A 54,419-nucleotide genomic window follows, 5' to 3' on the forward strand; every position below is an offset into this window, starting at 1 on the left:
TGCGGCGGGAGGCTAGGGCGCATGAAGGTCGCGCTCAAGTCAGCTGGTAAGCCAATCGATCGGGGACAGCTGGCGCTGATGGTGCTGGCCACCGCCGCGTGCCTGGCCTTCGCCGGAATCGGCGCGATCCTGGCCATCTTCACGCCGCTGGTCTTCGACCGGGCCGGCAACATGCTGAACCCTATCGCCTGGCTGGGCTTCGCCTTCGCGGCGCTGTTCTGGGTGGTCTGCCTGCTGGCCCCGCTGGCGGGCTGGATCCTGTGGCGCAAGGGCCAGACGTCCTTCGCCTGGGCCGCCATGGCCGCGCCGCTGGCCTGGGGCGCGCTGACGCTGACCCTGCTGCAGTTCGTGCCCGCCTAGGCGGAACTAGATCGAGAAGCTGACGCCGCAGCCGCAGCTGGATTTGGCGTTCGGGTTGCGGACCCGGAACTCCGCGCCGGCCAGTTCGTCGACGAAATCGATCTCCGAGCCCTTCAGCAGGGCCATGGAGACGACATCGACCAACGCCACGGCGTCGTCACGCTCGACCTTCAGGTCGTCGTCCTCGACGGCGTCGACCAGGTCGAAGCGGTACTGGAAGCCGGAGCAGCCGCCGCCATCGACGGCGACGCGCAGCATCAGGGGGCGGCCTTCGCTGGTGGCGATGGCCTTGATCCGACGAGCGGCGTTTTCGGAAAGCGTTAAGTCTACTTGGGTCATGGCTGTGGAAAAGTCACCTTCAGCCTATATGAGGGTGACATGGCCTCTAAGGAAGAGGCCAAATCGTCCAATGCGATAAAGGCGGTTCATGACCTCGACCCCGTACTTCGTCCCGCGCGCGCCCTACGCCGAAGATCCGTTCAAGTCGCGGGGCCGCCGGTTCAAGGAGGACGAGAGCCGCACGCGCACGCCGTTCGCCCGCGATCGCGACCGCATCATCCACACCTCGGCCTTCCGCCGGTTGAAGGAAAAGACCCAGGTCTTCGTCGCTCACGAGGGCGACAACTTCCGCACGCGCCTCACCCACTCGCTGGAAGTGGCCCAGGTGGCGCGCTCGCTGGCCACGGCCCTGGGCCTGGACAGCGACCTGGCCGAGACCATCGCCCTGGGCCACGACATCGGCCACCCGCCGTTCGGCCACGCCGGCGAGGACGAGCTCGAAATCCAGATGCAGGCCTTCGGCGGCTTCGACCACAACGTCCAGACCTTCCGGGTCGTGACCGAGCTGGAGCACCGCTATCCGGACTTCCTGGGCCTGAACCTGACCTGGGAGACCCTGGAAGGGATCATCAAGCACAACGGCCCTGTCACCAACAAGCTGGGCAAGCCGTCCTGGAAGGCGATCCAGAAGTACGACGCCGAATACGATCTGGGCCTCAACACCTGGGCGTCGGCCGAGGCGCAGGTCGCGGCCCTGGCCGACGACATCGCCTACAACAACCACGACGTCGACGACGGCGTGACGGCGGGCCTGTTCACCCTGGACGAGCTGATGGACGTGCCGCTGATCGGCCCGATCCTGGCGGCCGTGAAGAGCGAACGCCCCGACCTCGACCCGCGCCTGACCCACCTGGAGGCCATCCGCCGCATGATCGGCGCGATGATCGACGACGTGATGGGCGAGACCCTGCAGCGCGCCGCGGCCACCGGCGTCGGTTCGGCCGACGATGTCCGCGCCCTGGACCACGCCCTGGTCGCCTTCTCGCCGGACATGGCCGAGGACCTGGCCCGCCTGCGCGCCTTCCTGCACGAGCGCATGTACCGCCACTGGCGCGTCAATCGCACGCGCAGCCAGGCTCGCCGTATTCTGGGCGAAATGTTCGTTCTATTCCTCAAGGAGCCGGAGGTCCTGCCGACCGTCTGGTTCGCCAAGTCGCAGAACCGCGACGAAGCCGGCCGCGCCCGCGTGGTGTGCGATTACATCGCAGGCATGACCGACCGCTTCGCGATAGAAGAACACCGTAAGCTGTTCCACCTCGACGTCTGGAACTAGGCCGTAAGGCCGATAGACTCAGACCGGGGACGCGAGCGGCCGATCGTCTGCCACCTGAACGGGGCGGGCGCTTCTTGGACGGGCCGCCGTTGGGTAACCTAGGGTCGCGCGCGTCTGATTCGATGCGTTCGACCTGTGCGCCCCTGTTCGGCGCTCAAGCGTACCTGGAGCCTATCTGAGATGTCCGATCCGCACCGCGGGGCCTATACGCCGCCCACCGACGCGCCGTTGTCGTTCGACGCGCGTCAGCCCGTGCGGGGCGCGCGCCCGCTGCCCATGACCCTGATCATCAGCGCGGTGGTGCTGGTCACGCTCGTCGTGGGCGTGATCCTGGTCTATCGCGGCGGCGTGCGGAATCCGAACGATCCGCCGCAGGCCGTCGGGACCGAAGTGGCCCAGATGAAGACCCCGCCGCCGGCTGGCAGCCAGCCGCAGGACCCGGCCGCGGGCCTGCAAATCTATCACAACGAGGACCCGCAGCCGTCGGCGACCTTCGCCGCGCCGCCCGAGGCCCCGCAGGCCCGTCCGGCCGTGCCGCTGAACACCGCGCCGGTGCAGACCGCGTCCATCCCGGCCGCCAAGCCCGCGCCGACGACGCCGGTCGCCACGGCCCCGGTCGCGGCCAAGCCGGCCCCGACCATCGAAGCCCTGGCCACCGCCGCCACCCAGAAGCCGGCCCCCAAGTCGGTGCAGGTCGCGACCGCGACGCCGGCTCCGGCCGCGCCCAAGCCCGTCGCAGGCGCTTCGGGTCCGGCTGTCGTGCAGATCGGCGCGCTGTCCTCGCCCGCCCTGGCCGACAAGGCCTGGGCCGACGCCACGCGTCTGGCCCCCGGCCTGGCCGCCGGCAAGGGCAAGAAGGTGGAAGCGATCGACAAGAACGGCACGACGCTCTACCGCACCTCGGTGACCGGCTTCGCTTCGCGTGAAGCCGCCAAGGCCTTCTGCGAGGCGATCTCGGCCTCGGGCAAGTCCTGCTTCGTGAAGTAAGGATCTAAAGCTTGAGCACCTCTTCCGCCGCTATCCTCGGCTGCGCCGGGACCACGCTGACGGCCGAAGAGGTCGCCTTCTTCCGGGACGTGAAGCCGTGGGGCTTCATCCTGTTCAAGCGCAACATCGCCGACCCCAACCAGGTGCGCGCCCTGACCGCCGCCCTGCGCGAGACGGTCGGCCGCCCTGACGCCCCGATCCTGATCGACCAGGAGGGCGGGCGCGTCGCCCGCCTGCAACCGCCACACTGGCGGACCTATCCCCCGGGCCGCGCCTATGGCTCCCTGGTCGCCAACGATCCGCTGGTGGCCCGCGAGATCACCCGCCTGGGCTCGCGCCTGATCGCCCACGACCTGCACAGCCTCGGCATCAATGTCGACTGCGTGCCGGTGCTGGACGTGCCGGACCCCAAGGGCCACGAGATCATCGGCGACCGCGCCTATGGCGACACGCCCGAGCAGGTGGCGACCCTGGGCCGCGCGGCGGCCGAGGGCCTGCTGGCCGGCGGCGTCCTGCCGATCATCAAGCACATCCCCGGCCACGGCCGCGCCATGAGCGACAGCCACCTGGAGCTTCCGGTCGTGAAGGCCAAGCTGGCCGAGCTGGACGCCCGCGACTTCGCGCCGTTCCGCGTGCTGTCCGACATGCCGATGGCGATGACGGCCCACGTCGTCTACACGGCCATCGACCGCAGCCGTCCGGCCACGACCTCGAAGAAGGCGATCAAGAAGATCATCCGAGAATCCATCGGCTTCGACGGACTTCTGATGAGCGACGACCTGTCGATGAAGGCGCTGAGCGGCGACTTCAAGCAGCGCGCCAAGGACAGCCTGTCGGCCGGCTGCGACGTCGTCCTGCACTGCAATGGCGACATGGCCGAGATGAAGGCCGTGATGTCCGGCGTCGGCCGTCTGGGCAAGGAAGCCCGCCGCCGGGCCCAGGCCGTCATGGGCCGCCTGGTCAAGGTTCCGGAACCCTTCGACGTGGCCGAGGCCCGCGCCCGCTTCGACGCCGCCTTCGACGGCAAGTACGCTTGAGCACGGGCTTCCAGCCCACCTTCGACTTCGCGGCCGCCGACGAAGCGGCCGAAGACGGCGCGGCGCTGGTCATCGACATCGATGGCTATGAAGGTCCGCTGCACGTGCTGCTGGCCCTGGCGCGCAGCCAGAAGGTCGACCTGCTGCAGCTGTCGATCACCAAGCTGGCCGAGCAGTACCTGGCCTTCGTCCAGCAGGCCCGTCGCGTGCGCTTCTCGCTGGCGGCCGACTATCTCGTCATGGCCGCCTGGCTGGCCTATCTGAAGTCCCGCCTGCTGCTGCCCAAGCCCGAGCGCGCCAAGGCCGAGGAGCCGCCGGCCGAGGAGATGGCCGCGCAACTGGCCTTCCGCCTGGCCAAGCTGGACGTCATGCGCAAGGCCGTCGAGGCCCTGAAGGAGCGCCCGATCCTGGGCCGCGACGTCTTCATGCGCGGCGATCCCGACGCGGTGAAGATCGTCTCCTCGACCCGGCTGGAGGGTGACCTCTACGGCCTGATGAGCGCCTACATCACCCAGCGCAAGCGCGAGCACAGCCGACACTACGCCCCGCGTCCGCCGACCGCCTATCCGCTGGAAGACGCCCGCGACCGCCTGCGCAGCCTGCTGCCGAAGATGGAGGACTGGACCGTCCTCTCCACCGTCGCCCCGATCGAGCGGGCGCTGGAGGACGACGACGGCCCCACGCCCGCCTCGTACCTGGCCTCGACCCTGTCGGCCTCGCTGGAACTGGTGAAGGAGGGCATCCTGGAGGCGCGGCAGCTGGAGCACTTCCAGGACATCTACTTGCGGACCAGGGCGGAACCTTTGGAGCCGGTCGAGTGAGCCTTTTCCTCCGCCCGATTTCCCCGGCGAACGCCGGGGCCCAGATCGAACCCACGAGCGTCCGACAAGCTGGCAGGGCGCATCTCGGATCATCCCAAGCCGCTCAGGATGAATCTGGGCCCCGGCGTTCGCCGGGGAAATCGGTTATGGGGTTTGAATGACCGTCGAGTTGGAACCTCTCTTCGTCGAGCGCTGTATCGAGGCGCTGCTGTTCGCGGCGGCCGAGCCGCTCAGCGATGTCGACCTGGCCAAGCGCCTGCCGGAAGGCGCGGATATCGCCGCCGGGCTCGCGGGCCTGCAGGCGCGCTACGAGGGCAGGGGGATCGAGCTGGTGTGCGTGGCCGACCGCTGGCGTTTCCAGACCGCGACCGACCTGTCGTTCTTGATGACGGAAGAGCGCGAGGAGCCGCGGCGCCTGTCCAAGGCCGCGCAGGAAACCCTGGCCATCGTCGCCTACCACCAGCCCGTCACCCGGGCCGAGATCGAGGCGGTGCGCGGTGTGCAGGCCAGCCGGGGCACGCTGGACGTCTTGCTGGAACTTGGCCTGATCCGCATGCGCGGCCGTCGGCGCACGCCTGGCCGGCCGGTGACGTTCGGGACGACGGACGCGTTCCTGGAGCACTACGGCCTGGCGACCCTGTCGGACCTGCCGGGCATCGCCGAGATGAAGGCCGCGGGCCTCTTGGAAATGAACTTGCCGCCGGGCTTCAGCGTGCCCGACCCGCTGGGCCTGCGGCACGATGACGAGGATCCGCTGGAGCTGGACGACGGCGAACAGCCGGAATTCGCCCAGGACTTCCTGGGCGAGCCTGAGAAGGCGGAAAACTAGAAGAGCAGGCCCCTACGCCATGATGTCGGCGACGAGGCCCTTCTGATCCTTCTTGTCCGGATCGTTCTGGACCTGCTGCTTGACCATGTCCTTGAGCTTCTTCTCGACCTCGGCGCGCTTTTCGGGGCTCATCGCCTTGAGCTCTTCCTCGGTCACGCCCAGCTTGGCCAGCATCATGGCCCGCATCTTCTGGGCGGGCGTCATGGACTGGAACTTCAGGAACTCGTCCTTGGCCGACATCTCCCCGACACCGGGAGGCGCCGAAGCGCTGGCGGTGAGGCCGCTATAGGCGCCGGCGTAGCTAGACGAACCGATCGACGAAATGGACATGGACGCGCTCTCGTACCTGAGGGTGCGACACTATGTGCAAGGCGCGCGCCAACCGCAGGAAGCTAGGCTTTACAAATCCTTAGCGGACAAGGGCGCGGGCAAAGCGGGACCGGTCGGTCAACGTCGCCGAGCAGAACTTGCCTATAAGCTGCGCCGGGAGCTTGCGACCTCGCGCCCCCAGGGTGAACGATGGTCCCCGGCTCCTTGAGGGCCTATAGTCTTCGGCATGTTGTAACGACGCGTCGCAGCGGCTATCTGGCGCTGTCGCAAGGAGTCTCGATTATGGGAAGTCTCGGTCCGATCCACTGGATCATCGTCGCCGTCGTGGTGCTGCTGCTGTTCGGCGGCCGCGGCAAGCTGTCGGGCATCATGGGTGACGCGGCCAAGGGCATTCGCGCGTTCAAGGACGGCCTGAAGGACGACACCAGCAGCGAAGTCGCCGACAACAAGTCCAAGGGCGCCCTGCCGCGCACCGAGCAGGAAGCCGAAGAGCTCCGCAAGTCGTAAGACCTTGAAGCGCGCGGGGAGGGGTTCTTCGCGCGCGTCTGTCCAATCACGGGGAGCTCCTGGCTCCGCCGTTCTAAGGCGCGTCCATGCTTCCTGATATCGGCGGCACAGAACTCCTTGTCATCGCCGCCGTCGCTTTGATCGTGGTCGGTCCCAAGGATTTGCCCGCACTGCTGCGCAAGCTCGGCCAGTTCGTGGGCCGGATGCGGGGCATGGCCTCGGAATTCCGCGCCAGCTTCGACGAGATGGCCCGCCAGTCGGAGCTCGACGAGCTGCGCCGCGAAGTGCAGGCCATGCGCTCGGGCCAGTTCAGCAATCCGGTCCAGGCCGCCACCGACGCGGGCAGCGCCCATGTCGACCAGGTCTTCGCCGACATCGACGCCTCTCTGTCCAGCGGCGCGACCCAGATGCATCCCTATGCCGGGGCCGAGATCCACAATCCGGCCCTGAGCACCGACAACTCGATCCCCGCGCCGGGCGTCGAGATCGTCGAGAAGCCCAAGCGCGCCTCGCGCAAGAAGGCCGTCGCGGTCGCCGAACCGGCTCCGGTCGAAACCGCCAAGGTGCCGCGCAAGCGTGCGGCTCCCAAGAAAGACATCACGGTCGAGGCCCCCAAGGCCGCCCGCGCGCCGCGTAAGCGCGCGGCCAAGGCCGGCGGCTCCACCGCTTCGGACATCGTCTCGTGAACGACAAGGCCATCGGATACGAACCCGAGGACGAGATCGAGTCCTCGCGCGCCCCGCTCCTGGACCACCTGATCGAGCTGCGCACGCGCCTGATCATCTGCGTCGGCGCGATCGCCATCGCTTTCGGCGTCTGCTTCGCCTTCGTGAAGCCGATCTTCCTGTTCCTGGTCCGGCCGTTCACGGTCGCCGAGGGCCTGAAGGCCATTCAGGACGCGGGCGGCGCCCACCATGGCTCGTTCGACCTGGTGCTGGCGCTGATTGGCGTCAAGAAGGTGCCGGTGGGCGCGCTGAAGGACATCACCCTGCAGGCCACCGCGCCGCTGGAGCAGTTCTTCACCAACATCAAGCTGTCGGCGTTCGCGGCCATCGTCGTGGCCTTCCCGATCATCGCCTGGCAGCTGTACCGCTTCGTCGCGCCGGGCCTGTACAAGAAGGAGCGGAACGCGTTCCTGCCGTTCCTGATCGCCTCGCCGGTGCTGTTCCTGCTGGGCGCGTCGCTGGTCTATTACGTGATGTTGCCGTTCGTGCTGTGGTTCTCGCTGAGCCAGCAGATCGTCGGCGACGGCGTGAAGGTGGTGCTGCAGACCAAGGTCTCGGAGTACCTGACCCTGGTCACGACCCTGCTTCTGGCCTTCGGCCTCAGCTTCCAGCTGCCGGTGGTGCTGTCGCTGGGCGGGCTGGCGGGCCTGGTCAGCTCGCAAATGCTGCGCACGGGCCGCCGCTACGCCATCGTCGCCGTCTTCGTGGTCGCGGCCGTGGTCACCCCGCCGGACCCGATCAGCCAGATCACCCTCGCGGTGCCGCTGTGCCTGCTCTACGAGATCTCGATCTGGTGCGTGTGGCTGATCGAACGCCGCCGCAAGAAGGAAGACGACGAGGAAGCCGGCAAGGACATCGTCGCGGTCTGACTTCGGACATAGAAAAAGGGCCCCGCGACTGTGCCGCGGGGCCCTTCCTTTTTCCGCTCAGATACGCGAGCGAAACCTTGAAGCCTTAGGCAGCGGCGCCGACGCGCGCTTGCAGCTGGGCCTTGGCGGCGCGGACGGTGTCGGCGATGCAGGCCGAGTAGCTGACGACGCTGAAGTTCGGGCGCTGGGCCTTGCAGACGGTCTGGGCGGCGGTGCGGATCTCGGCGTGGATCTGCTCCTGGGTCTTGCCCTTCAGCGAGATGCGGACGACCGAGACGGTCTCGACGGCGGCCGGCTTGCCGGTGTCGCGAGCGCGCATGATCGAGGCCAGCTGGCGGTGAGCGTTCATCACGGCGCTGTCGACGCAGGTCACGTCGCCGGCGCCGCAGACGGTGGCGGCGGCGGTCTTGATCTCGTTTTCGATCTGGACCGAGTTCTTGCCGGTCAGCGAAACGCGGACTTCGGCGGTCTTGGCGCTGGCCGGAGCGGCGACGGCGGCGACGATGGCGAGGGCGGCGAAAGCGGCGAACGTCTTCATGATTTCAAATTCCTTGGAATGATCGAGCGGGCCGGGGAGGGCCTCGAAAAGGACGCGTACTGAAGTTGGCGGGGCTTTTCGGCGATCTCGATTAAGTCCGTGTGACAAAGTGCGGCTAATTTCCGTTAACAGTTAGATTGTTCGTCCCTGGATACCGGTATCACGCGCAAAATAAGGCTTTTCGAGCCTGCGTCAGGTGGTCGCATGTTTCCCAGATTTGGGTTTTCGCGCAACGCGGGGCGGTCTGGCGGCCTCGCGGGCGGGATCACGAAGCCGTGGAGAGGCCGCCCGCCCGTCCGGAAAGCTTGGCGCCCCCGCCGACGCGCCTTAGAGAGGGCGTTTCTCCGATCTCTCCGAGCTAGCGTTCGATGCACGACATCAAGGCCATCCGCGACAATCCTGAAGCCTTTGACGCCGTTTGGTCGGCCAAGGGTCGATCGGGCGCGGCCGCCGAGGCCGTGAAGCTCGACGTCCAGCTGCGTGCCGCCCAGACCGCGCTGCAAGAGGCCCAGGCCAAGCGCAACGAGAGCTCCAAGCTGATCGGCCAGGCCAAGGCCAAGAAGGACGAGGCCGAAGCCACGCGCCTGATGGCCGAGGTCGAGACGCTGAAGGGCGTCATGACCGCCGCCTCGGAAGAAGAGCACCTTGTTGGCGCCAAGCTGAAGGAGCTGCTGGCCAGCCTGCCCAACATTCCGGCCCCGGAAGTCCCGGCCGGCGAGGACGAGCACGGCAATGTCGAGCAGCGCGCCTGGGGCGACGCCACCAAGCTGCCGGCTGGCCGCCTGAACGCGCCCAAGGATCACGTCGACCTGGGCCACGCGCTCGGCGGCATGGACTTCGAGGCCGCCGCCCGCATGAGCGGCGCGCGCTTCGTGGTCCTGAAGAAAGAGATCGCCCGCCTGGAGCGCGCCATCGGCCAGTTCATGCTGGACCTGCAGACGGTCGAGCACGGCTACACCGAAATCAGCCCGCCGCTGCTGGTCAAGGACGAGGCGCTGTTCGGCACCGGCCAGCTGCCAAAGTTCGCCGACGACCTGTTCCACACTACCGACGACCGCTGGCTGATCCCGACCGCCGAGGTCTCGCTGACCAATATCGTCCGCGAGCAGTTGGTGGCCGAGGAAGAGCTGCCGATGCGCCTGACGGCCCTGACGCCCAGCTTCCGCGCCGAGGCCGGTTCGGCCGGTCGCGACACGCGCGGCATGATCCGCCAGCACCAGTTCTACAAGGTCGAGCTCGTTTCGATCACCACGCCAGACCAGTCGGAAGCCGAGCACCAGCGCATGGTCGAGTGCGCCGAGGCCGTGCTGAAGAAGCTGGAGCTGCCCTTCCGCACCATGCTGCTGTGCACCGGCGACATGGGCTTCGGCGCGCGCAAGACCTACGACCTGGAAGTCTGGCTGCCGTCGCAGGGCATGTATCGCGAGATCAGTTCGTGCTCGAACTGCGGCGACTTCCAGGCCCGCCGCATGGACGCCCGCTACCGCAAGACCGGCGAGAAGGGCGGCCACTTCGTGCACACCCTGAACGGCTCGGGCCTGGCCGTCGGCCGCACCCTGGTGGCCGTGCTGGAGAACTATCAGGACGAGGCCGGCCGCATCCATATTCCGGCCGCGCTGCAGCCCTATATGGGCGGCGTGACCTATATCGGAGGCGCTGCGTGAGGATCCTCCTCACCAACGACGACGGCATCAACGCGCCGGGGCTGAAGAGCCTGGAGACGATCGCCCGCGCCCTCAGCGACGACGTCTGGATCTGCGCACCCGAATACGAGCAGTCGGGCGCCAGCCGGGCCCTGACCCTGTCGGACCCGATCCGCGTGCGGAAGCTGGACGACCGCCGCTTCGCCGTCGAGGGCACGCCGACCGACTGCGTGATGATGGCCGTGCAGCAGCTGATCGACGGCCCGCAGCCGGATCTCATCCTGTCGGGCGTCAACCGCGGCCAGAACCTGGCCGAGGACGTCACCCTGTCGGGCACGGTGGCCGGCGCGATCGAGGGCATGGCCCACGGCATCCGCTCGATCGCCCTGTCGCAGACCATGAACTTCTTCCATGACGAGGTCGTTGCCCACTGGGAAACGGCCGAGGCCTATGGTCCGGGTATCGTCCAGCGCCTGCTGGAAGTGGGCTGGCCCGCCGACGTGATCATGAACGTCAACTTCCCGGCCGTGACGCCGGATCAGGTCACCGAGGTCGAGGTCACCCGCCAGGGCTTCCGCGACGGCCTGCTGCGCAACATGGAAAAGCGCACCGACCTGCGCGGCCGCGACTACTACTGGATGGGCTTCTCGGCCAAGGCCTCGGAGCCGGCCGACGGCACCGACCTGAAGGCGGTCTATTCGGGCCGCATCTCGGTCACGCCGCTTCACATCGACCTGACGCACAACGAGACCGTCCACAAGCTAAAGGGCTTGCTGGGCGGCGCTCCGCCGAAATTGAAGGCGGGCGAATGAGCGGACGGACGACCAAGGCCGCCGAGAACGCCAAGGCCGACCTGCCGCGCCTGATGCAGGCCCTGCGCGACCAGGGGGTCACCGATCCCCAGGTGCTGAAGGCCATCGAGACCACGCCGCGCGATCTCTTCACGCCGGACCTGTTCAAGGACCGCTCGTGGGAGGATTCGGCCCTGCCGATCGCCTGCGGCCAGACCATCAGCCAGCCCTATATCGTCGGCCTGATGACCCAGGCCCTGACGATCGAGCCGCGCTGCCGCGTGCTGGAGATCGGCACCGGCTCGGGCTACCAGACCACGATCCTCAGCAAGGTCTCGCGCCTCGTCTATACGATCGAGCGCTACAGGACCCTGATGAAGGAGGCCGAAGGGCGCTTCCACACGCTGGGCCTGACCAATGTCATCACCAAGTTCGGCGATGGCGGCGAAGGCTGGGCCGAACAAGCGCCGTTCGACCGTATTATGGTCACGGCTGCGGCCGAAGATGATCCGAAGCGGCTGCTTTCGCAGCTGAAACCCAACGGCGTGCTGGTCGCGCCGGTGGGCAAGGGGCCAGTTCAAAGCCTTCGCCGCTATGCCGGCGACGGCAAGGGGGGCTTCCGCGTCGAGATCCTGTGCGACGTGCGCTTCGTGCCTTTGCTGGCCGGCGTCGCGAAGGATCAGTGAAGCTTGGGGGGCGCGGCGGTTCGCGCCCTCTGGTGTTAAAGGTTGATTTACCCTGGCGGAGCCCTTTGGTGGCCTCGGCGGGAGAGGAGAGGGTTATGAGGCAGTTGTGGACGCAAGCGGCGGTGATCGCCCTGACGGCTGGAACGCTCGGCGCCCATGCGGACGCCGCGCAGGCCGCGGGTCAGCGCTTCACGCCCAACTTCCCGATCACCCAGCCCGCCGCCCAGCCGGCCCCGCAGGCGACGGCCTCCGAGACCTTCTCGACCGCACCGAGCGAGCAGGAGACCCTGCCGCGACCGCAGCCGATCGCTACGTCGGCCCCGTCGGTGACCCAGTCCGAACTGCCGCCGCCGGCCGCTCACACCACGACCTCAGCACCCGCACCGCAGCCCGTGCTGCGCGCCGCCCCGCCCAAGACCGTCGTCACCAGCACCGTCACCGGTCCGGTGGTCAACGTCCCCGGCAAGCCGCAGGTGCGCGTCGTCGAATCCGGTGACGCGCTGGACGCCATCGCCCGCGGCTTCGGCTCGACCCGCGCCGAGCTGGTCGAGCTGAACGGCCTCAAGAAGCCCTACGCCCTGAAGCTGGGCCAGAAGATCAAGGGCCCGGCCAAGGACGACCAGAAGGCCTATGTGGTCCAGACCGGCGACACGATGTTCGCGATCGCCAAGCGCTTCAACGTCACCGCCGCGGCCCTGGCCGATGAGAACGACCTGAAGACCGGCTCGGCGATCAAGAAGGGCCAGAAGCTGGTCCTGCCGGACGGCTACAAGGACAAGGGCCCGATCAAGACGACCACCGTCCTGGCCGGCGCGCCCGCCTCGCAGCCGGTAGAGGCCGAGCCGACCCGTCCGACCTCGACTCGCCCGATCGGTTCGACGCCCGCGCGCCCCAGCGCCGCGACGCCGGCCCGCAATGACGACGAAGACTCCACGCCGGCCACGACCTCGACGACGACGCTCAGCGTCACCGGTTCGGTGACCACGGTCGCCGGCCCGCGCCAGGTCCACACGGTGAAGTCGGGCGACACCCTGACCTCCATCGCCCGCAAGTTCGACGTCAGCGTCAGCGACCTGGCCGACGACAACAAGATCAGCACCACCAAGCCGCTGAAGCTGGGCGCCAAGATCAAGGGTCCGGCGACCACGCAGAAGGCCTATGTGGCCGTCAGCGGCGACACCTTGGCCGGCATCTCCAAGCGCTTCAATGTCAGCGTCAAGGAACTGGCCTCCGAGAACAACCTACGGTCCACGGCCTCGGTCAAGAAGGGCCAGAAGGTCCTGCTGCCCGACGGTTATCGCGACAAGGGCCCGGTCCGCACCACGACCACCAGCGTCGCCAGCCGCCCGACCACGCCGGCCTATACGCCGCCGTCCACGCCGCCTTCGAACACCTATCCCCGCGTCGACAGCAGCTCGCCGGCGGCCACCGCGCCTTCGACGCCGTCCAGCCCGCAGCCCTACAGCGGCAACGCCTATCCGCGCCCCAGCGCGCCGGTCGCCGCCCAGCCGGTCAGCCCGCCGCCGTCGACCACGCGTCCGATCATCGAGAGCAGCGCGGCCCCGACCGAGGCCGAGATCATCGCCTCGGGCAAGGGCAAGTTCGCCTGGCCGGTGCGCGGCGAGATCATCTCGAACTTTGGCGTCAAGGGCACGGGCCAGCGCAACGACGGCCTGGACATCCGCGCTGCCTCGGGCACGCCGGTCCTGTCGGCCGCCGACGGCAAGGTGGCCTATGCCGGCAATCAGGTCCCGACCTTCGGCAACCTGGTGCTGGTCAAGCACGCCGACGGCTGGGTCACCGCCTACGCCCACCTCTCCAGCATCAACGTCAAGATGCAGCAGGACGTGCGCCAGGGCGAACAGCTGGGCGCGGTCGGCGCCACGGGCGGCACCAACGAGCCCAAGCTGCACTTCGAGATGCGCTACGCGCCCACGGTCAAGGACAAGGCCAAGCCGGTCGATCCGGCCCTGGTCCTGCCGCGTTAGAACAGAAGGCCCGCTTCGAAAGAGGCGGGCCTTTTTGCTATTGGCCGTCCCAGGGACCTAGCTGGGCAGCTTGACGCCCAACTCGCCGGCCAAATCCCGCACGAACTGCCAGGCCACGCGGCCCGAGCGGGCGCCGCGCAGTTGCGACCATTGCAGGGCGCGACGGTCGAGGTCGTCGGCGGTCAGGCCGAACTGTTCGGCGTAGCTGCGGATGGCGGCCAAGTAGGTGTCCTGGTCCATCGGCGGGAAGCCGATCCACAGGCCGAAGCGATCGGAGACGCTCATCTCCTCTTCCGCGTTCTCGGCGGCGGCGATGGCGCCCTGGCGCTCGACGTGGTCGCGCGGCATCAGGTGGCGGCGGTTCGAGGTAGCCACGAACAGCACGTTCTCGGGCGGGCCCGAGACGCCGCCCTCCAGGGCCGACTTCAGCGCCTTGGCCGCGACGGCCCCGTCCTCGAACGAGAGGTCGTCGCACAGCACCACGAACCGCTCCGTACGTGTGCGGAGTTGATCGAACAGCGGCGGCAGGGCCGCGACCTCGTCGCGATCGACCTCGATCAGCTTCAAGGCGGGGAATTCATCGGCCAGACTGACGAAGGCGGCCTTGGTCACCGAGCTCTTGCCGGTGCCGCGCACACCCCACAACAGCACGTGGTTGGACGGCACGCCCAGGGCGAAGCGGCGCAGGTTCTCGACGAACCGCGCCTTCTGCCGTTCGATTCCCACCAGCAGGTCCAGCGACAGCGGATAGTCGGCCGCGGGTACGAAGGCGCCGTCCTTGGGCTCGTGCCGGAAGAGGCGCGCGGCCGAGAAGTCGGGCGCGGCCGGCGGCGGCGGGGCCAGGCGTTCCAGGGCTTCGGCGATGCGGGCGAGCAGGGGAGCGGTGACATCGGTCATGGGCACGCTGCATACCGGGTGCGCTTGCATTGCAAAAGGGGAGGCGAACGCATAGCTTCCGCCGACTTGGCGCGACCCTATGTTTAGGCGGCGCGCCGCATCGATTTTGTTGGAGACGTCATGTCCGGTCTGAACGCTCAATTCCTGCAGCTCGCGCCCATCCTCCTGATGGTCGTGCTGTTCTACTTCATGCTGATCCGTCCGCAGCAGAAGCGCGCCAAGGAGCATCAGACGATGCTGACCAACCTGAAGCGCAACGACACGGTCGTCCTGTCCAGCGGCATCATCGGCAAGGTCATGCGCGTCGAGGACAAGGAAGTCGGCATCGAGATCGCCACCGGCGTCACCGTCAAGGTGGTCAAGGGCATGATCACGGAAGTCCGCGCCAAGGGCGAGCCGGCGCCCGCCAACGACGCCAAGAACTAAGACGATACCCAACCCGTCTCGAGGCGTCCGTCGCGGCGTCGCCTGAAAAGTCCCTGATCCATGCTGACCCTCTCCCGCTGGAAGATCATCGCCGTCACCCTGTCGGTGATCTTCGGCATCCTGTTCTCCCTGCCCAACGTCCTTCCTCAGAAGACGTTGGACGCCATGCCCGGCTGGCTGCCGCACCAGAAGCTGAATCTCGGCCTCGACCTGCAAGGCGGCTCGTATCTGCTCTATGAGGTCGACACCGACGCGCTGCACCGCGAGCGTCTGTCCAACCTGATGGAAGACACGCGCACCCAGCTGCGCGGCGAGCAGATCCCGTTCGGCGAACTGGCCCAGCAGGGCGAGGTCATCAGCGTCCGCATCGGCGACGCCTCGCGTTACGACGCGGCGCTGAACCTGCTGCGCAAGAACCTGGGCGCGCCGCTGGCCGGCGTGATCGGCGGCAAGGACGTCACCGTCTCGGGCAAGGGCGACAACCGCATCGAAGTCACCTTCGTGCCGGAAGCCCAGCGCGCCGACGCCGCCAAGGCCGTCGACCAGTCGATCGAGACGGTTCGCCGCCGGATCGACAGCCTGGGCACCAAGGAGCCCTCGATCAACCGCCAGGGCACCAACCGGATCATGATCCAGGCGGCCGGCGAGAGCGATCCCGAGAAGCTGCGCAGCGTCATCGGCAAGACCGCCAAGCTGACCTTCCAGATGGTCGACGACACGGTCACGCCCGAGGATGTCCAGGCCGGTCGCCTGCCTCCGGGCACGATGGTCGCCCAGAGCGAGGACGGCTACGCCCAGTACTACGTGCTGAAGAAGCGCGCCCTGGTGTCGGGTGAAGACCTGACCAACGCCTCGCAGACCTTCGACCAGAACGGCCGTCCGGCCGTCGCCTTCGCCTTCAATGGCCTGGGCGCCAAGAAGTTCGGCGACGCCACCGCCCGCAACATCGGCCGGAAGTTCGCCATCGTCCTCGACAACAAGGTGATCTCGGCCCCGGTCATCAACTCGGCCCTGCCGGGTGGTTCGGGCATCATCACCGGCAACTTCACGGCCGAGAGCGCCAACGAGCTGGCCCTGCTGCTGCGCTCGGGCGCGCTGCCGGCTCCGCTGAACATCGAAGACCAGCGCACCGTGACCGCCGAGCTCGGCGCCGACGCCGTCAAGGCCGGCTCGATCTCGCTGGCCATCGGCGCGGCCTCGATGTTCGTGTTCGTGATCCTGGCCTACGGCCTGTTCGGCGGCTTCGCGGCCATCGCCCTGGTGGTCAACGTCCTGCTGATCGTCGGCATCATGTCGATGACCCAGGCGACCCTGACCTTCCCGGGCATCGCCGGTCTGATCCTGACCCTGGCCGTCGCCGTCGACGCCAACGTGTTGATCTATGAGCGCATGCGCGACGAGGCCAACGCCGGGCGCACGCCCATGGCCGCGGCCGACCACGGCTACAAGCTGGCCCTGACCTCGATCCTGGACGCCAACATCACCAGCCTGATCTCGGGCCTGATCATGTTCAGCTTCGGCTCGGGCCCGGTGAAGGGCTTCGCCTGGACCCTGGTGATCGGCGTGTTCACGTCGCTGTTCACCGCCATCTTCATCACCCAAGTGCTCATCGGCTGGTGGTTCAAGACCACCAAGCCGAAGAAGCTGCCGATCGCATAGGAGATCCGACCATGCGTTGGCCCCTCATTCGCTACATCCCGCGTTCGACCCACTTCCGCTTCGTGCGCTGGGCGCCGGTGGCGGCCGTCTTCTCGGCGATCCTGGTGGTCGCCTCGATCGGCCTGCTGGTCTTCCAGGGCCTGAACCTTGGCATCGACTTCAAGGGCGGCGTCGCCCTGGAAGTGTCGCTGTCGCGTCCGGCTCCGCTGGCCCAGCTGCGCACGGCGCTGGACCAGATCGGCGCCCATGACGGCCAGGTCCAGGGCTTCGGCTCGCCGAACACGGCGATGGTCAAGTTCCTGCCGGCCGCCAACGAGAAGCCCAGCGACGCCTCCAAGCACGTCGAGGCCGAGCTGATCAAGCGCTTCCCCGACCTGAAGGTGACCAGCCGCTCGGAAGTGGGCGCCAAGGTCTCGGGCGAACTCCTGATGTCCGGCTTCAAGGCCCTGGGCGTCGCCCTGCTGCTGACCCTGGGCTACATCTGGTTCCGCTTCGGCCTGTCGTACGGCACGGGCGCGGTCGTGGCCGTGATCCACGACATCGTCCTGACCCTGGGTCTGCTGTCGGTCTGCGGCATCGAGTTCTCGATGACCGAGATCGCGGCCCTGCTGACGGTCATCGGCTATTCGATGAACGAGAAGGTCATCACCTTCGACCGTCTGAAAGAGAACCTGCGCAAGTACAAGACCACCCCGCTGCGCGACATCATCGACCTGTCGGAGAACGAGCGTCTGTCGCGGACGATCATCACCGGCACCACGGCCCTGCTGGCCCTGGGCGGCACCATGGCCTTCGGTGGCCCGGTGCTGTTCCCGCTCGTCTTCACGATGATCTTCGGCATCGTCATCGGCACCTATTCGTCGATCTATATCGCGCTGCCGATGATCCTGATCTGGGGCGTGAAGCGTAACGACGACGAAGCCACGCCGATCAAGCTCGGCGCGGCCTCGCGCCCCTGATGCGTCAGCCGCCCTCCATCGACGCCTGGGGCGGCGGCGGCTTCCGGGTCTCCGGCGACTGGCGGCCCGGCTCGCTGCTGATCATCGACGATCAGCCGCAAGACTGGGCCGCCGTGTCGCTGGCCGACCTGACGCCCGAGCACTTCGCCGAAGTGTTCGCCGCCGGCGGGGCCGTGGAGTTCGTGCTCCTGGGCACGGGTCTCAGCAACGGCCTGCCACCGCGCGCCGTCCGCGACGCCCTGAAGGCCGCTGGCCTGGGCCTCGAGTTCATGAGCACCGAAGCGGCCGCGCGGACCTACAACGTCCTGGCCAGCGAAGGCCGCAGGCTGGCCGCGGCGCTGATCGCGGTCTGATCAGTAAAACTGCCAAACTTTACCCGACTCTCGAAACACCCCTATGGTCCCGTTCAAGCAATAGGGATCCGAGGGGGAAACCGATGTCTGGACTGCTTTCCAACTTCCGCAACACCATGATCGTCAGCTTCGTGCTGGCCCTGGTGATCGTCATTGGCTACTCGCACGGCCCCGACGGGCATGGCGCGATCTTCTTCCAGGCCGTGTTCCGCTGGCTGCACGTGATGTTCGGCATCCTGTGGATCGGGCTGCTGTACTACTTCAACTTCGTGCAGATCCGGGTGATGCCGCAGATCCCGGCCGAGCTGAAGCCGGCGGTCAGCAAGTACATCGCGCCCGAAGCCCTGTTCTGGTTCCGCTGGGCGGCGCTGTTCACCTGGGTGATGGGTGTGATCCTGGCCTTCAGCCGCGGCTACCTGCTGGAAGCGGCGACCCTGGGCCTGGCCGGCGGCTACACCCCCGGCGTCGACATGCAGTACACCTTCATCGGCACCGGCATGTGGCTGGCCACGGTGATGTTCATCAACGTCTGGGCCGTGATCTGGCCGAACCAGAAGATCGCCCTGGGCCTCGTCGAGGCCGACGCGGACGCCAAGGCCAAGGCCGCCAAGCTGGCCATGCTGTTCTCGCGCACCAACACGCTGCTCAGCCTGCCGATGCTGGCGACCATGGCGATGAACCAGACCGTCTTCGGCTGACGCCCGACGCAACACGCTGTAAGGGGAGGGCCCGCCGCCTTGGCGGGCCCTTTTCCGTTTGAAGACCATGGCCGACACCGAAACCCTCGACGATCTCGTCCGCCGCGTCGATCCCGACCGCTGGCTGGCCAGCCGGTTCATCGGCGATCTGGCCGCGCGGGCCGACGTCATCGCGCTTTACGGCCTGAACTACGAACTGGCCCGGGTGGCGGGCGGCGTCTCCAACGCCCTCATGGGCGAGATCCGCATCACCTGGTGGCGCGAGGCGATGGAAGAGATCGCCGCCGGCAAGGCGCCGCGCAAGCATCCCAACGTCGAGGCGTTGGCGGCGTCGGGCTTTGACCCGAACGTTTTGGCGGCGCTGGCCGAGGCGCGGTTCGCCGACCTGGACGAAGGTACGCTAAAGGACGAGGCGGCGGTGCTGGCCTATGTCGACGCCACGGCCGGAGCGCTGGCGGTGCTGGCCGCCCGGCGGCTGGACCCGAGCGCGGACCCGCACGCCGTGAAGGGCGCGGCGCGGGCGTTCGGGCTGACAGGGCTGTGGCGGTTGAAGCAGGTAGGGAAGTCGCGGCTGCCTGAGGCCTGGACGCTTGAGGACGTGGCCGTGCGGGTCGAGGTTCAGCTGAAGGCGGCGCGCGGTGAAGTGAAGGGCCTGTCCGTGGCGGCCTTCCCGGCGGTAGCCCCGGCGGCGCTGGTGCGGCCCTATCTGAAGGGGCGCGAGATTGGCGATCTCGAAAAGAAGGCCCGCCTCACCTTCGCGGTGGCGACGGGCCGTCTCTAGGTTAGAGGCCTACTTGCCGGGGCGAACGTTCCCCGTCCACTGATCCAGCCAGTCCAGCACCTCCTTGTGCCACTGCACCGAGTTCTGGGCCTTCAGCACCCAGTGGTTCTCGTTCGGGAAGTACAGCAGCTTGCTGGGCACGCCCTTGCGCTGCAGGGCGGTGAAGGCGCCCAGGCCCTGTTCGACCGGGATGCGGTAGTCCAGCTGGCCCTGGACGATCAACTGAGGCTTGGTCCACTGGCCGATGTGGTCGACCGGATTGAACTTGTCGTAGGTGGTGTTCGCAGCCCCCAGCGCGCCGCCGTTCTCCCACTCGGTAAACCACAGCTCCTCGGTGGCGTAGCCCATGGCGCGGGTGTCGAAGACGCCGTCGTGGGTGACCAGGCACTTCCAGGGCTGGTTCCAGTTGCCGGCGATCCAGTTGACCATGTAGCCGCCGTACGAGGCGCCGAGGGCGCAGGCGCGGTCGGTGTCCAGGAACGAATATTTCGACGTCGCGAAGGCCCAGCCCTTCTGCAGGTCCTCCAGCGGGCGGTCGCCCCAGTGCCGGCTGATCGCATTGGTGAAGGCCTGGCCGTAGCCGGTCGAGCCGTGGAAATCGATCATCACCACGGCGTAGCCGGCATTGGCGTAGACCTGCGGGTTCCAGCGGTACGACCAGCTGTTGCTGAACGAGCCCTGCGGGCCGCCGTGGATCAGGAAGGCCACCGGATACTTCTTGGCCGGATCGAAATTGGCCGGCTTCACGACGAAGCCGTGGACCTCTTCATCGTTCCAGCCCTTGAAGCTGAACTGCTCGGGCTCGCCCCAGGCGACGTCCTTCAGGGCCTCGCTGGAAACGCTGGCGATGCGGATCGGCGGACCCTTGGCCGGCAGCATGAACAGCTCCGAGGGGCTCTTCATCGAATCGGAGGCGTAGACGAGGCCGTTCGGCCCGACGTCGAAGGCGGTGACGTGGCCCTCGCCCGTGAGCGCAGTGACCTTGCCGGTCTTGACGTCGATGGCGAACAGCTTGCCTTGGCCGACGTCCAGGGCGGTGGCGTAGATCGTCTTGCCGTCGCGGCTCCAGGCGATCGAGTCGGCCGAGCGGTCCCAGGTCGGGGCCAGTTCGCGTTCCTTTTTGGTGGTCTCGTCCCAGATCATGATCCCGAAGCGATCGGCCTCGAAGCCCGGGCGCTTCATGGCGCGATAGGCGGCCAGCTTGCCGTCGGGCGACCAGATCTCGGTCGTGTCCCAGGCCTTGTTGCCGGCCGTCTCGTTCTCGGGCTTGGCCGAGCCGTCCAGCGGTACGCCCCACATGTCGTAGTTGGTCGTCCAGGGCTCGTCCTTGCCGGCGATCTTGGCCGAGAAGCTGACGCTCTTGCTGTCCGGGCTGATCGTGAAGTCGGCGTCGTCGCCATAGGGCTTGGTCGGGGTGTCGCCGTCGAAGCCCTTCATCAGGTCGATCGGCTGGCCCGCCGCCACGCCGTTGGCGTCCAGCGTGTAGGCGAAGAGGTGGTTCTTGGTGCCGTCGTTCCAGGTGTCCCAGTGGCGCACGAACAGGCGGTCGAACACCACGCCGGTGGCCTTGGTCGCGGTCTTGGCGGCCAGCTTGGCCTCGGTGCAGGCGAAGTCGGCGCAGTCCGGGAATACGGCGAGGCCCACGACGATGGTCTTGCCGTCCGGGGCGACCTTGAAGGCCTGGACGTCGAACGGGGTGGAGGTCACCTGCGTCGCGGTCTCGCCCGTGACGTCGGTCTTGAACACCTGCTCGGTCCCGCCCGCGCGGCTGGACGAGAACCAGATGGTCTTGCCGTCGGCGCTCCAGCGGCCGTTGGCGGCCCCGCCGTCCGAGATCGCCAGCCGGCGCGGCATCATCTTGGCCTTCAGGTCGGCGACCCACAGCGACATGGCCGCCTTGTTGGCCGGATAGTTCATGGTCCGGACCGAATAGAGCACGTAGCGGCCGTCGGGCGAGACGCGCGGATCGGAAAGACGATCGAGGCTCGCCATGTCCTTGGCGGTGAAGACGTGAGGCTTGGCGGGAGCCTGCGCGTGAGCGGCCCCCGCGAGGGCGATAGTGAGGACCGCGGCGGATGCAGCGAGACGCAAGCTCTTGATCATGAAACCGAAATTCCCGGAAACGGTTATCCCTTTGGCGGCGGAGCGTAGTCCCGCTTTCGCCGAGGGGCTAGGGGAGCCCGGGCATAAGATTCCCGAGCACGGATCGTCGACCGACGGTCTGTTTCGGCGCATGCGTATGCGTGACAAAACTGTAATCAAGTCAGTCGCTTAGCGCGTAACAATCCGAAACAGACTTTGCTTTGCCGCGACGCAGCATCCTTCCTAAGTGGTAGTCGGGGCGAAAGGACGACCGCAGAGTCGTCCATCGAACGATAGGTGTCTCTAGTGTCGGCTTCGGGTTATTTTCAGCACACGGTCGCAGGACCGGTGATCTTCGCGGGGATCGGCCTGCACACGGGCGCGCACGTGCGCGTCTCGGTGCGTCCGTCGGCCCCCGACGCGGGGATCGTCTTCGTGCGGACCGATGTGCAGGACCGCGACAACCGCGTGCCCGTGACCGCCCAGTCGGTCTGCCAAACGCAACTCGGTACGGTGATCTGCAACGGCGACGACGTCCGCGTCTCGACCATCGAGCACCTGATGGCGGCCCTGGCGGCCCTGTCGATCGACAACTGCGTCGTCGAGCTGGACGGCCCGGAAGTGCCGATCATGGACGGCTCGTCCGAGCCCTTCGTCCAGATCCTGGACCGCGCCGGCCGCCGCCGTCAGGAAGCCGTCCGCCAGTACATTGAAATTCTCGCGCCGATCACGGTGGAGGAGGGCGACAAGCACGCCAGCCTGACCCCGTCGGACCGCTTCGAGGTCGCCTTCGAGATCGCCTTCGGCTCCAAGGCCATCGGTCGTCAGGCCGTGGACCTGGTCGTCGACGAAGAATCGTTCCGTTCGGAACTGTCCGACTGCCGCACCTTCGGCTTCGTTCGCGACGTCGAGGCCCTGCGCGCCATCGGCCTGGCCCGCGGCGGCTCGATGGAAAACGCCGTGGTCATCGACGGCGATCGCGTGCTGAACCCGGAAGGCCTGCGCCGTCCGGACGAGTTCGTTCGCCACAAGGCGCTGGACGCCATCGGCGACCTCTACGTGCTGGGCAAGCCCCTGCTGGGCCGCTTCCAAGGCGTCCTGGCCGGTCACGGCCTCAATAACGCCGTGGTTCGGGCATTGATGGCCCAGCCGCGCGCCTGGCGCCTACGCGCCCTCGCGTCGGAACTGGCCGAAGCGGTCTAGATAGCGTCTCCGGGAGTCGGGCTCGGCGTTCGCATTTGCGCCTTCGACGGCGTGGTGTAGAAGCCTTGCACGGCGCTGGGGCGCACGTTTGCTTCGAGGGTGAGAGACTCCGTGCTTCGTAATTTCAAGGGACGTTCGGCCGTCACGATCGCCGCTATGCTGGTCGCCGTGTCGGTGGCGGGCTGCGCGGGCAAGGCCAAGAAGCCGACCCTCGCCTACGAAGAGCGCCCGGTCGAGCTGCTCTACGCCACGGGCGCCAACCGTCTGGACCGCGGCAACTGGAACGAAGCCGTCGATTATTTCCGCGAGGTCGAGCGCCAGCACCCGTATTCGGAATGGTCGCGCCGCTCGATCCTGATGACCGGTTACGCCCACTACATGGGCAACCAGTATGCCGACGCCATCGGCGACTCGGACCGCTTCATCTCGCTGTATCCAGGCAACCCGTCGGCCCAGTACGCCTACTATCTGAAGGCCATCTGCTACTTCGAGCAGATCGTCGACGTGAACCGTGACCAGGCCGCCACCGAGCAGGCCCTGGCCTCGCTGCGCGACGTCGTCCAGCGCTACCCGACCACCGAGTACGCCCAGGACGCCCGCCTGAAGATCGACATGGTCAATGACCAGCTGGCCGGCAAGGAAATGGCCATCGGCCGTTACTACCTGAAGAACGGCCAGACCCTGGCCGCCATCGGCCGCTTCAAGACCGTGATCGAGCGTCACCAGACGACCTCGCACACGCCCGAAGCCCTGTACCGCCTGGTCGAGGCCTATCTGACCATCGGCCTGGGCGAGGAAGCCAAGCGCAACGGTGCGGTCCTGGGCTACAACTTCCCGGGCGACCGCTGGTACGCCGATGCCTACAAGCTGCTCAACGACAACGGCCTGCGTCCCGCCGTCGAGCCTCTGAAGGCCGGCGCCAAGCGCAACGCCCTGGAGCGCGCCCTGTCGCGCGACAAGGACACGACCCTGGCGCCGCCCGGCGAAAAGAAGACCAAGAAGGGTCTGATGGGCGTTCTGGGCATGTAAAGGCGAGCGACGGAACGGGTTTGTGCTCGTTCCGTTCTCAATTTCTCTTTGAAAAACTTTGATTCCCGGCGATCCTGCGCGTCATGCTGATCGGCCTCTCCATCCGTGACGTCGTGCTCATCGAGAGCCTGGACCTGGCCATCGGCGAGGGCCTGACCGCGTTGACCGGCGAAACCGGGGCCGGCAAGTCGATCATCCTCGACGCCCTGGGCCTGGCCACCGGCGCCCGCGCCGACGCCGGACTGGTCCGCCGGGGGGCCGCCGGTCACGCCTCGGCCACCGCCATGTTCGCCCTGGCCGCCGATCACCCCGCCTTCGCCTATCTCGACGAGAAGGGCCTGGACTACGGCCGCGACGAGGATCTGGTCCTGCGTCGCCAGCTGTCGCCGGACGGCCGCTCGCGCGCCTTCGTCAACGACCAGGCCACCAGCGTCGGGGTGCTGAAGGACCTGGGCGCGCTGCTGCTTGAGGTCCACGGCCAGCACGAGACCGTCGGCCTGCTGGATCCCAAGACCCACCGCACCCTGCTGGACGCCTTCGGCGGCGTCAGCGTCGGGGCCGTCGGCGGCGCCTGGAGCGCCTGGCGCGCCGCCCGTGAGGAGGCCGATGGCCTGCGGGATCTTGCCAGCCGCGCCGCCGCCGAGACCGAGGAACTGACCCTCCGCCTCTCCGAACTGGATCGCCTCGACCCGCGCGAGGGCGAGGAGGACAGCCTGGCCGAGGAGCGGGCGCTGCTGAGCTCGGCCGAGAAGGTGATCACCGACGTCGCCACGGCCCAGGACGCCCTGGGCAGCGACTTCTCGGGCAAGCTGGCCCAGGCCTATCGCGCCCTGGAACGGGCCCGCGACCGCGCCCTCCAGGCCGGCGCCCCCGCCGACGGCGCGGCCATGGTCCGGCTGCAGGCCGCCTGCGACGCCGTCGATCGCGCCCTGGTCGAGGCGCAAGAGGCCAGCGCCGCCATCGATACGGTGGCCGAGAGCTTCGAGTTCGAACCCGATCGTCTGGAAAAGGCCGAAGAGCGCCTGTTCGCCCTGCGCGGCATGGCCCGCAAGCTCAACATCCTGGTCCAGGACCTGCCGGCCAAGCGCGCCGAGTTCGCCGCCCGCCTGCAAGCCATCGAGACCTCCGAGGACGCCCTGAAGGCCGCCGACGCCGAGGCCGCCGAGGCACGCGAGGGTTATCTCTACGCCGCCGAGGCCCTGTCGGCCGAACGCCGCGCCGCCGGCGACGCCCTGGCCAAGGCCGTGGAGGCCGAGCTGGCCCCGCTGAAGCTGGAAAAGGCCCGGTTCCGCGTCGCCGTCGAACCGCTGGCGGAAGACCGCGCCGGCCCGACGGGCCTGGACCGCATCGCCTTCGAGATCTCGACCAACCCCGGCGCGCCGTTCGGGCCGATGGAGGCCATCGCTTCGGGCGGCGAACTGGCCCGTTTCGCCCTGGCGCTGAAGGCGGCGCTGGCGGGACGCGGCGGCGGTCCGCAGCCGCTGATGATCTTCGACGAAGTCGATCAGGGCGTCGGCGGGGCCGTGGCCGACGCCGTCGGCTTGCGCCTGAAGCGCCTGGCGGCCAACGCCCAGGTGCTGGTGGTGACCCACTCGGCCCAGGTGGCGGCGCGCGGCGACGCGCACTGGCGGATATCGAAGTCGGGCGACGACACCTCGACCCGGACGAAGGTGGAGCCGCTTAGCCCCGCTGAGCGCGAAGAAGAGATCGCCCGGATGCTGTCTGGCGCCGAGGTTACCGAAGCCGCCCGGGCGGCGGCGCGGGCCTTGATGGCCTAGGCCGTCGCGGCCGCGCTAGCCGGAGCAGGCGCGGTCTGGGTGCGAGCCTTGATCCACGTCTGAAGCGGCGCGTCCACCAGACGCTCGAACACCCAAGCCGCCACGATCGTCGCCGGGATCGCCAGCGCCCACAGCGCCCACTGCGCCGCCGACGGCAGACCGAGCTTGGCCTCCACCATCCGCACCACGCCAAACCACACCACGGCGGTCAGCGTATTGGTCAGGAACAGCGAGAACGACAGCTTCCCCGCCGCGCCGGCCCAGCGCCAGGCGCGCGGCTTGGACGCGCCGGCCGCGTAGATCAGGAAACCCAGTAGGGCCAAGCTGAAGTGGTCGAACTTACCCAGGGCCTGGATGCCGATGACGGCCGCCAGGGTCGCGATCGCCAGCGGCAAAGCCTGCCGACGCGCCAGGGTCGTCACGGGCAGGCGAGCGACCAGCAGGCCGATCATGAACAGCGGCACGCCCCGGATCAGGCCAAAGCGCAGAGGCAGCTGGTAGCCGGGGACTTCAAAGACCATCAGCGCCGCATAGTCGATGACCAGCCAGGCGCAGACGCCCAGGGCCAGCAGTTGCAGCGGCCGCTTGGCCACGGCCACGCGCCGCCAGACGGCCGGGAACAGGGCATAGGCCACGATCAGGGCCGACAGGGTCCAGGTCGGGGTGTTCCAGCCCGAAATCCCCGGCACGAACCAGGTCTGGACCAGGAACACCTGCGGCAGCAGCTGGTCCCACTGGAACCACTGCGGGTTGGTCGGGGCGAGACCGATCGCCGACGTGCCGACGAAGAACACGACGAACAGGACCAGCATCACCAGATGCGGCGGCCAGATGCGCTGCACGCGGCGCTTCAGGAACTCCAGGGTGCCGACGTCCGAGGACAGCACGCGCGGGCCGTAGGTGCGGGCCAGCACATAGCCCGACAGCATCAGGAAGAAGTCGGTCGCCAGATAGCCGCGCCCGAAGGCCGGGTTCAGGCTGAACAGCGACACCGGGGCCCGCTCGGCCACGTGGTAGAGCACGATGAACAGCGCCGCCAGGAAGCGCAGGGCGTCCAGCGGACCGTCGCGCGACAGGACAGCCAAGGGCGGCGCATGTGCGGGAACTGTGGCGGACTTGAACATGGCGGGCTCCTGTTCACGTCGTATCGCAAGGTCGGCGCCAGATTTGCTAACGTGCCGGGACTTCCCGCCTTTCGGATTCGCCCCGTGTCCCTGATCCCCATCGCCGACCTCACTGAAGCCCAGGCCGTCGAGGAACTGGAGCATCTGGCCGACGCGCTGGCGGCCCACGACCTGCGCTATCACCAGCAGGACGCCCCCACGATCAGCGACGGCGACTACGACGCCCTCAAGCGCCGCAACCTCGACATCGAGACCCGCTTTCCTCACCTGATCCGCGACAATTCCCCGTCCATGCGGGTCGGCGCAGCAAGGGCCGAGCAGTTCTCGCCGGTCGAGCACGGCGTGCCAATGCTCAGCCTCGACAACGCCTTCTCCAACGACGAGGCGACCGAGTTCGACGCCCGCATCCGGCGGTTCCTGCGCCTGTCGCCGAGCGACACGGTGGCCTACACGGCCGAGCCCAAGATCGACGGCCTGTCGGCCTCGCTGCGCTACGAGAAGGGCGTGCTGGTCCAGGGCGCGACGCGGGGCGATGGCCGGGTGGGCGAGGACGTCACCGCCAACCTGCGCACCATCGCTGACATCCCGCACCGCCTGAAGGGTTCGGGCTGGCCCGACGTTATCGAGATCCGGGGCGAGGTCTATGTCGAGCTGGAGGCCTTCGCCGCCTTCAACGCCGCCGCCGAGGAGGCCGGCCAGCGCACCTACGCCAACCCGCGCAATTTCGCCGCCGGTTCGCTGCGCCAGATCGATCCGAAGATCAGCGCCCAGCGGCCGCTGCGGTTCTTCGGCTACGCCTGGGGCTTCCTGTCGGGCCCGTTCGCCGAAACCCAATGGGGCGCGCTGGAGAAGCTCGAAGAGTGGGGCTTCGTCACCACGGCCCCGCCCGCGCGCCGCGTCGAGAACACCCAGGGTCTGCTGGACGTCTATGCTGAGTTCGAAACCCTGCGACCCACATTGGACTTCGACATCGACGGCGTCGTCTACAAGGTCGACGACCTGGAGCAGCAGCGTCGCCTTGGCTTCGTCTCGCGCTCGCCGCGCTGGGCCATCGCCCGCAAGTTCCCGGCCCAGCGGGCCCGCACGATCCTTGAGGCCATCGACATCCAGGTCGGTCGGACGGGGGCTCATACGCCCGTCGCGCGCTTGAAGCCCGTCACCGTTGGCGGCGTCTCGGTGACCAACGCCACGCTGCACAATGGCGACGAGATCGCCCGCCTGGATGTCCGCATCGGCGACACGGTCGTCCTGCAGCGCGCCGGCGACGTGATCCCGCAGATCGTCGAGGTCGACATCGCGGCGCGTCCTGACCCGGAACCTCCAGTCTATGAATTCCCCCACGTCTGCATCTGCCCGCTGAAGACGGCTTTGGCCCGCGAGGTCAACGCCTCGGGCCAGGAGTCGGTGGTGCGCCGCTGCACCGGCGAGTTCGCCTGTCCGTTCCAGCGGGTCGAACACCTGCGCCACTTCGTGTCCCGCCGCGCCTTCGACATCGAGGGTCTGGGCGAGAAGCAACTGCAGGCCTTCTTCGACGAGGGCTGGATCACCGAGCCGGCCGACATCTTCCGACTGGCCAAGGACGAGGAGAAGCTGGCGGCCCTGCGCGAGCGCGACGGCTATGGCGAAACCTCGGTCGCCAATCTGATCAAGGGCATCGACGCCCGCCGCACGATCGGCATGGACCGGATGATCTACGGCCTGGGCGCGCGCGATATCGGCGAGACGACCTCCACCGTGCTGGCCCGCAACTTCGACCGCTTCGAGGACCTGCAGGCCGCCGCCGAGGCCGCCGCCAAAGGCCTACCGGGCGAGACCTATCTGGAGCTCTCCACCGCCCAGGGCGTCGGCCCCAAGGCGCTGGACCTACTGATCGAGGCGGGGAAGGGCGGCCTGATCGCCGATCCCTGGCCCGAAGCCCCCGACCTGGAGATCAAGATCGGCCACGCGGTGCCCAAGCTGACCAAGCCCGCCAAGGCGGCCCTGGCCCAGCGCTACGGCACCTGGGACGCCTTCGCCCAAGGCCTGGTCGAGGCCGCCTCGGGCGCGCCGGGCGACGACTATCTGCACCTGGCGGCCGTCGATGGCGTCGGCCCCGTGGCCGCCCAGTCGCTGGCTCGGTTCTTCGCCGAGGAGCACAACCGCCAGAAGGTCGCCAACCTCGTCGAGCAGTTGGACATCCAGCCGGTCGCCAAGCCCAAGACCGACACCGCCGTGGCCGGCAAGACCATCGTCTTCACCGGTTCGCTGGAGAAGATGACCCGTGACGAGGCCAAGGCCCAGGCCGAGAGCCTGGGGGCAAAGGTCGCCTCGTCGGTCTCGAAGAAGACCGACCTCGTGGTCGCTGGCCCCGGCGCGGGCTCCAAGCTGAAGACGGCGACCGAGCTCAACATCCAGGTGATGACCGAGGACGAGTGGCTGGACATGGTCGCCAAATGAAGGTCATCGCGCTCGACTTCGAGACCGCCAACGAACAGCGGTCCAGCCCGTGCTCCATCGGTCTCGCGTGGATCGAGGACGGCGAGGTGGCGCGGATCGAGCACCACTACATCCGTCCGCCCGGCAACCGCTTCGCGCGCTTCAACATCGCCTTCCACGGCATCGGCCCCCAGGATGTGGAGGACGCCGAGGAGTGGCCGGACGTGCTGGAGCGCCTGCGGCCCGAGCTCGAAGGCGCTTTGGTCCTGGCCCACAACGCCTCGTTCGATGTCAGCGTGATCCGCCGGACCTGCGAGCACTACGGCGTGCGGGCGCCGGGCTTCGACTATCTGTGTACGGTGCAGGTGGCGCGCGGCGTCTGGCCCGACCTACCGTCGCACAAGCTGAACGTGGTCTGCGGCCATCTGGGCGTCGACTTCGCCCACCACGACGCGGCGGCCGACGCCTATGCCTGCGGGCGGGTGGCGCTGGCGGCCATGAGCCTGAACGGCGTCACCCAGGTGCGCGACCTGCCAGGGCGATTGGGCATGACGCTCGGACGGCTGGACCACGACGGCTACACGCCGCCGAAGGGGGCGGTCAGCGCGCGAAAGGCCCGCGCCTGGGGCTGAGGCGGATCGCCACAACCGCAATTCCCGCCTCGTTTTCGCCTTCGGCCTTGTCTGGAGTGAAGGGATCGCGCAACGAGGGACTTAAACGCGCGTTGGAAGACGCGCTACTAGGGAGAAACAGATGTTCCGCACCGCCATGATCGCCGCCGCCCTGACTCTGGTGTCGGGCTCGGCCTTCGCCGCCGACGTGACCGGCCTGTGGGCCACGCCCGGCAACGGCGGCCAGGTCGAGATCGCCCGCTGCGGCAACAGCCTGTGCGGCAAGCTGGTGACCTCGGACCACATCAAGACCGACCCGACCCGCAAGGACGTCAAGAACAAGGACGAGACCCAGCGCGGCCGTCCCTTGAAGAACCTGCAGATGCTGTACGATTTCACCGGCGGTCCGACCAAGTGGACCGGTGGCAAGGTCTACAACCCCGAAGACGGCGGCACCTATTCGGGCACGATCGAGCTGCTCAGCGACAACGAACTGAAGCTGAAGGGCTGCATCGTCGCCCCTCTGTGCAAGACGCAGAAGTGGACGCGCCTGAAGTAGTTAGTTTCCTTCTCCCCTTGCGGGAGAAGGTGTCGGCGTAGCCGACGGATGAGGGGTTTCTCGGCGGCGCCGTGCGACCCCTCACCCGACCCACTGCGTGGGCCACCCTCTCCCGCAAGGGGAGAGGGGCTACAATCACAGCGGCGCGCAGACCTCTTCCATCCAGGCCCGGATTTCCGGCTCGACCCGCGGCCCGATCTCGCGCAGTACGCGGGCGTGGTAGGCGTCGAACTGCGCCACCTCTTCGGCCGTCAGTAGCGCCTTGTCGATCAGGCGACGGTCGATCGGGGCCAGGGTCAGGGCCTCGAAGCGGTGCATGGGGCGGTCGCCGCCGGGGACGTCCTCGGCCGGCATGACGACTTCCAGGTTCTCGATCCGGATGCCGTATTCGCCGTCCTTGTAGTAGCCGGGCTCGTTCGAGACGATCATGCCGGGCTGCAGGGCGATGAGGTTCGGGGCCTTGGAGATCCGCTGCGGGCCCTCGTGGACGCCCAGATAGACGCCGACGCCGTGGCCGGTGCCGTGGTCGTAGTCCAGGCCGTGGGCCCACAGCGCCATCCGCGCCAGGGCGTCGATGGCCGAGCCGGTGGTGCCTGCCGGGAAGCGCAAGCGGGCGATGGCCAGGTGGCCCTTCAGCACCAGGGTGTTGCGGTTGATCATCTCCGCGCTCGGCTCGCCGATCGCCACCGTGCGGGTGACGTCGGTGGTGCCGTCCAGATACTGGCCGCCGCTGTCGACCAGCAGCAGCGAGCCCAGGGCCGCGCGCTCGTTGGAGCGCTCGGTCGGGCGGTAGTGGGGCAGGGCGCCGTGGCCGTTGGCCGCGCCGATGGTGTCGAAGGACAGGTCCTTCAGCTTGCCGGTGGCTTCGCGGAAGCCTTCCAGCTTGGCGACGGCCTCCTTCTCGTCCGGCGGGTTGATCTGGCCCTCGGTGGCCAGCCAGTGCAGGAACCGGGTAAGGGCCGCGCCGTCGCGCTTGTGCGCCTCGCGCGTGCCGTCCAGCTCGACGCCGTTCTTGCAAGCGCGCGGCAGGGTGCAGGGGTCCATGGCCCGGACGATCTTCGAGCCGGCGGCGGCCAGCTGGTCGAAGTACCAGGCCGAGGACTGGCCCGGATCGACGACCACGGCCTTGCCCGACAGGTCGCCCAGCGCTTCGGCCAGCTTGTCCGGCGTCTCCAGCGAGACCTGGTTGCCCAGCCAGGCCGGCAGGTCGGTGGTGACCTTGGCCGGCTCCAGGAACAGGCGCGCTGTGCCATCGGCGTTGAGGATCGCCTGGGCCAGCGGCAGGGGCGAGCGGATGACGTCGCCGCCGCGGACATTGAACAGCCAGGCGATCGAGGCCGGGGCGGTGATCACCGCCGCATCGGCGCCAAAGGCGGCGATGGACGCGCCGACGCGGGCGCGCTTGGAGCTAGAGTCCTCGCCGGCATATTCGACGTGTTGCGGCACGACCGGGGCCATCGGCTGGGCGGGACGGGCCTCGCCCCAGGCCTGGTCGATCGGGTTGGCGGCGACGGGCTTGAGGGTCGCGCCGGCGCGGTGGGCGGCGGCCTTCAGGCCTTCCAGCGCCGAGGGGCTGTGCAGGCGGGCGTCGTAGCCGATCACAGCGCCCTTGTCGGTGGTCTCGAGGTAGGCCGGGACGCCGCCCTCGACGAGGTCGCGGATCTCGAACACGCCCTGGTCGACCTGGTCGCGGACCTGCAGGGTGTAGCGGCCGTCGACAAATACGGCGGCGCGGTCCTTGAGGATCACGCCGGCTCCGGCCGAGCCGGTGAAGCCGCTGGCCCAGGCCAGGCGGTCATTGGCGGCGGGCAGATATTCGTTCTGGTGCTCGTCCTCGTGCGGCACGAGGAAGCCGTCCAGGCCCTGCGCGGCCATGGCGGCGCGGATCAGCGGGACGTGCTTGGGTCCGAAGGACGGGTCGGTGGATTCGTCGAAGGTCTGGCGCATGGGGAGGATTTAAGCCTCCCCATGCGAACAGGGAAGTCCTACGGCCGTTGCAGGACCAGCGTCGCCCAGGCGTCGCGGTGGATGCGGTTGACGACCTTGAAGCCGCGCGACAAGTAGGCGGCCTTGACCATCCGCTCCTGGGTGCGCAGCAGGCCCGACAGGATGACCGTGCCGCCGGGGACCAGGGCGCGCTTGATGTCCTGGGCCAGGCTGATCAGCGGACGGGCCAGGATGTTGGCGAACACCAGGTCGTAGGGGGCGTTGTTGGCCACCAGCGGGTTGGACAGGCCCGAGGCGTGGACGAACTTGGCGTTGGCCTTGTTGACCTTGGCGTTCTCCTTGGAGATCCGCACGGACGGCTTGTCGATGTCGGTGCCGACGGCCAGCTTGCTGCCGGTGCGGGCGGCGGCGATGGCCAGCAGGCCCGTGCCGGCCCCGACGTCCAGCACCTTGTTGAAGCGCTTGGCTTTGATCAGGCGGTCATAGGCCTGGAGGCAGCCGACGGTGGTGCCGTGGTGACCGGTGCCGAAGGCCGCGCCGGCCTCGATGCGCAGGTTGACCGTGCTGGCCGGCAGGCGGCCGCGATCGTGCATGCCGTAGACGAAGAAGCGGCCGGCGCGCACGGGCGGCAGGCCCGACAGCGCCATGGCCAGCCAGTCGGCGTCGGCCAGGGTGTCGCGCACGACCTTCAGGTCGTACTCGCCCAGCAGCGCCATCAGGCTGGCGTCTTCATCGTCGGTCGTCGGGAAGGCGTCGATGCGCCAGACGTTCTTGTCCTCGTCCTCTTCCAGGATCGAGTAGGTCGCGCCTTCTAGGCCCGGATGGTTGTCGATGGCGTCGGCGGCGGTCTCGGCTTCGACGCGCGTGCCGCGGGCGACGATCTGCTGGGGCGTATAGTCGGTCATGGCGCGCCTGTTAGCGCCAACGGGCGCGAAAAGCGAGCCTTAGCGCGTCGTCATGCCGGTAGCGGCCGCGTCCGCGGCGTCAGCCATCACCAAGGGCGCGGGCTGGGGCTTGCGGTCCTCGGGCAGGGATACGTCGAGGATGTCGCCGCGCTGCGACGCCCAGTGGGGCGCGTCGGCCGGAGGGGGCGGCGTGGCCGGGCCGTGCTCGGCTGGCACATAGGGCGGCAGGTCCGGCATCGGCGGCGGCTCGTAGTCCGCGTACTGGATGGGGGGCGGGGGCTGGGTCGCCTTCAGGAAGTCGGTGCCGACCACATAGTCCGGGACCTTGCCCGACGGCCAGGAGATGGGCTCGGCGTAATCCGGCTGAGCGTAGCGGGCGGTTTCCATCTCGGGCGTGTAGCCGACATCTTGCGGGCCGGTCTGCATGGCCATCCCCGCCAGGACGCCGGCGAAAGCGCAGGCCGGGACGCCGTAGAGCACGGGCCGGGTGAGGGCGAAGGCCTTGAGGTGGCCGAGGATCTGTTCGAGCCGCTGGTCCATGTCGGCATAGCGCGCGACGAGGGCTTTTGGTTCGAATTGTCGCTCGCGAGACTCAACGGAGCGCCTCTAGGGTGGCGGCGAAAGGGCCCGTCATGACCAAGAAACCGCTGCTGCGCGAACGCCGCGAACACGAGCACGCCCGCGTCACCTATGTGGAGCTGTTCTTCGACCTCGTCTTCGTGTTCGCGGTCACCCAGCTGTCGCATGCGGTGCTGGCCCATCCGACGGCGGAAGGCGTGCTGCACGCGGCCATGCTGCTGGCGGCGGTGTGGTGGGCGTGGGTCTGCACGTCGTGGATCACCAACTGGCTGGACCCCGAGCGGGTGCCGGTGCGGTTGATGATGTTCCTGCTGATGGCCGCGGGCCTGGTGCTATCGGCTTCCATCCCGGACGCCTTCGGCAAGGGCGGCCTGGCCTTCGCCTGCGCCTACGCCTTCATCCAGGTCGGCCGCAGCCTTTTCTTCCTGATCGGGGCCTGGGGCGAGAAGAGCCACCGGATGAATGTCGGCCGGATCCAGGCCTGGGTGACGCTGTCGGCGGGGTTCTGGATCGCCGGCGGCCTGCTGGAGGGCGAGGCGCGGCTGATCGCCTGGGCCATCGCCATCGGCGTCGACTACCTGTCGGCGGCGGTCGGATTCTGGACGCCGGGCCTGGGGCGCTCCAACACCAGCGACTGGGTCGTCGAGGGCGGCCACATGGCCGAGCGCACCGCGCTGTTCACGATCATCGCCCTGGGCGAGTCGATCATCGTCACCGGCGCCACCGTGGTCGGCATGCCGTGGACGTTCGAGGTCGTCACCGCCTTCGCCAGCGCGCTGGTCGGCAGCATCGCCATGTGGTGGATCTATTTCTCGTTCACCGCCGAGGCGGCCAGCGAGGCGATCGCCAAGGCCGAGGACCCGGGGGCGATCGCGCGCTTGGCCTATACCTACAGCCACCTGGTCCCGATCGCCGGGATCATCGTGGCGGCGGTCGGGGACGAGTGGGTGATCCACCACGCGGCGGGCCACACGGAGTTCAAGGTCGCCGCCGCCGTGATCGGCGGGCCGGCCCTGTTCCTGGCAGGCGTGCTGGGCTTCAAGCTGGCGGTGTTCAAGGAGCTGTCGCGGACCCGGCTGGTCGGCCTGGCCCTGCTGGCGCTGCTGATCCCGATCGCGGGCCATGTCAGCCCGCTGGTGTTGTCGGTCCTATCGACCCTGGCCCTTGTCGTGGTCGGGGTCTGGGAGACGATGATCCTGGAGCGGCGGAGCCGCGCCTAGCCGATCTGTTCGATGATGTGCTCGCGCAGCTCGGCGCGGGTGAGACCGGGCCAGGCCCAGTCGGTTTGAGCCGGACGCGACGGCGTCGCGGCGCGGAAGGTCGAAGGCATATGGGGCGCGCTCTTGGTGGCGGGCTTACGGGTAACGTTGGTTTTCATAAAGTTCCAGACAGGGGTCGGGCGTTCGCCGGACCCGATAGTTCATAAGGGGTGGAGATATCCGCCCAGAGCCATCGTTGACGGCAAGAGGGCGCTGGAGCGCCGTGAAGTCCAGCCGTCTTTGGGCTGAAGCGTTTGGCTGCTTCCTGAGTACCATATGGTTAGCCGCGTGTCGCGTTCAACCCCTGTGGCATGGGAGCGCGGGGAAAGATGCTCCCCCGCGCTGCGGGGGAGCATTGATCAGGCCTTCTCGACGAAGCTGTCGATGACCTTCTTCTCGCCGGCCTTGTCGAAGGCCACGGTCAGCTTGTTGCCTTCGATGGACGTCACCGCGCCGTAGCCGAACTTGACGTGGAACACCCGGTCGCCGCGCGAATAGGCGCTGGCGGTCGGGGCGGACACCGCCACCAGGCGACCTTCGCCCTCGATCGGGGCAGAGCGGGCGGCCGAGCCGGAGCGGACGCCCTGGGGACCGCGCCAGGCGGGGTTTCGCTCACCGAAGCCCGCCGTGCGTTCCTGGGCGCGTTTCCAGCCAGGGCTGTCATAGCTGCTGCCGGCCTGGAAGGCGCTGACGCCGGGATCGTCCCAGCGCGAGGCCGCGGTCTGCTGCATGCCCGGACCGCCGCCATAGTAGCCGGTCTCGGACGCCGCATCGACGTGGGCGAGCGGGAGTTCGTCGACGAACCGCGACGGCAACTGGCTGGTCCAGCGGCCATAGACCTGCCGGTTGGCCACGAAGCTGATGCGAGCCTCCTCGCGGGCGCGGGTGATGCCGACATAGGCCAGGCGACGCTCTTCCTCGAGGCCCTTTTCGCCCTTGTCGTCCATGCTGCGCTGGCTGGGGAACACGCCTTCCTCCCAGCCGGGCAGGAAGACCAGCGGGAATTCCAGGCCCTTGGCCGAGTGCAGGGTCATGATCCAGACGGCGTCGCCGGTGGCCTCGCGGTCCAGGTCCATGACCAGCGACACGTGCTCGAGGTAGGCTTCCAGCGTGTCGAACGAGCCCATCGACTGGACCAGTTCCTTCAGGTTCTCCAGCCGCGTCTGGCTGGTCGGGCCCTTGTCCAGACGCAGGGCGTCCGTATAGCCGCTCTCCTCCAGCACCGTCTCCAGCAGGCGCTGGTGGTGCACCGAGCCGATCAGCGAACGCCAGCGGTCCAGGTCGCGGATGAAGTTGGACAGCGCCGTCCGCGTGCGGGCTGGCAGCTCGTCGCTGGCGATGATCTGTCGGGCGGCTTCGACGGTCGAGACGCCGCTCAGCCGGGCGATCTGCAGCAGCTTCTGCACCGAGGTGTCGCCGATGCCGCGCTTGGGCGTGTTGACGATGCGCTCGAAGGCCAAATCGTCGTCGGGCGACTGGATCAGGCGCAGATAGGCGTGGGCGTCGCGGATTTCCGCCCGTTCGAAGAAGCGCGGGCCGCCGACCACCTTGTAGGGGATCTGCAACATCACGAAGCGTTCTTCGAAGGCGCGCATCTGGAAGCTGGCGCGCACCAGAATGGCCATCTGGTTGTACTTGCGGCCCGCCTTCTTCGCGCGCTCGATCTCGTCGGCGATCATCCGGCTCTCGGCCTCGCCGTCCCAGACGCCGCTGACCTTGACCTTCTCGCCGCCCTTGGCCGGGGTCCACAGGGTCTTGCCCAGGCGCCCCTTGTTGGCGGTGATCAGGCCGGACGCCGCCGCCAGGATGTGCTCGGTCGAGCGGTAGTTGCACTCCAGCCGCACGACCTTGGCGCCGGCGAAGTCGCGCTCGAACCGCAGGATGTTGTCGACCTCGGCCCCGCGCCAGCCATAGATCGACTGGTCGTCGTCGCCGACGCAGCAGACGTTCTGGCGGCCCTGGGCCAGCAGGCGCAGCCACAGGTACTGGGCGACGTTGGTGTCCTGGTACTCGTCGACCATCACGTATTTGAAGCGGCGCTGGAACTCGTCCAGCACATCGGGATGGCCGGTGAACAGGCTGATATTGTGCAGCAACAGGTCGCCGAAGTCGCAGGCGTTCAGGATGCGCAGGCGCTCCTGGTACTGACGGTACAGGCTGATGCCCTTGCCGTTGGCGAACTCGCCGGCCTCGCTGGTCGGAACACGGTCGGGCGTCCAGCCGCGGTTCTTCCAGTTGTCGATGATCTGCGACAGGATCCGTGGGGTCCAGCGCTTGGCGTCGATGTTCTCGGCCTCGATCAGCTGCTTGAGCAGCCGCTCGTTATCGTCGGTGTCGATGATCGTGTAGTTCGACTTCAGCCCGACCAGCTCGGCGTGGCGACGCAGGATCTGGGCGGCCACCGAGTGGAAGGTGCCCAGCCAGCGGAGCCCTTCCGCCTCCGGGCCGATGATGTGGGTGATCCGCTCGCGCATCTCGCGCGCGGCCTTGTTGGTGAAGGTGACGGCCAGCATCTCCCACGGCCGGGCCTTGCCGGTCGCCAGGATGTGGGCCAGGCGCGTGGTCAGCACGCGGGTCTTGCCGGTGCCGGCCCCGGCCAAAACGAGCAGCGGGCCTTCGGTGGTCTCGACCGCCTCGCGCTGCTCGGGGTTCAGGCCGTCCAGGTAGTTCGGCATGGCATGGGCCTGCGCCGGCGGCTGTGGCCGGGCCAGGTCGGAGATGCGCGGAGAGGGGAGGTCGCCTGGAAAGCCAGCCGAGTCATCATCGGGATACATGGAACATATGTAGCACAAACTCTTCGGGACTTAAGTCCCCCAAGGACGTCATGTGAGGGCGTGAAGGGGAACCTCCGCGTCCGCGTATCGTTGATCCGCCAACGCAACAGCGCCGAAGGGCGAGGAGACTCTCATGGCCGAAGGAACCAGCAGTGGCGGCGGTAACAGTGGCTTGGCGTTCATCGTCGGTGGGCTTGTCGTCATCGTCGCCGTGCTCGCCTTCTTCATGATGTCCGGCGGCATGACACAGAAGAAGCGCGTCGACGTGAACATCTCGGCCTCGGCGCCGAAGCTTCCGGACGCGCCGAAGCTGCCCGAAGCGCCGAAGGCTCCGGGGAGCTGATCATGGCCAAGAGCCTCGCTCATCAGGGATCGCACCAAGATAGTGGCGGGGTCCTGGCGGCTCTGCTGGTGGTGGTTGTCGTCGTCGCGGCCGTCTGGGGCGCCTGGAGGCTGGGCGTGATGGCCGGCGACCAGGCTGACTGGCGCCAGAGCCTGCCGGAGCTGTCCCGGACCCTGCGCCAGGCGCCGAACCCGCAACCGCCGCCGATCCCGACGCAGCGGCGGCCGACGGTCACGCCGGAAGCGCGCTAACTCAAATCTGTCATCCCGGGCGAAGACCCGGGACCGCAATAGGCTCTGAGCTTCCGGCGGTCCCGGCTCTACGCTTCGCTACGGCCGGGATGACATGTTGAGCGCGAATACTCGGCACGCGGACGCCAACGGCCGCTCCCCGCGCTCCAGGTCGATCCGCTGGATCAACCCCGCCAGGCTCACCGCCTCATCCGCAGCCGCGCGATCCAGCACCGCCCAGAACTCCGGCTCCAGGGCCAGCGAGGTCGCGTGGCCGGCCAGGTTCACCGAGCGCTTCTTCAAACCAGCCAGCGGTCAGTCCTCGCGCTTGGCGCCGTCGAGGTCGCGCTTGAGCTTGTCGGCGCGAGCGGCGTCCAGGGTCTTCTCGCCCTTGGTGCGGCCGAACTTGGCGCGGTTCTCGGAGGCCCGAGCCTTGTCGTCGGCCTTGGCCTTGGCCTTGCGGGCCTGGTTCAGATTGATGATGTCGGCCATGGGCTTAGGGGAGCTTCTTCTTCGGAGCGGGACGAATGACCAAGGTTTCCTGCAGATGCAGCGCCTCGTCCTTCTTGAGGACCAGCGGCGCCCGGCCGGGGAAGACGCAGTTCTGCATCGAGCGGTCGTTATACAGCATCCAGCGCGTCACCGCCTGACCATTGGCCTTGCAGGCCAGCCCCACCGCCCAGGCGGGCGCGGCCTCGCCGGTCCAGGCAAAGCCCATGTTCGCGCCGGCGTCGATCGCCGCGCCGTTCGGGACGATCGTCTTGCCGCCCGAGGCGAAGGCCAGATGCTTGGGATCGACCAGCCGGATCGAGAAGCCGCCGAAGCCGCGATCGTCCTCGCTGCCGCCCAGGCCCAGGCTGTCGACGCGTGAGGTGATGGTGGTGTCGAACTCCACCCGCCGCGCGCCGGCCTTCAGCGGCCGGACGGTGACCTTGGTGGTTTCGCTGGCGACATAGGCCAGCTCGGGTCCGGAATTGACGATCCAATCGACATCGACCGTCAGGGTCCCGCCGCCGTCAGCGTCGCCCAGGAAGTGCTTCTCGCGGACGAAGTAGGACAGGCCCTTCATGTACCAGCCGTCGGCGACGGTCTTGCCACCCGTCTGGACCTTCATCCAGGCCCACCAGACGCCGCGCTGGTGCGGGTGGTCGCCGGGCTTGTCCTCGGTCAGCGCTGTCCCGTCCGGGGCGTAGAGCACGCCGACATAGTTGGAGCGGCCGGGCTCGGCGGCCGGGTCCAACGGCTTGGTGCGATAGACCAGCACGGTCTTGCCGGCCTCGGTCAGGGTCACCGCGTCGTCGGCGAACACGGCGTCGACCCGCTTGCCGATGGCGGGATCAGCGAGCGCGGGGCCGGCGGTCAGCAGCAGGGCAGCGGCGAGAAGGGCGCGAAGGCGCATCGGTCGTCCTCGGATGTCTCGGAACGTATCAAGAACAATCCATGCGTGCATGGCAAGTGAAACTTGGCCCCTGAAACTTAGCTGGTGGCGTGGCCGTTTGATGTCCCGAGGGACCGAGAAGGTCCCGCTTAACCCAGGAGACGACAGATGATCGACCTCTCGCAGATCAAGGAACACCACGAAGTCGTCGGCTCGGACGGCGGCCACGTGGGTCGCGTGGACCACATCGCCAATGGCGAGATCGAGCTGGCCAAGCTGGACCTGGGCGGCGGCTTCAAGCACCACCTGATCCCGCTGTCGTGGGTGGAATATATCGATGACGACAAGGTCCACCTGGCCCTGACCAAGGACGACGCCAAGGCCCAGTGGCGCGAAAAGCACTGAGCCTGAGCGCTCCGTGATCCAGAGGCCTCCGCCCAGCCAGGGCGGGGGCCTTTTGCTTGACCACCCTCCAGAAGCAGCCGCCTATGCCGGCGCATCAGACGGGGAGGGTTCGATGTACACGCTCTATGGTTCGCCCAGCACGGCCGGCACGGCCATCCACTGGATGCTTTTGGAACTGGGCGTGCCGTTCGAAGCTCGTTTGCTCGACTTCGACAAGGCTGAGCACAAGACGCCGGAATATCTGGCGCTCAATCCCGACGGCGTGGTGCCGACCCTGATCATCGATGGCGCGCCGGTCACCCAGATGGCCGGCATCGCCACCCTCCTGGCCGAGCGCCACCCGGAAGCCGGTTTCGCGCCGCCGCTGGGTACGCCCGAGCGGGCCGAGTATCTGAGCTGGACCCTGTGGCTGGCCAACAGCTTCCAGCCCAATTTCCGCGCCTGGTTCTATCCGCACGAGCCGGCGGGCGGCGAAGCCCAGGATGCCGTCCAGGCCACGGCCCGCGAGCGGATCGAGGCTGGCCTGGCGCGGCTTGACGCCCGCCTGGCCGACCGCGACTACCTGGTTGGCGACCACTTCACGACCGTGGACCTGTTGGCGACCATCCTGTGCCGCTGGACGCGCAACATGCCCAAGCCCGCGACGGCGTGGCCGAACCTGAAGCGCTATCTCGACGTCATCCGCCAGCGTCCGGCCCTGCGCGAGGTCCATGTCCGCGAGGGCCTGACCGACTGGATCGACGGCTAGCCGATCCGGCTGGACATGCCGCCATCGACCGGCAGCACGACGCCCGTGACGAAGCGGGCCTCGTCGCTGGCGAGATAAAGCGCGGCGTAGGCGGTGTCCCAGGCCGTGCCCATGGCGCCGCCCAGCGGCACGCGGCCGCTGCGGCTGGCGCGGACGGCCTCGACGCTCTGGCCGGTCATCTCGGCGATGCCGGCCACGGCCATCGGCGTGTCCATCAGCCCCGGCGCGACGGCGTTGCAGCGTACGCCCTTGCCGGCATTGGCCTGGGCGACGCTGGCGGTCAGGCGGTTCACTCCGGCCTTGGAGACCTCGTAGGCCAGCTGGTTGCCGCCCGCGATCCCGGCCAGGGACGAGATGTTGACGATCGCGCCCGTGCCTTGCTCGCGCAGGACGGGGAGGGCGGCGCGGGTCACCCGCCACAGACCTTTCAGATTGACGTCGAGGATGCGTTCGAAGGCCTCCTCGGTGAGCTTGTGAGCGGGGCCGTCACCGCCGCCCCCGATGCCGACATTGTTGACCAGGATGTCGAGGCCGCCGAGCCGAGCCTGGGCGGCCGCGACGATAGCCTCGCCGGCGTCGGCCTTGCGGATGTCGGTGGCCAGGGCGTGGGCGGTCCCGCCCTCGGCGGCGATCAGGGCGGCGGTATCCTCGGCGCGGTCGAGGTGGCGATCGACGCAGAGGACGCTGGCCCCCTCGCGAGCGAACAGCAGCGCGATGGCGCGGCCGTTGCCGATGGTCTCGCCCGGCGTCTGGCCGGCCCCGACGACGATGGTGCGCTTACCCTCCAGACGCATGCTCAGAAGGCCTTCAGGTCGGGATCGAGGGTCTGGCCGGCGTCCAGCTGCACCCCGAAGGTGTTCAGCAGCATCGAGACCTGGGTGTACTGGCCGGCGGTGAAGACCACGTCCATGGCCTGCTTCTCGCTGAAGTGGGCTCGCAGCGCCTCCCAGGTCGGCGCCCCGACGAAGTGGTCGTGGTGTAGCTCGTCGGTCGCCTGGATCAGGGCGGTGTCGGCGGGGCTCCAGCCGGCGGCGGGGCCAGTCTTCAGCCGTTCGATCTCGTCATCGGTCAGGCCGCAGCGCCGGCCGATCTCGGCGTGCTGGGTCCATTCGTAGCCGCTACGACAGAGAAAGCCGGTGCGCAGGATGACGATCTCGCGCTCGCGGGGCGGCAGGTCGTTCTTCTTGGAGAGGACGTAGTTGCCCCAGGCCAGGAACGCCTTCAGCGCCTTGGGCGCGTGGGCCATGGTCCGGAAGATGTTCAGCACCGGCCCGGCCGGGATCACCCCGCCGCCGCCCAGGGGACCCAGCACCTCGGCCTGTTCGGGCGTCCATTCCGCCGGATCGAGCGGGCGGATCCTGGGCTCGGACAATCTCACGGCGCATCTCCCTCTTATGTCATTGCCGGTATTTCGGACGAGGCGCGGCGGGGCGTCAAACATTTGTTCGAGTTGTCTGCGGCGGACCTCTTGCCGCCGTGTAACGTGAAGGTTACATGTAACCTCGACGTTACATCATCGCTGGGGGGGAGAAACCGATGAGCGAAGTGAGTCTGGTCGAGAAGGCCGAGCGGCTGTCCAAGCGGCGGGCGCGGATGTTCGCGGTCCTGGCTGTGTTCTTTCTGGGCCTGCAGACGGTCTACATCTCGAACGGCGCGCTGCACGAGAACACCGCGCTGGCGCATTTCAAGCTCGGAGCGTGGGCGGTGAACGCGGTGCTGCTGCTGGTCGCCCTGGCCACCGGCGGCGGTTTCTTGCAGGGGCGCGATGTGCGCCAGTTAATGAACGACGAGACGACTTTGGCGCACCGCCGCATCGCCATCGCCTGGGGCTTCTGGGCGATGATCGCGACGGGCTTGGGCCTTTACTTCCTCAGCCAGTTCGAGGAGGTGACCACCCGCGAAGCGCTGCACATGGTGATCACCTTCGGGACCGCCGTGCCGCTTCTGGTGTTTTCGTATCTGGAGCGGCGCGCCCTACGCGATGCATGAACGGCTGAACAACCGCCTGCGTGACGTCCGGACGGCCAAGGGGCTGACCCAGGCGGACCTGGCCGAGCGGGCCGGGGTCTCGCGCAAGACGATCAATACGGTCGAGAACGGGGTCTTCGTGCCCTCGACCATCCTGGCCCTGACCCTGGCCAAGGTGCTGGAGACGAGCGTCGAGGCGCTGTTCCAGCTACCGGAGTAGGAGGATCATCGGCCCCCGCCGGTGATCTCCTTGATCAGAGCCTGGACCGGCGCCTTGCCGTTGTTGTTCCAGACCAGTTTCATGAAGGCGAGCGTGCGCTCGGCGGCGTCCTCGAACTTCCACTCGCAGTTCTCAAAGCGGCAGTTGTCGAAGATCGGCGCTTTGCCGCCGGCATAGATCAGCCGGCAGCCGCGGAATTCGCAGCCCGAGAAGTGCTCGCCGTCCAGCGAGACCGTCTCGTGGTTGTACATCGTCGAATGAGTCACAAGGGATCTTTCAGTTGTCGTCTTGGTCCCGGGGAGGGGCCTCATCCGACTGTGCGGCCTGCTTGGCCGCGGCTTTCTCGGCGGCCTTTTCGGCGGCCTTGCGCGCTTTCTGGCGCTCGCGCTCTTGGCGCTCGAAGGAGTAGTTGGGTGTGCGCGCCATGTTGGCGACCTCCATTTGGCCGCCAAGCGCGACAGGTTTTCTTAGCGCGCTTCCGGCGCTTCGGTTTCGATATCGAGACCGAAGCGGGGAGAAAACGCAAACCGCCGATCCGACCAAGGACGGACCGGCGGAGCGATAGGGATGACTACTTCACGCTGGCGCAGAAGCGCTGGATACGCGAGCAGGCGTCTTCCAGCACGTCGTTGCTGGTGGCGTAGCTGATGCGGAAGAACGGCGACAGGCCGAACGCCGCGCCGTGCACGACGGCCACGCCCTCGGCTTCCAGCAGTTCGCCGGCGAAGTCCTCGTCGGTCTCGATGACCTTGCCCGACGGCGCGGTCTTGCCGATCAGGCCGGCGCACGAGGGATAGACGTAGAAGGCGCCTTCCGGCGTCGGGCAGCTCAGGCCGGTGGCCTGGTTCAGCATCGACACGACCAGGTCGCGGCGCTCCTGGAACAGCTTGGCGTTCGGCTTGATGAACTCCTGGGTGCCGTTCAGGGCCTCGACCGCCGCGTGCTGCGAGATCGAGCAGGGGTTGGAGGTCGTCTGGCTGATCATCTTGGCCATGGCCTTGATCAGCGGCTCGGGACCGGCCGCGTAGCCGATGCGCCAGCCGGTCATGGCGTAGCCCTTGGAGACGCCGTTCATCGTCAGGGTGCGGTCGTAGAGCTTGGGCTCGACCTGGGCGATGGTGGTGAACTCGAAGTCGTCGAACACCAGGTGCTCGTACATGTCGTCGGTCAGCACCCAGACCTGCGGGTGGCGCAGCAGCACGTCGGCGATGGCCTGCAGCTCGGCGCGCGTATAGGCGCCGCCCGAGGGGTTGGACGGGCTGTTGATGATCAGCCACTTGGTCTTCGGCGTGATCGCCGCTTCCAGCGCTTCCGGCGTGATCTTGAAACCGCTCTCGGCGGTGGTCTCGACCGACACGGGCGTCCCGCCGGCCAGCAGGGTCATGTCGGGGTACGACACCCAGTACGGCGCGGGGATGATGACTTCGTCGCCCGGGTTCAGGGTGGCGACCAGGGCGTTGTAGATCACCGGCTTGCCGCCCGGGGCGACGTGGACTTGGGCAGGCTTGTACTCCAGGCCGTTCTCGCGTTTGAACTTGGCGCAGATGGCGGCCTTCAGCTCGGGCATGCCGTCCGGGTCGGTGTACTTGGTCTTGCCGTCCTGGATCGCCTTGATGGCGGCGTTCTTGATGTTGTCCGGCGTGTCGAAGTCAGGCTCGCCCGCGGAAAGGGCGATCACGTCACGACCGGCGGCTTTCAGCGCGCGCGCCTTGGCGCTGATGGCGATGGTGGCCGACGGTGCAATGCGCCGCAGTGCGGCGGACTCGAGCGACATGGTGCAGGACTCCCCTGTGCATGATGGTCCGACAGACGGGACCGTTTCAGGATTGCGGGGGTCTTTACGCGCCCGTTCGCTGCGGCGCAACGCGGTTAGGCGACATTCTGGTGAAGGTCGGAAAAGAGCGCCTTCAGGCCTGGTTGGCGGCGAGGGTCTTGACCTGGTCGCCCAGCAGCATCGGCGCGATCAGGTCCCATAGGCGCGAGATCTCCTCGGCGGCGGCCGAGCCCGGCTCCCATTCGCAGACCGAGCGGCCGTGGGCCACCGACTGCTGGAAGGCGGTGCGGGCGCGGATGCCGACCGAGGCCAGCGGCATGCCGACGAAGCGCAGAGCCTCGGCGGCCTTGATCACGGCCGGCGGCTCGGCGCCGTTGCGGCGCGAAGGGGCCTGGCTGAGCACGATGATGCCCTTCTTGCCCAGACGGCGCACGGCTTCGGCCGAACGCACCACCGAGGCGATGTCCAGGAAGGTCGGGCGGCAGACCAGCACGCACAGGTCGGCGCAGTTGATGGCTTGCAGCACGTCGGCTTCCGGCGCGGCGGGGGTGTCGATGACCAGGGCGTCGAAGTCGCCGTGCTGGGCCTGGGTCTGGGTCGAGAACAGCTTGCCGGCGTTGATCTCGGCCAGCAGCGGACCGTCGCCGGTGCGGGCGCGCAGGGAGTCCGACGCCGACCGCTGGGGATCGATGTCGGCCAGCATGATCTTGAGGCCCGCCAGGTGGGCGGTGATGGCCAGGTTGATCGACAAGGTGGTCTTGCCGGCGCCGCCCTTGCGCGAGATCACAGCCAGGGTCTTCACTTTAGAACTCCCTATCAGGCCAAGGTTTTCGACCCTTGCAGCCTGTGGATAAGTAACGCTGTCATGTGAAGGAACCGCAACCGATTTGTCGTGGCGGGCGAGTCTTAATGTCCCCGGATCGCGTTCGGCGGAGTCGGTCGGAAATTCGCCCGTTTCGTTTGCACCTGTCCCGCCGCTGTTTCGGCGGCGTCGCTTGACCCTGGGCGGCGCCTGCGCGAGGAGGGACCGTGATCCGCCGCATACTCGACTTCGTGACCAATATGGACGCCCGCGCCTGGCGCACGGTGGCGGTCTCGTTCGTGCTGTTCGGCGGGGTGGGCGTGGTCTTCCTGTTCGGCGCGCAGCTGCTGGGCGTCAACGGCGAGACGGCGGTCGAGCACTGGCTGGGCGCGGCCAGCGGGCCGTGGGCTCTGCCGATGGCCGTGGCGGCCTTCGCGATCATGGCCTTCCTGGGCGTGCCGCAGTTCGTGCTGATCGCCGCGGCGGTGGTGGCCTTCGGGCCGTGGACGGGGTTTGCCTACAGCTGGATCGGCACCCTGGTCTCGTCCCTCGTCGGGTTCTGGCTGGGCCGGGCCTATGGGGCCAGGATCCTGCGCGACTTCGCGGGCGAGGGCGTCAACAAGTTCATGCGGATGATCGGCAAGAACGGCTTCATGGCCAGCCTGATCGTGCGCCTGGTGCCCTCGGCGCCGTTCATCGTCGTCAATATGGCCGCCGGCGTCACGCCGATGCGCCTGCGCGACTTCGCGGCCGGCACCGCCATCGGCATCATCCCGAAGATCGCCCTGACCGCCTTCGCCGGCAATTCGATCGTCCAGGCCATGAAGGGCGGCGGCAAGCAGCACATCGTCATGATCGCCCTGGCCATCGTCATCTGGCTGGGCATGGGCCTGGTCAGCCGCGCCTGGCTCAAGCGCCGTGAGGCGGGGGAAGAGCAGGAGGGCTGAGGCCCGCTGCTGTGTAGGTGGCTTCGCGCCACGCCCGGACGATCTCGCCGAACCAGCGCGTGCGCGTGGCGTCGTTCATGCCGTCGGTCTCCTCGACCCCGGCGGCCCAGGCCTCGATCACGAACGGCATGAAGGTGCGGGCGGCGTGCTTGCAGGTCGCGCGCTGGGTTTCGGACGCGCTTTCCGGCGGCGCGACGAACGGTTCGATCAGCTTGGTCAGCAGGGCTTCCAGGGCTTCGCGCCAGACGGCGGCCTCGGGCGCGCCTCTCGCATCACGTAATAATAGGAGCGCCAGCTTCGGGTTAGGGCGGGACATCTCAACCAGCCGCGCGATGCTGGAGCCGTAGCCGCCCCAGGGTCGGCCCGCGTCGGCCTCGATCCGGGCCAGCATCTCGCCGAACAGGGCGTCGATCAGGCTCTGGCGCGAGGGATAGAGCCGGTAGATCAGGATCTTGGCCACGCCCATGCGGTCGGCGACGTCCTGCATGGTGGCGACCTGCAGGCCCTTCTCGGCGAACACCTCGACAGCGGCCTCCAGCACGGCCTGACCGCGCGCGGCCTTGTCCACCCGGGGCTTGGGCTGGCCGGGACGTCCACGGGGGACAGGGGCTTTCGCGACTCCGCTCATGGATGCTATGTAGAATGAAACTATAAAGTCTCAAAATGCGGAGGCACGGGATGCGCAAGGGGATGCTGGCGGCTAGTGTCGCGGTTCTGGCGATGGTCGCGGGGACGGCCAGGGCAGGGGACCCGGCCAGCGCGATCACGGCGGACAAGCAGAAGGCCTTCGCCGCGACCCTGCCGATGGGCGACCGCCAGGACTTCGCGTTCGCCGACCAGGGCTTCCTGGGCACCCGCGTCGATCCGCTGATCAAGCGCGCCGACGGCCAGGCGGCCTGGAACCTGGCGGCCTACGACTTTCTCAAGGGCGAGCCGCCGGCGACCGTGAACCCCAGCCTGTGGCGGCAGGCGCAACTGCTGTCCAAGCACGGGCTCTTCAAGGTCAGCGACCGCGTCTACCAGGTGCGCGGCTTCGACATCTCCAACATCACCTTCGTGCGCGGCGACACAGGCTGGATCGTCATCGACCCACTGACCATGAAGGAGACGGCCCAGGCCGCCCTGGAGCTGGTGAACGACAAGCTGGGCAAGCTGCCGGTCAAGGCGGTGATCTACACCCACAGCCACAGCGACCACTTCGGCGGCGTGCGCGGCGTCGTGGACGAGGCCGACGTCAAGGCGGGCAAGGTGGCCATCGTCGCCCCCGAGGGCTTCATGAAGGAGGTCGCCGCCGAGAACATCCTGGCCGGCAACGCCATGAGCCGCCGGGCTCAGTACCAGTTCGGCATCATGCTGCCGCCGGGCGTCGAGGGGCAGATCACCTCCGGCATCGGCCAGACGATCGCCCGGGGTTCGATCACCCTGATCCCGCCGACGGTCAGCATCGACCATACGGGCCAGGAGCTGACGCTCGACGGGGTGAAGATCCGCTTCCAGTACACGCCCTCGACCGAGGCCCCGGCCGAGATGAACCTCTACTTCCCGGACCTGCGCATCCTGGACATGGCCGAGAACGCCAATGTCTCGATGCACAATATCCTCACGCCCCGGGGCGCGCTGGTCCGTGACAGCAAGGCCTGGGCCGACGATCTGACCGAGTCCATCCGCCTGTTCGGCGACGTCTCCGACACCATGATCACCAGCCACGGCTGGCCGCGCTTCGGCGGGGCGGTGGTCAAGGACTTCCTGGCCGATCACCGCGACGCCTACAAATACCTGCACGATCAGACGGTGCGGATGATGAACCTCGGCATGACCGGCGACGAGATCGCCGCGAAGATCGAGCTGCCGCCGACGCTCGCCAGGGACTGGTTCAATCGCGGCTACTACGGCTCGATGAGCTTCAACAGCCGGGCGGTCTACCAGCGCTACATGGGCTTCTATGACGCCAACCCGGCGCACCTGGTCCCGTCGCCGCCGGCCGACGCGGGCAAGCGCTACGTCGCGGCCATGGGCGGGGCGGCCAAGGTCAAGGCGATGGCCAAGGAGGCGGCGGGGAAGGGCGACTACGCCTGGGCCGCCACCTTGCTGAACCACGCGGTCATGGCCGACGACGCCGACAAGGAGGCCAAGACCCTGCTGGCGGCCGCCTACACGCAGATGGGCTACCAGACCGAGAACAGCCTGTGGCGGAACATCTACCTGACCGGGGCCGACGAACTGCGGGGCGGGGTGCGCAAGCTGCCGACCTCGATGACGCCGATGGACATGCTGGCGGCGCTGGACAGCGCCATGATCTTCGACGTGCTGTCGGTGCGCCTGAACCCCGACAAGGCCAAGGACGCCCACCTGCGGATCGTCTTCGTCTTCCCGGACCGGAACGAGCGGTTCCTGGTCGAGGTCCGCAATGGCGTACTGGTCGCCCAGCCTGCGGGCGAAGGCGAGAAGACCGACGCTACCCTGACCGTGGCCCGGCCGGTGTTCCTGGAGTCCCTGTTCACCGGCAAGTCGCTGCTGCCGAAAATCCTGAGCGGGGAGGTCAAGCTTGAGGGCGATCGCGCGGCGATGGGCCGGATGACGGGATGGTTTGACGCCTTCCCCACCGACTTCCCGATCGTTACGCGCCCAAATTAATTCCGACATGGAATAAACTTGCGCCAGCTGCGACGGATCGCGCGGCTGGCGCAAATTGCTTGCTCGATTCTAGGGCGATGTGTAGAAAGTGCGCCATGACCGTCGCGCGCAAGCTGCTTCCGCTTCTGCTTACCAACCCCTGGGCGCTCTAGGGGCCGCGCTTCGTCGTGGCCGGGCGCACAGGGGATGATTGACCCGCAGCCCGCCGCAGACACCCCCATTCGACGAGTATTTCCATGACTTCCGCAACGCCCGCCGCTTTTGAAAAGCGCGACAACGTCGTCATTTTCGACACCACCATGCGCGACGGCGAGCAGTCGCCCGGCGCCTCGATGTCGCTGGAAGAGAAGCTGGAACTGGCCAAGATCCTCGAGGAGATGGGGGTCGACATCATCGAGGCCGGCTTCCCGATCGCCTCGAACGGCGACTTCGAGGCCGTCCGCGAAGTGGCCAAGATCGTCAAAAACTCGACCATCGCCGGCCTGTGCCGCGCCCACCAGGTCGACATCGACCGCTGCGCCGAGGCCCTGAAGCCGACGCAGCGCGGTCGCATCCACGTGGTCATCGCCACGTCCGACCTGCACATGAAGCACAAGCTGCAGATGGAGCCGGACGCCGTCATCGACATCATCGCCCGCTCGGTAACCCACGCCCGCAACCTGCGCGACGACGTCGAGTGGTCGGCCGAGGACGCCACCCGCAGCGACCGCGAGTTCCTGCGTCGCGCCACCGAGACCGCCATCAAGGCCGGCGCCACCACGATCAACCTGCCCGACACTGTCGGCTACACCTATCCGTCCGAGTACGCCGACCTGTTCAACTGGATGGTCAACAACGTCGAGGGCGCCGACAAGGTGGTCTTCTCGACCCACTGCCACAACGACCTGGGCCTGGCCGTGGCCAACAGCCTGGCCGGCGTGCAGGGCGGGGCGCGCCAGATCGAGTGCGCCGTGAACGGCCTGGGCGAGCGCGCCGGCAACGCCGCGCTGGAAGAGATCGTCATGGCCCTGAAGGTGCGCGGCGACCGTCTGCCCTACCAGACCGGCATCGACACGACGCACATCACCCGCGCTAGCCGCTACGTCTCGGCCATCACCGGCTTCCCGGTGCAGTACAACAAGGCCATCGTCGGCAAGAACGCCTTCGCGCACGAGAGCGGCATCCACCAGGATGGCATGCTCAAGAACCGCGAGACCTACGAGATCATGACGCCGGAGTCGGTGGGCCAGGCGCCCTCGAGCTTGGTCATGGGCAAGCACTCGGGCAGCCACGCCTTCCGCGCCAAGCTGAAGGACCTGGGCTACGAGCTGGGCGAGAACGCGCTGAAGGAAGCCTTCGGCCGCTTCAAGGACCTGGCCGACCGCAAGAAGCACGTCTACGACGACGACATCATCGCCTTGGTCGACGACGCCCTGGCGCGCGGCTCGGAGAAGATCCGCGTCTCGCACCTGCGCGTGGTGGCCGGCACCGACGGCCAGTCGGCCGAGCTGACCCTGGACGTCGACGGCGTCTCGAGCACGGCGGAAGCCACCGGCGATGGTCCGGTCGATGCGGTGTTCAACGCCATCCACAAGATCGTGCCGCACAGCGCCGCGCTGCGCCTGTTCCAGGTGCACGCGGTGACCGAGGGCACAGACGCCCAGGCCCAGGTCTCGGTGCGTCTGGAAGAGGATGGCCGCATCGCCACCGGCGCGGCCGCCGACACCGATACGCTCACGGCCTCGGCCAAGGCGTATGTCAACGCGCTGAACAACCTCTTCGCGCGTAAAGAGAAGAGCCGTCCCGAGGCGGCGATCGCCAGCGGCTTCTAGGCCAAACGGAAAAACCCGGCCGTTCGTGACCGGCCGGGTTCCCCACAAGCTCCCTATTCGGAAGCGCGTCGCGAGCCTTTAGGCCGCGCGACGGTTGCTGAATGGCCGCGTGGCCAGGATCTCGGCGCCCAGGTGCGCCTGGGGCTGCACGTCCATGCCCAGCTCGCGCAGGCTGTCGGCCAGGGCGCGACGGGGCAGCTCGTCCAGCAGGGCGCTGGCGTCGACCACCAGCGTGCCGCCCGGGCGCAGCATGGTGTAGGTCGCCGCGACGATCGCGCGGGTGTCCTGCAGCGTCTGGCAGTCCATGACCAGCAGCACGTCGCTGCGCTCGTCGGCCGCGCCACAGGTGGCCCGGCGGGCGGCCTCGACGCGCTGATAGCCGCGACGCCACAGCTGGCACATGGCTTCGCCCGCGCCTGGTCCGGCGACGGCCACGAAGCACAGCGGCGTGGCCTCGGCGAGGTCCAGCATGCGGTCCAGGGCGGGATTGATCCCCTCGGTGGGCACACCCAGCAGGAACTGGGCGGCCTGACGAAGCGGGTGGGGCGACATGGTCGGTGAAACCTTCTTCTGACTGGTCCGCGAGTCGGGCCGACCCGGTGTTTGTGCGTCCAACGCCCGCAAGGGCTCCATTCGGAAACAGGCCCTTTCGCATAAGGGCCGCGTAAGGAACGACGTGATGTTCGGCGACAATTCCAGCGCCGCCCCGGCCGCCTGGGGCGAGATCCAGGCGCGCACGGCCGCGCTCGGCTTCGACATGCCTTCCGAGGCCGACACCGGGGCGCTCCTGCGTCTCCTAGCCGCCTCCAAGCCCGGCGGGCGAATGCTGGAGCTGGGCACCGGCACGGGCTTGGCCACCGCCTGGCTGCTGGCGGGCCTGGACGCTTCAGCGAGGCTAGTCAGCGTCGATGTCGACCCCGTGGTCCAGGACGTCGCCCAGACGCTCCTGAAGGACGACCGCCTGCGCTTCGTGCTGGCCGATGGGCTGGACTATGTGCTGGCACAGCCGCCGGGGTCGTTCGACCTGATCTTCGCCGACGCCTGGCCCGGCAAGTACGAAGCCCTGGACCAGACCCTGGCGCTGCTGAAACGCGGAGGGCTGTACGTCATCGACGACATGCTGCCCCAATCCAACTGGCCCGAAGGCCATCAGGCGCGGGTTGACGATCTGGTCGCGCGGCTGGAAAGCCATCCCGATCTGGTCGTCACGCGCCTTGCCTGGGCGTCCGGCCTGATCGTCGCGGCGAGGCGCTGAGCCATGATCTGGATCCCCATCACCATCGTCGCCACGGTCTTCCAGGTGGCGCGCAACGCCGCCCAACGCTCGGTCATGGGCGGGGCGGGGCCCTGGGGCGCGACCCTGGTCCGGTTCCTGTTCGGCCTGCCGTTCGCCGCCCTGTTCGCCGGGATCGTCGTGCTGGCGACGCCGGGGCTCGACTTCCATCCGCACGCCCGGTTCTGGATCGCCTGCTTCGCCGGCGCGATGTTCCAGATCGGCGCGACGGCCGCCATGCTGACGGCGATGCACCGCTCGTCCTTCGCTTTGGGGACGGCCCTGCAGCAGAGCGGCCTGCCGTTCGCGCTGATCTTCGGAGCCCTGGTGTTCAAGGACCATGTCGGGCCGATCGCCTGGGCCGGCGGACTTGTGGCGACCGCGGGGCTGGCCGCTTTGTCCTGGCCGCGGGGCGAGGTGGCCATCCGCCGGGGCGCGGTGCTGGCGGGCCTGACCTCGGGCGCGTTCTTCGCGCTGTGCGCCAACTGCTTCCGTCAGGCCGCCCTGGCTCTGGACGCAGGCCATCCGCCGGCGGCTGCCTTCACCACCGTCCTGGTCGTCCAGGCCATCCAGACGGCAGTGCTGGGCTCCTGGCTGGCCTGGCGCAATCCCGACGCCCTCAAGGCGGTGGTCGCCGCCTGGCGTCAGTCGCTGGGCGCGGGATTCTGCGGCGCGGCGGCCTCGGGCCTGTGGTTCACGGCCATGAGCCTGTCGCCCGTGGGGCCGGTGAGGGCGGTCGGGGTGGTCGAGATGCCCGTCGCCGCCCTGGCCGGGCGTCGTCTGTTCAAGGAGCGTCTGACCCTGTTCCAGATGGCCGCTGGCGGCATAACGGCGGTCGGGGTCGTCATGGCCGCGCTCGGCTAGATTTCGCCATGTTCGGGTGCTTGGCGACCTTGGCCGCAAAAGCCTTCGATAACCCCGCTAATAGACCTTGAATTCAACGCTTTCGCAGGGCAAACGGGCGGGCGTCGGCGTGCTTTTGGCCGTTCGGACGACGGCGCGGCCAGGGGGCGGCGCTCCCGTCGAGCGTCAAGGCGTGTTGACCGGATCGAATCCGCCAAATGCGGGAATCATGTTGTCCTCGCATTGAATTGAAGTAGGAGCCTTTTTCTCTCCGCCGACGCCGTCTTCTGAACGGATCAGGCTCCTCTTCCTCGATCTGAAGTCCGTTACGCCCCTCATACCCCTCAGTCAGGGCTTTCAATGTTCTCTTCCCTCTTCGGCGTGATCTCGAACGACATCGCCATCGACCTCGGCACGGCCAACACCCTCATCTACATGAAGGGCAAAGGGATCGTTCTGAATGAACCGTCGGTGGTCGCCCTGCGTAACGTCGGCGGTCGCAAGATCGTCCACGCCGTGGGCATCGAGGCCAAGCAGATGCTGGGTCGCACCCCGGGCCACATGGAAGCCATCCGCCCGATGCGCGACGGCGTCATCGCCGACTTCGAAGTCGCCGAGGAGATGATCAAGTACTTCATCCGCAAGGTTCACAACCGCAAGGGCTTCGTGAACCCCAAGGTGATCGTGTGCGTGCCGTCGGGCGCCACCGCCGTGGAACGCCGCGCCATCAACGACAGCTGCCTGAACGCCTCGGCCCGTCGCGTCGGCCTGATCGACGAGCCGATGGCCGCCGCGATCGGCGCCGGCCTGCCGATCCACGAGCCGACCGGCTCGATGGTCGTCGACATCGGCGGCGGCACCACCGAGGTGGCCGTGCTGTCGCTGTCGGGCATCGTCTATTCGCGCTCGGTCCGCGTCGGCGGCGACAAGATGGACGAGGCGATCATCAGCTACATGCGTCGCCACCATAACCTGCTGATCGGCGAAACGACCGCCGAGCGCATCAAGAAGGAAATCGGCACCGCCCGCGCGCCGGCCGACGGCGAGGGGCTGTCGATCGACGTCAAGGGCCGCGACCTGATGCAGGGCGTGCCGCGCGAAGTCCGCATCTCGGAAAAGCAGGCCGCCGACGCCCTGGCCGAACCGGTCGGGCAGATCGTCGAAGCCGTGAAGGTGGCCCTGGAAGCCACCCCGCCGGAACTGGCCAGCGACATCGCCGACAAGGGCATCATGCTGACCGGCGGCGGCGCGCTGCTGCGCGGCCTGGACGCCGAGATCCGCG

General features: G+C 67.9%; 59 protein-coding genes (2 of these 59 cut by a window edge). 38 read left to right on the forward strand and 21 right to left on the reverse strand.

Annotated features, from left to right (window positions below):
• Positions 1-360 carry the 3' portion of a hypothetical protein gene (locus AC07NI_RS19410; RefSeq protein WP_494622088.1) on the forward strand. It extends 15 nt beyond the left edge of the window, so 360 of the gene's 375 nt are visible here — the last part of the coding sequence; the start codon falls outside the window, past its left edge; it ends in the stop codon at positions 358-360.
• 6 nt (positions 361-366) lie between these two features.
• Here AC07NI_RS19410 and erpA read toward each other — a convergent pair whose 3' ends face one another.
• On the reverse strand, positions 367-699 hold the full coding sequence (erpA, locus tag AC07NI_RS19415; protein ID WP_494622090.1) for an iron-sulfur cluster insertion protein ErpA: 333 nt from the start codon (positions 697-699) through the stop codon (positions 367-369).
• A gap of 88 nt (positions 700-787) precedes the next feature.
• On the opposite strand from erpA, the gene AC07NI_RS19420 reads away from it, so the two are divergent.
• The 5 genes from AC07NI_RS19420 to scpB all read left to right on the forward strand — a co-directional run bounded on the left by AC07NI_RS19420 (position 788) and on the right by scpB (position 5,646).
• Positions 788-1,972: a deoxyguanosinetriphosphate triphosphohydrolase gene (locus AC07NI_RS19420; RefSeq protein WP_494622092.1), complete on the forward strand. Its 1,185-nt coding sequence runs from the start codon at positions 788-790 to the stop codon at positions 1,970-1,972.
• A gap of 180 nt (positions 1,973-2,152) precedes the next feature.
• On the forward strand, positions 2,153-2,959 hold the full coding sequence (gene ftsN, locus AC07NI_RS19425; protein WP_494622094.1) for a cell division protein FtsN: 807 nt from the start codon (positions 2,153-2,155) through the stop codon (positions 2,957-2,959).
• 11 nt (positions 2,960-2,970) lie between these two features.
• On the forward strand, positions 2,971-3,996 hold the full coding sequence (gene nagZ / locus AC07NI_RS19430) for a beta-N-acetylhexosaminidase (RefSeq protein WP_494622096.1): 1,026 nt from the start codon (positions 2,971-2,973) through the stop codon (positions 3,994-3,996).
• Complete coding sequence (locus AC07NI_RS19435; RefSeq protein ID WP_494622098.1) at positions 3,993-4,817, forward strand: segregation and condensation protein A; 825 nt, start codon at positions 3,993-3,995, stop codon at positions 4,815-4,817. The genes nagZ and AC07NI_RS19435 overlap by 4 nt, the downstream gene beginning before the upstream one ends.
• A 157-nt stretch (positions 4,818-4,974) precedes the next feature.
• The gene (gene scpB, locus AC07NI_RS19440; RefSeq protein ID WP_494622100.1) at positions 4,975-5,646 is read left to right on the forward strand and encodes an SMC-Scp complex subunit ScpB; all 672 of its coding nucleotides are present in this window, start codon (positions 4,975-4,977) and stop codon (positions 5,644-5,646) included.
• 12 nt (positions 5,647-5,658) lie between these two features.
• Here scpB and AC07NI_RS19445 read toward each other — a convergent pair whose 3' ends face one another.
• Positions 5,659-5,976 (reverse strand): hypothetical protein, encoded by a 318-nt coding sequence (locus AC07NI_RS19445; RefSeq protein WP_494622102.1) that lies wholly within the window; start codon positions 5,974-5,976, stop codon positions 5,659-5,661.
• A 282-nt stretch (positions 5,977-6,258) separates the two neighbouring features.
• Here AC07NI_RS19445 and tatA point away from each other — a divergent pair, with 282 nt between their 5' ends.
• The 3 genes from tatA (at position 6,259) to tatC (ending at position 8,077) form a co-directional block, all read left to right on the forward strand.
• Positions 6,259-6,483, forward strand: a complete 225-nt coding sequence (gene tatA, locus AC07NI_RS19450; RefSeq protein WP_099579690.1) for a twin-arginine translocase TatA/TatE family subunit — start codon at positions 6,259-6,261, stop codon at positions 6,481-6,483.
• 86 nt (positions 6,484-6,569) lie between these two features.
• Positions 6,570-7,169, forward strand: a complete 600-nt coding sequence (gene tatB, locus AC07NI_RS19455) for a Sec-independent protein translocase protein TatB (RefSeq protein WP_494622105.1) — start codon at positions 6,570-6,572, stop codon at positions 7,167-7,169.
• Entirely contained in the window at positions 7,166-8,077 is a 912-nt protein-coding gene (tatC, locus tag AC07NI_RS19460; RefSeq protein ID WP_494622107.1) for a twin-arginine translocase subunit TatC, read from the forward strand. Before tatB ends, tatC begins: the two co-directional genes overlap by 4 nt.
• A gap of 85 nt (positions 8,078-8,162) precedes the next feature.
• On the opposite strand, the gene AC07NI_RS19465 is transcribed toward tatC, so the two are convergent.
• On the reverse strand, positions 8,163-8,615 hold the full coding sequence (locus AC07NI_RS19465) for a hypothetical protein (protein ID WP_494622109.1): 453 nt from the start codon (positions 8,613-8,615) through the stop codon (positions 8,163-8,165).
• 368 nt (positions 8,616-8,983) lie between these two features.
• Here AC07NI_RS19465 and serS point away from each other — a divergent pair, with 368 nt between their 5' ends.
• The 4 genes from serS to dipM all read left to right on the forward strand — a co-directional run bounded on the left by serS (position 8,984) and on the right by dipM (position 13,723).
• Positions 8,984-10,279 (forward strand): serine--tRNA ligase, encoded by a 1,296-nt coding sequence (gene serS / locus AC07NI_RS19470; RefSeq protein WP_494622111.1) that lies wholly within the window; start codon positions 8,984-8,986, stop codon positions 10,277-10,279.
• Entirely contained in the window at positions 10,276-11,070 is a 795-nt protein-coding gene (gene surE / locus AC07NI_RS19475) for a 5'/3'-nucleotidase SurE (protein WP_494622113.1), read from the forward strand. Before serS ends, surE begins: the two co-directional genes overlap by 4 nt.
• Positions 11,067-11,735, forward strand: a complete 669-nt coding sequence (locus AC07NI_RS19480) for a protein-L-isoaspartate(D-aspartate) O-methyltransferase (protein WP_494622115.1) — start codon at positions 11,067-11,069, stop codon at positions 11,733-11,735. The genes surE and AC07NI_RS19480 overlap by 4 nt, the downstream gene beginning before the upstream one ends.
• A gap of 95 nt (positions 11,736-11,830) precedes the next feature.
• Positions 11,831-13,723 carry a cell division endopeptidase DipM gene (dipM, locus tag AC07NI_RS19485; RefSeq protein WP_494622117.1) on the forward strand — a complete coding sequence of 631 codons (1,893 nt, stop codon included), beginning with the start codon at positions 11,831-11,833 and terminating at the stop codon, positions 13,721-13,723.
• A gap of 57 nt (positions 13,724-13,780) precedes the next feature.
• Here dipM and AC07NI_RS19490 read toward each other — a convergent pair whose 3' ends face one another.
• A complete protein-coding gene (locus tag AC07NI_RS19490) occupies positions 13,781-14,620 on the reverse strand; it encodes an ATP-binding protein (RefSeq protein ID WP_494622119.1) in 840 nt (279 codons plus the stop codon).
• A gap of 120 nt (positions 14,621-14,740) precedes the next feature.
• Here AC07NI_RS19490 and yajC point away from each other — a divergent pair, with 120 nt between their 5' ends.
• The 6 genes from yajC to AC07NI_RS19520 all read left to right on the forward strand — a co-directional run bounded on the left by yajC (position 14,741) and on the right by AC07NI_RS19520 (position 19,496).
• Entirely contained in the window at positions 14,741-15,046 is a 306-nt protein-coding gene (gene yajC / locus AC07NI_RS19495) for a preprotein translocase subunit YajC (protein ID WP_494622121.1), read from the forward strand.
• Between the two features lie 60 nt (positions 15,047-15,106).
• Entirely contained in the window at positions 15,107-16,705 is a 1,599-nt protein-coding gene (gene secD, locus AC07NI_RS19500) for a protein translocase subunit SecD (protein ID WP_494622123.1), read from the forward strand.
• 11 nt (positions 16,706-16,716) lie between these two features.
• Positions 16,717-17,664, forward strand: a complete 948-nt coding sequence (gene secF, locus AC07NI_RS19505; protein ID WP_494622125.1) for a protein translocase subunit SecF — start codon at positions 16,717-16,719, stop codon at positions 17,662-17,664.
• Positions 17,664-18,017, forward strand: coding sequence for an Mth938-like domain-containing protein (locus AC07NI_RS19510; protein WP_494622127.1), 354 nt, complete (start codon positions 17,664-17,666; stop codon positions 18,015-18,017). Before secF ends, AC07NI_RS19510 begins: the two co-directional genes overlap by 1 nt.
• An 83-nt stretch (positions 18,018-18,100) precedes the next feature.
• Positions 18,101-18,715, forward strand: coding sequence for a urate hydroxylase PuuD (locus AC07NI_RS19515; protein WP_494622129.1), 615 nt, complete (start codon positions 18,101-18,103; stop codon positions 18,713-18,715).
• A gap of 67 nt (positions 18,716-18,782) precedes the next feature.
• On the forward strand, positions 18,783-19,496 hold the full coding sequence (locus tag AC07NI_RS19520; protein WP_494622131.1) for a squalene/phytoene synthase family protein: 714 nt from the start codon (positions 18,783-18,785) through the stop codon (positions 19,494-19,496).
• A gap of 9 nt (positions 19,497-19,505) precedes the next feature.
• Here the strand turns inward: AC07NI_RS19520 and AC07NI_RS19525 are convergent, their stop codons facing one another.
• A complete protein-coding gene (locus AC07NI_RS19525; RefSeq protein ID WP_494622133.1) occupies positions 19,506-21,599 on the reverse strand; it encodes a S9 family peptidase in 2,094 nt (697 codons plus the stop codon).
• Positions 21,600-21,884: 285 nt separating this feature from the next.
• Here AC07NI_RS19525 and lpxC point away from each other — a divergent pair, with 285 nt between their 5' ends.
• The 3 genes from lpxC to recN all read left to right on the forward strand — a co-directional run bounded on the left by lpxC (position 21,885) and on the right by recN (position 25,588).
• Entirely contained in the window at positions 21,885-22,781 is an 897-nt protein-coding gene (gene lpxC / locus AC07NI_RS19530; protein ID WP_494622135.1) for a UDP-3-O-acyl-N-acetylglucosamine deacetylase, read from the forward strand.
• Between the two features lie 99 nt (positions 22,782-22,880).
• Entirely contained in the window at positions 22,881-23,810 is a 930-nt protein-coding gene (locus AC07NI_RS19535; protein ID WP_494622136.1) for an outer membrane protein assembly factor BamD, read from the forward strand.
• Between the two features lie 83 nt (positions 23,811-23,893).
• The gene (recN, locus tag AC07NI_RS19540; protein WP_494622138.1) at positions 23,894-25,588 is read left to right on the forward strand and encodes a DNA repair protein RecN; all 1,695 of its coding nucleotides are present in this window, start codon (positions 23,894-23,896) and stop codon (positions 25,586-25,588) included.
• Here the strand turns inward: recN and AC07NI_RS19545 are convergent.
• Positions 25,585-26,712: an acyltransferase family protein gene (locus AC07NI_RS19545; RefSeq protein WP_494622140.1), complete on the reverse strand. Its 1,128-nt coding sequence runs from the start codon at positions 26,710-26,712 to the stop codon at positions 25,585-25,587. The genes recN and AC07NI_RS19545 overlap by 4 nt on opposite strands.
• A gap of 84 nt (positions 26,713-26,796) precedes the next feature.
• Between AC07NI_RS19545 and ligA the strand changes: the two genes are divergently transcribed.
• The 3 genes from ligA (at position 26,797) to AC07NI_RS19560 (ending at position 30,297) form a co-directional block, all read left to right on the forward strand.
• Positions 26,797-29,148 carry an NAD-dependent DNA ligase LigA gene (gene ligA / locus AC07NI_RS19550; RefSeq protein ID WP_494622142.1) on the forward strand — a complete coding sequence of 784 codons (2,352 nt, stop codon included), beginning with the start codon at positions 26,797-26,799 and terminating at the stop codon, positions 29,146-29,148.
• Positions 29,124-29,759: a 3'-5' exonuclease gene (locus AC07NI_RS19555; RefSeq protein WP_494622144.1), complete on the forward strand. Its 636-nt coding sequence runs from the start codon at positions 29,124-29,126 to the stop codon at positions 29,757-29,759. The genes ligA and AC07NI_RS19555 overlap by 25 nt, the downstream gene beginning before the upstream one ends.
• A 121-nt stretch (positions 29,760-29,880) precedes the next feature.
• A complete protein-coding gene (locus AC07NI_RS19560; protein WP_494622146.1) occupies positions 29,881-30,297 on the forward strand; it encodes a DUF2147 domain-containing protein in 417 nt (138 codons plus the stop codon).
• Between the two features lie 135 nt (positions 30,298-30,432).
• Here AC07NI_RS19560 and AC07NI_RS19565 read toward each other — a convergent pair whose 3' ends face one another.
• The 3 genes from AC07NI_RS19565 to AC07NI_RS19575 are packed head-to-tail and all read right to left on the reverse strand — an operon-like array spanning position 30,433 to position 33,689.
• Positions 30,433-32,244 carry an aminopeptidase P family protein gene (locus tag AC07NI_RS19565; RefSeq protein ID WP_494622148.1) on the reverse strand — a complete coding sequence of 604 codons (1,812 nt, stop codon included), beginning with the start codon at positions 32,242-32,244 and terminating at the stop codon, positions 30,433-30,435.
• 38 nt (positions 32,245-32,282) lie between these two features.
• On the reverse strand, positions 32,283-33,149 hold the full coding sequence (locus tag AC07NI_RS19570; RefSeq protein WP_494622150.1) for a 50S ribosomal protein L11 methyltransferase: 867 nt from the start codon (positions 33,147-33,149) through the stop codon (positions 32,283-32,285).
• 39 nt (positions 33,150-33,188) lie between these two features.
• On the reverse strand, positions 33,189-33,689 hold the full coding sequence (locus tag AC07NI_RS19575) for a hypothetical protein (protein ID WP_494622152.1): 501 nt from the start codon (positions 33,687-33,689) through the stop codon (positions 33,189-33,191).
• 92 nt (positions 33,690-33,781) lie between these two features.
• Between AC07NI_RS19575 and AC07NI_RS19580 the strand changes: the two genes are divergently transcribed.
• On the forward strand, positions 33,782-34,948 hold the full coding sequence (locus AC07NI_RS19580; RefSeq protein WP_494622154.1) for a low temperature requirement protein A: 1,167 nt from the start codon (positions 33,782-33,784) through the stop codon (positions 34,946-34,948).
• Between the two features lie 398 nt (positions 34,949-35,346).
• On the opposite strand, the gene AC07NI_RS19585 is transcribed toward AC07NI_RS19580, so the two are convergent.
• Complete coding sequence (locus AC07NI_RS19585) at positions 35,347-37,761, reverse strand: ATP-dependent helicase (RefSeq protein ID WP_494622156.1); 2,415 nt, start codon at positions 37,759-37,761, stop codon at positions 35,347-35,349.
• Between the two features lie 133 nt (positions 37,762-37,894).
• On the opposite strand from AC07NI_RS19585, the gene AC07NI_RS19590 reads away from it, so the two are divergent.
• Both AC07NI_RS19590 and AC07NI_RS19595 read left to right on the forward strand, forming a co-directional pair.
• On the forward strand, positions 37,895-38,104 hold the full coding sequence (locus AC07NI_RS19590; RefSeq protein ID WP_494622158.1) for a hypothetical protein: 210 nt from the start codon (positions 37,895-37,897) through the stop codon (positions 38,102-38,104).
• 2 nt (positions 38,105-38,106) lie between these two features.
• Positions 38,107-38,355 carry a hypothetical protein gene (locus AC07NI_RS19595; protein ID WP_494622160.1) on the forward strand — a complete coding sequence of 83 codons (249 nt, stop codon included), beginning with the start codon at positions 38,107-38,109 and terminating at the stop codon, positions 38,353-38,355.
• A gap of 78 nt (positions 38,356-38,433) precedes the next feature.
• Here AC07NI_RS19595 and AC07NI_RS19600 read toward each other — a convergent pair whose 3' ends face one another.
• From AC07NI_RS19600 to AC07NI_RS19610, 3 genes are read right to left on the reverse strand one after another with little or no spacing between them, the layout of a single operon-like run.
• The gene (locus AC07NI_RS19600) at positions 38,434-38,646 is read right to left on the reverse strand and encodes a ribbon-helix-helix domain-containing protein (RefSeq protein ID WP_494622279.1); all 213 of its coding nucleotides are present in this window, start codon (positions 38,644-38,646) and stop codon (positions 38,434-38,436) included.
• Between the two features lie 3 nt (positions 38,647-38,649).
• Positions 38,650-38,826, reverse strand: coding sequence for a DUF4169 family protein (locus AC07NI_RS19605; protein ID WP_494622162.1), 177 nt, complete (start codon positions 38,824-38,826; stop codon positions 38,650-38,652).
• A 4-nt stretch (positions 38,827-38,830) separates the two neighbouring features.
• Positions 38,831-39,733, reverse strand: a complete 903-nt coding sequence (locus tag AC07NI_RS19610; protein WP_494622163.1) for a DUF6807 family protein — start codon at positions 39,731-39,733, stop codon at positions 38,831-38,833.
• A 147-nt stretch (positions 39,734-39,880) separates the two neighbouring features.
• Here AC07NI_RS19610 and AC07NI_RS19615 point away from each other — a divergent pair, with 147 nt between their 5' ends.
• Both AC07NI_RS19615 and AC07NI_RS19620 read left to right on the forward strand, forming a co-directional pair.
• Positions 39,881-40,117, forward strand: a complete 237-nt coding sequence (locus AC07NI_RS19615) for a DUF2171 domain-containing protein (protein ID WP_494622165.1) — start codon at positions 39,881-39,883, stop codon at positions 40,115-40,117.
• 112 nt (positions 40,118-40,229) lie between these two features.
• The gene (locus AC07NI_RS19620) at positions 40,230-40,865 is read left to right on the forward strand and encodes a glutathione S-transferase family protein (RefSeq protein WP_494622167.1); all 636 of its coding nucleotides are present in this window, start codon (positions 40,230-40,232) and stop codon (positions 40,863-40,865) included.
• On the opposite strand, the gene AC07NI_RS19625 is transcribed toward AC07NI_RS19620, so the two are convergent.
• Together AC07NI_RS19625 and AC07NI_RS19630 are read right to left on the reverse strand one after the other, a co-directional pair.
• Entirely contained in the window at positions 40,862-41,659 is a 798-nt protein-coding gene (locus tag AC07NI_RS19625; protein WP_494622169.1) for an SDR family NAD(P)-dependent oxidoreductase, read from the reverse strand. The genes AC07NI_RS19620 and AC07NI_RS19625 overlap by 4 nt on opposite strands.
• Before the next feature lie 2 nt (positions 41,660-41,661).
• Entirely contained in the window at positions 41,662-42,243 is a 582-nt protein-coding gene (locus tag AC07NI_RS19630) for a carboxymuconolactone decarboxylase family protein (protein WP_494622171.1), read from the reverse strand.
• Between the two features lie 158 nt (positions 42,244-42,401).
• Between AC07NI_RS19630 and AC07NI_RS19635 the strand changes: the two genes are divergently transcribed.
• Together AC07NI_RS19635 and AC07NI_RS19640 are read left to right on the forward strand one after the other, a co-directional pair.
• Entirely contained in the window at positions 42,402-42,854 is a 453-nt protein-coding gene (locus tag AC07NI_RS19635; protein WP_494622173.1) for a hypothetical protein, read from the forward strand.
• On the forward strand, positions 42,847-43,053 hold the full coding sequence (locus AC07NI_RS19640; RefSeq protein ID WP_494622175.1) for a helix-turn-helix transcriptional regulator: 207 nt from the start codon (positions 42,847-42,849) through the stop codon (positions 43,051-43,053). Before AC07NI_RS19635 ends, AC07NI_RS19640 begins: the two co-directional genes overlap by 8 nt.
• Positions 43,054-43,058: 5 nt before the next feature.
• Here AC07NI_RS19640 and AC07NI_RS19645 read toward each other — a convergent pair whose 3' ends face one another.
• The 4 genes from AC07NI_RS19645 to AC07NI_RS19660 form a co-directional block, all read right to left on the reverse strand.
• Positions 43,059-43,319, reverse strand: a complete 261-nt coding sequence (locus AC07NI_RS19645; RefSeq protein WP_494622177.1) for a hypothetical protein — start codon at positions 43,317-43,319, stop codon at positions 43,059-43,061.
• A 10-nt stretch (positions 43,320-43,329) separates the two neighbouring features.
• Positions 43,330-43,494, reverse strand: coding sequence for a hypothetical protein (locus AC07NI_RS19650; protein WP_494622179.1), 165 nt, complete (start codon positions 43,492-43,494; stop codon positions 43,330-43,332).
• A 130-nt stretch (positions 43,495-43,624) separates the two neighbouring features.
• Positions 43,625-44,827, reverse strand: coding sequence for a pyridoxal phosphate-dependent aminotransferase (locus tag AC07NI_RS19655; RefSeq protein ID WP_494622181.1), 1,203 nt, complete (start codon positions 44,825-44,827; stop codon positions 43,625-43,627).
• Positions 44,828-44,960: 133 nt separating this feature from the next.
• Positions 44,961-45,629 carry an AAA family ATPase gene (locus AC07NI_RS19660; RefSeq protein ID WP_494622183.1) on the reverse strand — a complete coding sequence of 223 codons (669 nt, stop codon included), beginning with the start codon at positions 45,627-45,629 and terminating at the stop codon, positions 44,961-44,963.
• 227 nt (positions 45,630-45,856) lie between these two features.
• Between AC07NI_RS19660 and AC07NI_RS19665 the strand changes: the two genes are divergently transcribed.
• Positions 45,857-46,576 (forward strand): TVP38/TMEM64 family protein, encoded by a 720-nt coding sequence (locus AC07NI_RS19665; RefSeq protein ID WP_494622185.1) that lies wholly within the window; start codon positions 45,857-45,859, stop codon positions 46,574-46,576.
• Here AC07NI_RS19665 and AC07NI_RS19670 read toward each other — a convergent pair.
• Complete coding sequence (locus tag AC07NI_RS19670; protein ID WP_494622187.1) at positions 46,539-47,204, reverse strand: TetR/AcrR family transcriptional regulator; 666 nt, start codon at positions 47,202-47,204, stop codon at positions 46,539-46,541. The genes AC07NI_RS19665 and AC07NI_RS19670 overlap by 38 nt on opposite strands.
• Positions 47,205-47,254: 50 nt before the next feature.
• Here AC07NI_RS19670 and AC07NI_RS19675 point away from each other — a divergent pair, with 50 nt between their 5' ends.
• Both AC07NI_RS19675 and AC07NI_RS19680 read left to right on the forward strand, forming a co-directional pair.
• The gene (locus tag AC07NI_RS19675) at positions 47,255-49,210 is read left to right on the forward strand and encodes an alkyl/aryl-sulfatase (RefSeq protein ID WP_494622189.1); all 1,956 of its coding nucleotides are present in this window, start codon (positions 47,255-47,257) and stop codon (positions 49,208-49,210) included.
• A gap of 236 nt (positions 49,211-49,446) precedes the next feature.
• Complete coding sequence (locus AC07NI_RS19680) at positions 49,447-51,021, forward strand: 2-isopropylmalate synthase (protein WP_494622191.1); 1,575 nt, start codon at positions 49,447-49,449, stop codon at positions 51,019-51,021.
• Between the two features lie 78 nt (positions 51,022-51,099).
• Here the strand turns inward: AC07NI_RS19680 and AC07NI_RS19685 are convergent, their stop codons facing one another.
• Positions 51,100-51,573: a hypothetical protein gene (locus AC07NI_RS19685; protein ID WP_494622193.1), complete on the reverse strand. Its 474-nt coding sequence runs from the start codon at positions 51,571-51,573 to the stop codon at positions 51,100-51,102.
• Positions 51,574-51,700: 127 nt separating this feature from the next.
• Here AC07NI_RS19685 and AC07NI_RS19690 point away from each other — a divergent pair, with 127 nt between their 5' ends.
• The 3 genes from AC07NI_RS19690 to AC07NI_RS19700 all read left to right on the forward strand — a co-directional run.
• Positions 51,701-52,276 carry an O-methyltransferase gene (locus AC07NI_RS19690; RefSeq protein ID WP_494622195.1) on the forward strand — a complete coding sequence of 192 codons (576 nt, stop codon included), beginning with the start codon at positions 51,701-51,703 and terminating at the stop codon, positions 52,274-52,276.
• A 3-nt stretch (positions 52,277-52,279) separates the two neighbouring features.
• On the forward strand, positions 52,280-53,158 hold the full coding sequence (locus tag AC07NI_RS19695; RefSeq protein ID WP_494622197.1) for a DMT family transporter: 879 nt from the start codon (positions 52,280-52,282) through the stop codon (positions 53,156-53,158).
• A 339-nt stretch (positions 53,159-53,497) separates the two neighbouring features.
• Positions 53,498-54,419, forward strand: partial view of a rod shape-determining protein gene (locus AC07NI_RS19700; protein ID WP_004623009.1) — the 5' portion only. The gene runs 122 nt beyond the window's last position; the window shows 922 of its 1,044 coding nt (coding positions 1-922); it begins with the start codon at positions 53,498-53,500; its stop codon lies beyond the right edge, outside the window.

The sequence above is a fragment of the Caulobacter sp. GW821-FHT10E02 genome, assembly GCF_059415225.1.

Excerpts from the sequence above, each read along its gene's own strand:
- erpA (WP_494622090.1), bottom strand. The coding sequence starts at position 699 with ATGACCCAAGTAGACTTAACGCTTTCCGAAAACGCCGCTCGTCGGATC.
- AC07NI_RS19420 (WP_494622092.1), top strand. The coding sequence starts at position 788 with ATGACCTCGACCCCGTACTTCGTCCCGCGCGCGCCCTACGCCGAAGAT.
- ftsN (WP_494622094.1), top strand. The coding sequence starts at position 2,153 with ATGTCCGATCCGCACCGCGGGGCCTATACGCCGCCCACCGACGCGCCG.
- scpB (WP_494622100.1), top strand. The coding sequence starts at position 4,975 with ATGACCGTCGAGTTGGAACCTCTCTTCGTCGAGCGCTGTATCGAGGCG.
- AC07NI_RS19445 (WP_494622102.1), bottom strand. The coding sequence starts at position 5,976 with ATGTCCATTTCGTCGATCGGTTCGTCTAGCTACGCCGGCGCCTATAGC.
- tatA (WP_099579690.1), top strand. The coding sequence starts at position 6,259 with ATGGGAAGTCTCGGTCCGATCCACTGGATCATCGTCGCCGTCGTGGTG.
- tatB (WP_494622105.1), top strand. The coding sequence starts at position 6,570 with ATGCTTCCTGATATCGGCGGCACAGAACTCCTTGTCATCGCCGCCGTC.
- AC07NI_RS19465 (WP_494622109.1), bottom strand. The coding sequence starts at position 8,615 with ATGAAGACGTTCGCCGCTTTCGCCGCCCTCGCCATCGTCGCCGCCGTC.
- serS (WP_494622111.1), top strand. The coding sequence starts at position 8,984 with ATGCACGACATCAAGGCCATCCGCGACAATCCTGAAGCCTTTGACGCC.
- AC07NI_RS19480 (WP_494622115.1), top strand. The coding sequence starts at position 11,067 with ATGAGCGGACGGACGACCAAGGCCGCCGAGAACGCCAAGGCCGACCTG.
- dipM (WP_494622117.1), top strand. The coding sequence starts at position 11,831 with ATGAGGCAGTTGTGGACGCAAGCGGCGGTGATCGCCCTGACGGCTGGA.
- AC07NI_RS19490 (WP_494622119.1), bottom strand. The coding sequence starts at position 14,620 with ATGACCGATGTCACCGCTCCCCTGCTCGCCCGCATCGCCGAAGCCCTG.
- yajC (WP_494622121.1), top strand. The coding sequence starts at position 14,741 with ATGTCCGGTCTGAACGCTCAATTCCTGCAGCTCGCGCCCATCCTCCTG.
- secD (WP_494622123.1), top strand. The coding sequence starts at position 15,107 with ATGCTGACCCTCTCCCGCTGGAAGATCATCGCCGTCACCCTGTCGGTG.
- secF (WP_494622125.1), top strand. The coding sequence starts at position 16,717 with ATGCGTTGGCCCCTCATTCGCTACATCCCGCGTTCGACCCACTTCCGC.
- AC07NI_RS19510 (WP_494622127.1), top strand. The coding sequence starts at position 17,664 with ATGCGTCAGCCGCCCTCCATCGACGCCTGGGGCGGCGGCGGCTTCCGG.
- AC07NI_RS19515 (WP_494622129.1), top strand. The coding sequence starts at position 18,101 with ATGTCTGGACTGCTTTCCAACTTCCGCAACACCATGATCGTCAGCTTC.
- AC07NI_RS19520 (WP_494622131.1), top strand. The coding sequence starts at position 18,783 with ATGGCCGACACCGAAACCCTCGACGATCTCGTCCGCCGCGTCGATCCC.
- AC07NI_RS19525 (WP_494622133.1), bottom strand. The coding sequence starts at position 21,599 with ATGATCAAGAGCTTGCGTCTCGCTGCATCCGCCGCGGTCCTCACTATC.
- recN (WP_494622138.1), top strand. The coding sequence starts at position 23,894 with ATGCTGATCGGCCTCTCCATCCGTGACGTCGTGCTCATCGAGAGCCTG.
- AC07NI_RS19545 (WP_494622140.1), bottom strand. The coding sequence starts at position 26,712 with ATGTTCAAGTCCGCCACAGTTCCCGCACATGCGCCGCCCTTGGCTGTC.
- AC07NI_RS19560 (WP_494622146.1), top strand. The coding sequence starts at position 29,881 with ATGTTCCGCACCGCCATGATCGCCGCCGCCCTGACTCTGGTGTCGGGC.
- AC07NI_RS19565 (WP_494622148.1), bottom strand. The coding sequence starts at position 32,244 with ATGCGCCAGACCTTCGACGAATCCACCGACCCGTCCTTCGGACCCAAG.
- AC07NI_RS19570 (WP_494622150.1), bottom strand. The coding sequence starts at position 33,149 with ATGACCGACTATACGCCCCAGCAGATCGTCGCCCGCGGCACGCGCGTC.
- AC07NI_RS19575 (WP_494622152.1), bottom strand. The coding sequence starts at position 33,689 with ATGGACCAGCGGCTCGAACAGATCCTCGGCCACCTCAAGGCCTTCGCC.
- AC07NI_RS19580 (WP_494622154.1), top strand. The coding sequence starts at position 33,782 with ATGACCAAGAAACCGCTGCTGCGCGAACGCCGCGAACACGAGCACGCC.
- AC07NI_RS19585 (WP_494622156.1), bottom strand. The coding sequence starts at position 37,761 with ATGTATCCCGATGATGACTCGGCTGGCTTTCCAGGCGACCTCCCCTCT.
- AC07NI_RS19590 (WP_494622158.1), top strand. The coding sequence starts at position 37,895 with ATGGCCGAAGGAACCAGCAGTGGCGGCGGTAACAGTGGCTTGGCGTTC.
- AC07NI_RS19595 (WP_494622160.1), top strand. The coding sequence starts at position 38,107 with ATGGCCAAGAGCCTCGCTCATCAGGGATCGCACCAAGATAGTGGCGGG.
- AC07NI_RS19605 (WP_494622162.1), bottom strand. The coding sequence starts at position 38,826 with ATGGCCGACATCATCAATCTGAACCAGGCCCGCAAGGCCAAGGCCAAG.
- AC07NI_RS19610 (WP_494622163.1), bottom strand. The coding sequence starts at position 39,733 with ATGCGCCTTCGCGCCCTTCTCGCCGCTGCCCTGCTGCTGACCGCCGGC.
- AC07NI_RS19615 (WP_494622165.1), top strand. The coding sequence starts at position 39,881 with ATGATCGACCTCTCGCAGATCAAGGAACACCACGAAGTCGTCGGCTCG.
- AC07NI_RS19620 (WP_494622167.1), top strand. The coding sequence starts at position 40,230 with ATGTACACGCTCTATGGTTCGCCCAGCACGGCCGGCACGGCCATCCAC.
- AC07NI_RS19625 (WP_494622169.1), bottom strand. The coding sequence starts at position 41,659 with ATGCGTCTGGAGGGTAAGCGCACCATCGTCGTCGGGGCCGGCCAGACG.
- AC07NI_RS19635 (WP_494622173.1), top strand. The coding sequence starts at position 42,402 with ATGAGCGAAGTGAGTCTGGTCGAGAAGGCCGAGCGGCTGTCCAAGCGG.
- AC07NI_RS19640 (WP_494622175.1), top strand. The coding sequence starts at position 42,847 with ATGCATGAACGGCTGAACAACCGCCTGCGTGACGTCCGGACGGCCAAG.
- AC07NI_RS19650 (WP_494622179.1), bottom strand. The coding sequence starts at position 43,494 with ATGGAGGTCGCCAACATGGCGCGCACACCCAACTACTCCTTCGAGCGC.
- AC07NI_RS19655 (WP_494622181.1), bottom strand. The coding sequence starts at position 44,827 with ATGTCGCTCGAGTCCGCCGCACTGCGGCGCATTGCACCGTCGGCCACC.
- AC07NI_RS19670 (WP_494622187.1), bottom strand. The coding sequence starts at position 47,204 with ATGAGCGGAGTCGCGAAAGCCCCTGTCCCCCGTGGACGTCCCGGCCAG.
- AC07NI_RS19675 (WP_494622189.1), top strand. The coding sequence starts at position 47,255 with ATGCGCAAGGGGATGCTGGCGGCTAGTGTCGCGGTTCTGGCGATGGTC.
- AC07NI_RS19680 (WP_494622191.1), top strand. The coding sequence starts at position 49,447 with ATGACTTCCGCAACGCCCGCCGCTTTTGAAAAGCGCGACAACGTCGTC.
- AC07NI_RS19685 (WP_494622193.1), bottom strand. The coding sequence starts at position 51,573 with ATGTCGCCCCACCCGCTTCGTCAGGCCGCCCAGTTCCTGCTGGGTGTG.
- AC07NI_RS19690 (WP_494622195.1), top strand. The coding sequence starts at position 51,701 with ATGTTCGGCGACAATTCCAGCGCCGCCCCGGCCGCCTGGGGCGAGATC.
- AC07NI_RS19695 (WP_494622197.1), top strand. The coding sequence starts at position 52,280 with ATGATCTGGATCCCCATCACCATCGTCGCCACGGTCTTCCAGGTGGCG.